This window comes from Shewanella scandinavica (assembly GCF_031932065.1).
Classification (GTDB): Bacteria; Pseudomonadota; Gammaproteobacteria; order Enterobacterales; family Shewanellaceae; genus Shewanella; species Shewanella baltica.
Genome location: NZ_JAUOES010000006.1, coordinates 1 through 57671 on the forward strand (window position 1 = coordinate 1; position 57671 = coordinate 57671).

Here is a 57671-nt window from a genome sequence, read left to right on the forward strand (position 1 = left end):
GGGCCGCATTAAAAGGTGAACAACCTAAAAATCTACTGCCTTTTATCGGTAATGAGCGCGAGAACCAGCCCAATGGCATTGCGTTTTACTTAACGGATTATCTCGAATTAGTGGATGATACAGGCCGAATAATCCGCAATGATAAACGTGGAGCAATCAGTGAAAATAGCGCTAAGTTACTGACAAGATTAAATATCCCACATGACAATTGGCTCAAGCTCACTACTGAGTTTGGCAAGCTATTTCGCGGTCCGGTGGGTACGCTGCAAGAACTCACTGATTACTGTGAACATCTAGAAAAGCGACGACGGCACTTTGCGGCAAGCTGTCAGCACTTTCACAGCAACTAACTGTAATCCTGCTTAACTAAACCAATCACTGCCCATTTGTTTTATTGGGTGGGTTAGCATGTCTTAAATACACTATTTTTTAATGAGTTAGCTCATTTTTATGCCTTAGCTTTAGCCCTTCAACTTTTGATGACTCTCATTTAAGCAATTTTAGCTCATACAAGTTGTAGACAAACCAAAAGTGCATTATGTTGTTGATCTAAAATGGATAGCCACATTTTTGTCACTGGTTATACAAGATAGGTATCGGCCGCTCAAGATGCATCAGCAAACAAAAACCGACCCTAGATTTTTTCTGTCTGTTGTTCGGTACCATTTTGCAGCAGCACATGCCTTCATAATGTAAAGATGAGAACAATTCCCACCATCGACATTGCAATTGATAACCATTATCAATACCGTAGACTAATTCTATGATACGGGTGTCAACATGACTATTTTATCCGAACAGACCCAATGCCAGCCCTATGGGGCACTCTCACCTTGGCAAGAAAAAATCATCAAGGGCAACCAAGCCTTTCAACAAGGGCAGTTGTCTGCCGCCAAACACTATTATCAACAAGCGCTGGCAATTACCCAATGGGTGCTAGATAACACTGCAGCACTATCGGAATGTATGCTCAGCGCCTTTGTGATCAGTCACCATAATCTCGCCGATTGCTACTGCGCAGAACACAACATAGAAGCGGCGCGTGCCCATCTTTGCCAACCCTATCAGCGCCTCAACCAGCTCGCCGAACAACAAATCGCGGTGCCAAACCTCTACTTACATCAACAAAGGGCTCGCATAGAACTCATGCAGTTTTGTCAACATTATGGCCCTGACAATCAGACTAACCAGCTTCTCAAACAGCCAGCCAGCCCCCAGCGATATCACTAATGAGATTTAGGCCAGAACGAATGTATTAATTGATATAAAACAATACAATAGGAGTTAAACATGTCACACCAACTACCCCAACTAGCCTATGCCTACGACGCCCTAGAGCCACACCTCGATGCTCTGACCATGGAAATCCACCATAGTCGCCACCACCAAACCTATGTCAATAATCTCAACGCGGCCTTAAAAGACAATCAATATGCCACTTGGCCCTTGGAGAAATTACTGAGACAAATTAAGCAATTACCCGATAACCTCCAAGCAATAGTACGCGATCATGGCGGTGGACATGCCAATCACAGCCTGTTTTGGCAAGTCATGTCCCCGAATGGCGGTGCAGAGCCTAGCGGTCAATTAGCCCAGGCAATCATACAAACCTTTGGCAGTTTTGCCGAATTTAAACAGCGCTTTACCCAGGCGGCAGTCAGTCGTTTTGGCAGTGGCTGGGCATGGCTAACCTTAGATAGCAGCGGCAACCTAAGGGTAGAAAATAGCGTCAATCAAGACAGCCCGCTGATGCATGGCCACACGCCGATACTCGCCTTAGACGTATGGGAGCACGCCTATTATCTTAAATATCAAAATAAGCGCCCCGAATACATTGACGCATTTTATCAAGTGATTAACTGGGGAAAAGTCGAACAGCTTTATCTTGAACATCTCGCATCTTAGACAATAGCCAGCCCTATTGTAGGCAGCATACGAAGTAACGGACTGACTCTCGCTATGCTGCCAGCCATGCGCCATTAAATTAACACAGATAGATTTATCATTTTATTTAGAATGTTAGCCTTGCAACGCCTGCGCCATTCACAAACTGGTCAGTGTTTATTAACACCAGCTAAATCGCACATTTTGTTAATTTTGTTATGCACTCGTTAATACCCATCCCCTGTGTTAGTTTGAAAATGCCTAAGTATAGGACTTTAGTCTGTAGCATAAGGATGCGATTTAGACATTTGATGCAACTTAGGAATGACAACCTTGAACACAAATGGAGCAAAACAATGAAACTAACAAAAATAGCAAGCGCAATCATCGCTTTATCCGTTGGCGTTATCACCCAAGTACAGGCGGATGACCATCGTTATGTCATTCAAGTTGAAGCTGGACATAAGGGCGTAGTTAAAGCGCTAGCAAAAAAGTTAGGTGGTAACATTAAGCTCGAAGGCGACCAATTTATTGCAGCCACTTTTACAGGCAAAGACCTAGCACAGGTAAAAGGCCTACTCAATAATCCACATATCACGCTGATTGAAGAAGATCTTCGTCGCTACCCTATGTCCTTGTATAAGGATAGTGTGGGCAACCCAATGACGGCACAGGTCACCCCATACGCCATTTATCAATCCCGTGCGAATCAAGTGGCCCTTAACCCAAGTGCGGGCATGAAAGTGTGTGTCATAGACTCAGGTTTAGATAACTCAAACCCAGATTTTGACTGGAACAATATCACGGGTGACAACGACTCAGGTACAGGTAACTGGTTTCAAAATGGCGGTCCACATGGTACCCACGTCGCTGGAACCATAGGTTCGGCAAATAACAATATGGGTGTCATTGGTATGGCGCCAGGCGTAGCAATGCACATAGTGAAAGTATTTAATGCCTCTGGCTGGGGCTATTCATCAGACTTGGCCTATGCGGCTAATAAATGTAGCAATGCGGGCGCGAATATCATCAGCATGAGCTTAGGCGGTGGTGGTGCCAACAATACCGAAAAGAATGCCTTCGACGCCTTTACTGCCGCGGGGGGCTTAGTGGTTGCAGCTGCGGGTAATGACGCTAATTCTGTGCGCTCCTATCCTGCGGGTTACCCATCCGTCATGATGATTGGCGCCAACGATGCCGATAATAATATTGCCGATTTCTCACAGTTCCCAACCTGTCTAAGCGGTCGTGGCAAGAGAGCGACCAATAACGACGGTATCTGTGTTGAAGTCACAGCCGGTGGCGTTGATACCCTATCGACATACCCAGCAGGCATGGCTACCGCGGCATCTGTCACGGCAGATGGTGCAACAGTCGCCTCCTCTGCGATGGAAAACCTAGGTGCAGCGTCGGCAGACACTTATTTCATGGGTACGGCACAAGCCACTGATGCAAATGCGAATGGTAAGGTATGTATTATCGATCGTGGCGTCATTTCCTTCCACGATAAAGTACTGAACTGTGAAAACTCGGGCGGGGTTGCTGCAGTCATAGTTAACAATGAATCAGGCATGTTATACGCCACCTTAGGTGACACGAATGCGACGTCTATCCCTGCCGTTGGCGCAGCCCTAGAAGACAAAGCGGCCTTATTAGCAGCACAGAATATCACTGTCTCTATTGGTGGCAGCGATTACGGCTTTATGAGCGGTACCTCTATGGCAACACCAGCGGTATCGGGTATGGCGGCACTGGTATGGTCTAACCATTCAGAATGTACTGGCACCCAGATACGTAACGCGCTAAAAGCGACCGCAATGGATGCGGGTACCCCAGGGAAAGATGTCTATTTTGGTTACGGTATTGTCAACGCGAAGGCGGCTGATACCTACCTCACCACCTACGGCTGTTCAGGTAAATAATCACCTAAAGTGCAAACGCTAATCTTCTAACAGTAAAAACCAGCACTCGTGCTGGTTTTTTTATGCTGCTAATACTTAGGCTTGTGTTCCGCCAATCCAGTGAATACGATTGGTATTATTTACCCTGGGCAATGAGGCAACGACCGAAACCGTGAGCCGAATAGAAAGATCCATTTGGGCGCCATCAATTCACCAAAAACAGCCAAAAACCCCGCATTTCGCCCTCCCCTTCACGCCCTAAAGCGTTAACACAGAAGCAATAAAAACACGCCGTTGCATCCTCATCTAGGGTTGATGCAACGACTCGCCTGTAGCCTTACTGATGCATGGGTTTGAGTGCTCCCAACTTTTTAAGGAGATCTAGGGATTATCTAGGCCGCATCGAAGAACTGTTGAAGTTTAATGGTGTAATACCCCTATCGCTACGCAATATTACTATAACAACTAATGCCAAGAAAACGTGCGATATTCACACTCGTCATCGTCGCTCAACAAGTCTATATCAGCCCTATTTATGCCGGATCCGACAGATGGCTTTAACCCACTTCTACCCAAAGTTTGCCATCGCTCGAAGTTCAGCCATTTGTTGCCTGATCATGAGGGATTTGATAAACCGTTACAGTGAATCAAACTTCCCTAGTCTGATTCACGTTCTAAAACTCTGCTATTTTGCGCGAGCTTCGGGCTCACGCGCTTTGGTCCAAACTCATGCCAGGCCAATCAGTTCTGGCACGTTTATGCCCCCAAATTTGCTAGGGAAGAAGTTTGTTTGCATCTTGCTTATCAGATTTTGCAGTAACTAAGCTAATGTGAGGCGCTACATACAAGATCTGTCCCGAAATATCATATGAGTCGAAACCTAGCGGTTTTGCGCTTTATTTTTCAGTAGCGTCTAGCTCCATTTAAAACCACTAGGTCAATTATCACCTATCCCCTTATTCCCACCTATCTGTGAGGCTTTTGGAGCCGTGACCCTAAACCCAAATAAAGCACCAATAGAATAGCTGCTTAATATTTGAGCAAGAGTGACAGCTACCTTGAAAAAAACCGCGAGGGTGACAATATTTACTCAACAAATTAAACCAAAAAATATACAAATACATTACACTTAAAATACAAATAAAAACCACCAAGTCATTTAACCACTCATAAAAAATAAATACAAAATATGGGATAGTAACTTTAACGATGGTCTTCAAACTGCTTGAGTTGGCATAGAAAACAGGAAAAGGCTCAAAGGATTGACCTGCTTGCAATCTTAGGCAACAACGTGGAATTGAAAGATGGACAACAAGTCACGGATAAACCCAAATAGGACCTCTACCGGACTCAATACATCAGATTAGGCAATAACTATCAAACTCAAACTACTCGTAAGTAATGAGGCTTTCCACATGAGTGATTTTCTCAATGATTGGCTAACCGAAGACACCTGTGAAACAAAAGAAAAAAACCACCAACGAGTGTGGAATGTATTAGTGGTAGATGATGAGCCTGATATCGTCAACGTTACCAGATTAACGTTAAACAGCTTCACCTATAAAAACAAGACACTTAATGTACAACACGCCTACTCTGCCAGCGAGGCGATCGAAATAATAAGCCATTCAACTGACCTCGCACTTATATTGCTTGATGTGGTGATGGAGACGGATGACGCCGGCCTCAAGCTAGTTAAATGGATCAGAAATGAATTAGGTAATCACATGGTCCGTATTGTGTTACGTACTGGCCAACCTGGCTATGCCCCTGAGAAAAGCGTTATCGTTGACTACGATATTAACGACTATAAATTAAAAACAGAATTAACAGCGGAAAAACTATTCACTGTGGTGATCTCTTCGCTGCGCGCCTATGACAGTCTTTGGTCTCTCGAGGAAAACCGCATCGGCCTGATGAAAATTTTAGAGGGCACATCGAGCCTGTACCGCATTTCATCTCTGAAACAGTTTGCCTCAGGTATACTTGATCAAATTAGCGTACTGCTAAAGTTCCCCCCAGAAGGCATCCTGGTGATGGCCAAAGGCATGCAACCAGATACACCAGAACGGTTAACCATAATAGCTACCACTGGACTGTATGAAACGCTTGAGGCCGATGAGCAAGGTCTTATTAATCAGCCTGAGTTAACCCACAACATAGCATTAGCCCACCAAAACCAAAAATCCGTTTTTCTACACCCTCACGACGTGCTTTGCATCCCCGCACACAACGGACACATATTCTTTATATACTTCTCCCCCATATATGAAATTGACGCTGCAGAACAAGCATTGCTTGAAATATTTTGTGAGCGCATGTCAGCGGCCTACGACAATTATCATTTATTTGGTCAGCTTAAAAAATCACAGGAAGCCAGCGTTGTAGCCATGGCGAGCTTAGCCGAACATAAGGATGAAGACACAGGATTGCATGTGTTACGCGTACGTGATTTGACTGAGGCAATTGCTAATGAACTATTGCAAAATGGACATTTTACAGACGAGCTGACTCAGGGCTTTTTATCAAAAGTAGGTTGGGCGAGTATTCTCCACGACATAGGTAAAATAGGCATTCCAGATTGCATCTTGCAAAAAAAAGGCAAACTAGATAGTGACGAGCGCACCATCATGGAAACACATGCCCGCATGGGTGAAGATATTCTATTTAAAGCATCCGAATTGATACAAGGCAGAAATTATTTTTCTATCGCAGCTGAAATTGCCGGCGGCCATCATGAATACTTTGACGGCAACGGCTATCCAAGTGGATTATCTGGAGAGCAAATCCCACTCAGTGCACGCATTGTAGCTGTGGTTGATGTATTTGATGCCTTAATGAGTGAGCGCCCATACAAAACCGCTTGGCCCCTTAATCAGGCAATAGACTATATCCTCGGTCGCAGCAGCAGCCAGTTTGATCCTCTTGTGGTGCAAGCTATTTTAGCTTTAGTTACAGAAAAACGACTCCCGCCAGTGTTGTGTGAATACTATGGCCTTGGCAAACATTGATTGGATATCCACAATGAAAAAGCCCCATGCATTGAGCGTATTCTATGCCACATTGGCTGCCGCATTTTTATTACTTTTGGCCATGTCTATAACGTTCTATTTGTATATGGACTCTAGGCTCGCAATTGATAAGGCCCAGCTCAATCGCGAGCATTCTCTTCACTTAGCTGATGAGCTACGGCAAACCTCTGATGATCTTACTCGCATGGTTCGCTTATACGTGGTGGCAGGTAACCCTATGTATAAGAAACAATTTCAGGAAGTGCTCGACATTCGTGATGGTCTAGTGCCGCGTCCTGAAAATTACTCTTCTATATACTGGGATTTAGTTCTTGAGTCTGATAAAAGGCCTCGCCCACTAAGTACTGCTGCAAAGTTAACGGATTTAATGCGTCAGGCCGATGTCACCGAGCATGAATTCAGTTTACTTAACGCTGCCAAAGATAGCTCTGACGCTCTTGTTAATTTGGAGCGCCAAGCAATGGTACTTCGCGAGCAAGCAACAAGTAATGGACAAACACAAAGCTGGCAGGCCATTACCATTATTCACTCAAACGATTATCAAAAAGCCAAAGCCGGCGTTATGTTACCTATTTTAAATTTCACCGTAGCACTGGATGAACGCACGCAACTTAACGTGCAGTCTCATTTACAAACTGCAACTGCTCTACAATATTGGCTCACCTTACTAGCCATTTTATCGGCACTCACTATTGGTTTAGCGGCATGGGCATTACAACGTATTCTCGGTGCATCTCTGGGCACCATTGAAAAACATATATCGCACCTCGGTCATGGCGAGTATGTAGATGCACTTAGCATTCATGGTGGGTTAGAAGCTAGCATTGCAGGCTGTATTGCACGCGCGGAAAAGCGCCTCTCTGAAATTGAGATTGACCGTGAGCGACAGCAAGCGGAGCTAAAAAAAGCTGAGCATTCTTTAATGGAGTCAGAACGACTCGCCTCTCTCGGAGCATTAGTTGCTGGGGTTGCCCACGAACTAAATACTCCTATCGGCATTGCCGTAACGGCAGCCTCTGCGCTAGAAGCCAATACTAAAGATATAGCGGCACAAATTAAAGACGGCAAGATGCTCCGTTCAACATTCGATAATTATATTGAGCACTGTAGCCAAGGCACACCCATGATTTTACGCTCCTGCTTGCGTGCGGCCAACCTCATCGCCAGTTTTAAAAACATATCAGTAGACCAAACATCCGAGCAGCGTCGTATCTTTAAGCTACACGACGTCGCTAATGATCATATCACTATGTTACGTACCGCCCATAAAAACGTAAAATGGACCTTCGAAAACACTATCAGCCCTGAAATTAGTTGCGATGGTTACCCTGGGGCGCTTGGGCAAGTAATCTCAAATCTACTACACAATGCAGCAGTACATGCCTTCGAACCAACCGACAGTGGCACAATCACCATAAGCGCTGAAATAAAAGACGACTACGTTACTATTTATGTGACCGATAACGGCAAGGGTATGAGCGAAGTTATTTTAGCGCGCATATGGCAGCCTTTCTTCACCACTAAACTTGGCTCGGGTGGTTCGGGGCTAGGGCTTTCAATTTGCCGAAATATTGTAGTGGGCATACTGGGTGGTTCCCTGATTGCCAGCTCCGCAGAAGGTCAAGGAACCTGCTTCACCTTACATCTGCCTTTAACCGCATCAATAAATCAGATTTGAGACTATAAAATTCTCTGTGTAAGTGGCATTTTTCGTTCCATTGTTTGGTTTCGTATTTAAGATGTAAGGTTAATTTGGCCATTTAGTTAGAATTGACTTCAGCAATGTCTACGTTTTTTGACCTTCGTCATACTTATCTGCGTCGCAGAAAGTGCAAGTCTACCCACGACCCATCGGCGATTGCGTGGTCGCACAGGCCGATAATCCGAGCACGACTGCCAAACCCACTAAGCCTAAACGCATTGATTTCATCTGGTACTCTTTAAATCCCATGACGGGCGTGAAGATCCTTGAGCCAAACGGGCTCTACTAATGGAAAGCTTTTACTGAGCTAGGGCCGCTAAGCCAAATGTAAGTCGATGCAACCCAATTAAAGTGACTCAACATTATTTTTACCATCACCATGACAGAAAAAGATTAATCTCCATAAAAATTAACAAATGTAAATAACCTGCAAAACTTTTCGGTAATAATTATCATTCGTGCCCTTCTTGCTTGGTGCATAAGTCTTTGGTTGGACTCAATGCTAGGTTTTATTCCGTTTTCACTTATATAGGATTTACTATGCGACTCGCGCTCACCCCCTGTGCTGCTTCAATACGTTATGCCTTAGTTGGTTCAGTGCTATTGTCAGGTATGGCCTTTGCCACCACACCAGTGACCTCTACCACGCCACCTGCAAATATTGAACGCCTGATTATCTCAGGAAGTCGCGTCGTGGAGCGTATTGATGAAGTCCCCTCATCTGTCACCTTAATTGATAACGCCACGCTTAACCAAGATCTCAAGGTCAGTTCCGAGCTACAGAATATTCTAGCAATGCGAGTCCCTGGCTTAGCGCCATCTTCAGGAACCTCAAGTAATGCAGGACAAACGTTACGTGGCCGTAAGGCACTCATACTGATTGATGGTGTACCGCAATCGACACCATTGCGTAATGGCTCGCTTGATATGCGCTCAGTGGATGCGAACGCCATAGAGCGTATCGAAGTCATTAAAGGTGCAACCTCGATTTACGGTAATGGTGCAGCAGGCGGTATTATCAACTACATCACCAAGAAACCTGGCGACAGTAAAGCACAAGTGAATCTTGGTGCCTCGAGTAAATTCAGCACAGTCAAATTTGAAGACAGCGCTGGCTATCGCTTTAATGCTGGAGTGGATGGCTCACTTGAAAAGTTCAGTTATGTATTAAATGCTGTGACCGAAGAAACGGGCCTACAGCGTGATGCAGAAGGTGACGTACCAGGCCTAGTTTATGGATTATCCGAAACGAAAACACAAAACCTATTTACCAAATTGCAATACCAGTTTACTGACGCAAAGTCATTGCAATTCACCTACAACTACTACGAAGCACAACAGGATGCAGACTTAGTTGATGTCAGTGGCAGTATCAATTCTGGCGTTAAAACCTACGCCATTAAAGATACCTCAGGCAAGCCTAAACTCGGCGAACCACAGGGACCTAAGGGTAACCATAACGTTACCTTGAAGTATGTGGACGATGCATTATTAGATAGCACACAAATGGTGTTAGACGCCTACGGCCAAAAAATTGATAACATGTTTTTCTTCTCTTCCTCACTCGCTAATCCATCAGAAGGATACAGCGGTGGGCAATCGATTATTCTGTCTGAAAAAATTGGCTTACGCGCCAACTTTAATACCGAGGTCGATTGGGACAACATAGTCACTAATTTTGTTTATGGGGTCGATGCTTTGCAGGATATCAGCAGCCAGCCCCTTGAAGATGGCCGTATTTGGGTACCTGAAATGGACATGACCAATCTTGCTTTCTATCTGCAAACTAAATGGGTGATATTTGATGATTGGGTCATTAAGGCGGGAGTTCGTCAGGATAGTGTGGATTTAAGTGTTAAAGATTACAGTACGTTAAAACTGTGTGCGAGTGCGACTCAATGTACCGAATCGATTGATGTTAAAGGAGGCGATCTCGGCTTTAACGCCACCACCTATAACTTAGGGTTACGTTATACAGGCAGCAGCTTTGCTAGCCCGTTTATCAGTTATTCCCAAGGAGCAGATATTTCTGATCTTGGTTTGTTGTTACGCGCTGCGGCAGTCAATGATATCGCCTTAATCAAATCACAGGCAGCCATTATTGATAACTATGAGATAGGCATTTCAGGCTATGTTGATGCCTTTTCCTATGAGCTAGCGGCCTTTTTCAGCGAATCAGAACTCGGCACCAGCAGCAAATACGACGCAGTATCAGGTGCCTATGTTCCTATTCGTGCCCCGCAAGAAATTTGGGGTTACGAAGCACAAGTCAGTTACGCTTGGTTAGACAATCTCAGCACTGGCATGAGCTATAGTTTTGTCGAAGGTAAAGATACCGAAAAAGATGAGTATTTAGACGGGCAAATCATCTCACCACCTAAATTTACCGCTACCTTAGATTGGCAACCCACAGATAACAGCAATATAAGTTTGGCCTATTTATATATCGGCGATCGCGACCGATTCGAGCCAATTAATGGTGCATATGTTGGCAGCCAAGGCCCCGTTGAGCATTACAACATTGTCAATTTGAGCAGTAGCTACCAAATAAATGATTGGACTTTATCCCTGGGTGTAGAAAACCTGTTCAACGAAGATTATTACTCTGCCCGCTCGCAATCTTTTACCTTTAAAGGCTACAACACTAAAGGCTTAGGAACCACAATGAATGTCGGCGTGAGCTACCAGTTTTAAGGTGCTCTCGAAAAAGAGTTAATCAAAGAGTAAATGAAGCCAAATGGGATTGGGGATTCTGCTTGGCTTCATACTCTACACCCACTATGAAACCTACAGGTAAATGGCTCATGCAAAAGGCGAGACTATAAAATCGTCTGTGTAAGAGGCTTTATCAGAACGATATACAGTCATCGCTTATAATCATAAACTGCGTCATAGCAGGCTTTCAATCTCATCGCGGTATTACCCACTTTTTAGCAGTATCTGGTATAAAACCATTGGTGAAACTACAACATTATCAGGCTACTAAAACACACATAAAAAGACTGATTTCCACTGGTAGATACCTATGAAGTAATCTTGAGCAAAAATTGCTTGAACTGCGTGATATGTCAATTCACTGCGATAAATCTTAAACAGATGTAAAACAGCTTTCTGACTTAATCAATATCCTCGAACGCGAATATCAACTTCCAGCTTGTGTTTTGATGCAGAGATGAAGTTTCAGCCACTGGCTGAAACTTTTTATTTACAGCCAGAGCACGTGATGTGCTCTATATGAAGCGGTGCAGATCGCTTATCAATTTAATGACAATAAGCCACAACTGAATATCACTAACACAGAGTTGAATGCTATTGCAGTTATAACTTATTAAACCGAACTCAAATTAAATAAGAATTGATCTAAATCATAAATCCAAATGCGAATTGTTTGCATTATTTAAACCAATATGTAAAATCGCTAACGATTTTTACATACATTTACAAATTGTAACCATTTCAGGGGAAATAATGAAAAAAACACTACTTGCTACTGCGCTATTGAGCCTCTTTGCTAGCCATCAGGCGCTCGCGACGAATGAAACACAAGAACTGCGTAAAGTAATTGAGCAGCAACAGCAAGTGCTGCAGGATCTTGAAAAACGCTTAGAAGAAACTGAAAAACGCGTAGAAAAAACCGCCGATGCCGTTGAAGAAACTGGCTCAAGTAAGAGTGCAACGACTATTGGTGGTTATGGCGAACTGCACTACAACAACATTTCAGACAACATTAAAGGCAAAGACAAAAAAGAATTCGATTTTCATCGTTTTGTGTTGTTCGTTGGCCATGAATTTACTGAGAAAACCCGTTTTTTCTCTGAGCTAGAAGTGGAACATGCATTGGCTGGCGAAGGTAAAAAGGGGGAAGTCGAGATAGAACAAGCCTATATCGAGCATGATTTTAACCAGAGCTTCACGGGTAAAGCGGGTTTATTCCTGATGCCTGTCGGTATTATCAACGAAACCCACGAGCCACCTGCATTTTACGGTGTTGAGCGTAATCCGGTTGAAGCTGACATCATCCCTGCTACTTGGTGGGAGGCGGGTTTAGCGTTAAATATTAAAGCGGCACCTGGCCTTGCATTTGATACCGCAGTGACTAGCGGTCTTGCTGTTGCCACAACGGGCGACAAAGCATTTAATATTCGTAGCGGTCGCCAAAAAGTATCTAACGCTAAGGGTGAAGATTTAGCCTATACCGCCCGCGTGAAATACACGGCTGTGCCCGGTTTAGAGCTGGCTGCTTCTGCACAATATCAATCTGATTTAACCCAAGGGGCTGCGGATGTCGATACGGCATCGGCCACACTGTTAACCGCGCACGCTATCTACAGCATTCAAAACTTCACCATTAAAGCACTTTATGCTCAATGGGATATCGATGGCAAAGAGGCAGAAGCCCTAGGACAAGATAAGCAGAAAGGCTATTACATTGAGCCTTCATATCGCTTCAACGAAAGCTTTGGTGTCTTTGCCCGTTACAATGCGTGGGATAACAAGGCTGGCAATGATGTTGACACCGAAATCACCCAAACTAATATTGGTGTGAATTACTGGTTACATGAAAACGTGGTATTTAAAGCCGATTATGAAAAAGCGGGCGGTGCTAAAGACGCCGACGGTTTCAACTTAGGCGTGGGTTACCAGTTCTAAACTTTGTTTCTCACTTTCGTCAAGTCACACATCTGCAGATGTGTGACTTTATTCGTTATTTTTGAAGGTTATTATGGGCACATTTTTCGCAGCACTGACAAAGGTGAGCCAGCGCCTTGGCAGCTCATTGATTAGCAGCCTAGCGATATTATTACTCGCGGTATGCCCTCTGCGGCTAAGCGCCGTCGAATATCAAAGTACCGATGCTTTTATTCAACAGGCGTTTAATGGCAATAAAGGCACAACTAAGGTCTTTTGGGTTGATGATCATGCGAAGCAGGTTATCGAATCGATACTTGCCCATAGTTTCAATAAGATGCGCATTCGTTATTGGCAGCAAGACAATGAAACCGTGTGGATTTTAGATGAAATAGGCAAAGAAGCACCAATCACCGTCGGGATCCATATTAAAGATGAAGCCATCGTCAGAACGAAGGTATTGGTCTATCGTGAAAGCCGAGGCGATGAAGTTCGCCATGATTTCTTTACGGATCAATTCAAATCAGCCAAACTCGACGACCAAACACAACTCGATCAGCATATTGACGGTATTACTGGTGCCACCCTTTCGGTCAGAGCCTTGACGAAACTATCTCGTATTGCTTTATGGCTCCATAACCATGTTACCAAAGCCGAAATGAGTCAATAATAGTCAACTAACCAGACGTAAATGTAACTATGACTCGAAAGCACAAATCACAAACAATACCGACTATTCGCTACAAACTTGCCCGCGCACTTCGCCCTTGGCACCGTAGGCTGGGTATCTTAAGCTGTTTATTTATCCTATTGCTCGTCGTGACGGGTGAAGCCATCAATCACAGCCAAGCACTGCAGCTGAATAAATCCCCTGTGCAACAAACGTGGTTGTTGGATTATTACGGGATTACGCCCCCCCATCATATTGCCCAATTTGGCAGTCAAGTCCAGCCGCTATTTGTCACAGATAACCGACTTTGGCTAGGGTATGAACCAATACTCGAGGCTCAAAGCCAATTAATTAGTGCGGCATTTTTATCTAATCTATTGATAGCTATTGATAATGATCAACTTTATCTGTTTGATAGCCAAGGGCACTTACAGGAAACTCAAAATAGCAGCACAGGTTTACCAAAGGGTTTAGAGGCCTTAGCCATAGAGTCGTTCACTCTCGATGCAACTCGTCTCGCAACAGTCAATCGTGTTTGGCTTAAAACCACTTCAGGCTATTATCAAGCTGATGAAAATCTTATCGATTGGATACCTGCGCAGCCATTAGCGCCGTTGCATTGGGTTACGCCAAAGGATTCAGTAGATGCTGATTTGATTCAATACGCCCGCAGCGCAAACCTCAACTGGGAAAGAGTGATGCTAGATCTACATAGCGGCCGCTTATTTGGAGCCTACGCCATATGGATATGGGATATTTTCGGATTGGCATTGTTGTTGGTATCGCTGAGTGGTCTTTGGCTCTGGGTAAAGCAAACTAAACCTAGACGATAAACTATTTAACGGAGTCATGTTAACTAACCATAACTGCGCACTCAGTCATACGTTTTCAGTGAGTCTGACTTACCTAGCATGATTCACTGCCCTCTAGTAGAGTTCATAATTCTGCGATAGAACCACTTTGTTTCTTTTGTGTGTACATGTCTCCTTATCTATTTTATTCACCGTTCAGAGAGTTCACCGACCACTTTCCAACAAGGATATATATGCTCTGTATATCGCGTTCAATAGACAGATCATAAAAGAGCACATGCAAAGCTGGATCAATTACTTTGGCATCGCCAACACTTACCAAGGGAGTGTCGATGTGTACGAACGCACTTTTCTGTTTGAAAATAACAATGTCACTACAGTCTAAAAAACAGCCCGATACAGCAACTCAGAACTTTAAGCTCATACAAATCGGTGAGAACAGCCCGATAATAAATACGCGGCACACTATCCATTTACCGAGATAACGGGCCGAACCTTTGATAAAATCCAGTCAACGGGTTAGCAGTCTTGGTGGACAACCGTCTAACCCGCTAGCCCTCGCAAGAGGGCGTTCCTTCTAATTCATCCTATCTAGTAGTGCCATTTCGGCTTTTCTTAACCAGAAGATGTAAGACTTTTTGCTGTCAAATCCCATTAAGGCCCACTGCTCTTTGCAGAGGTAATGGGCGCGAATGGCGCGTTTGCAGTTTATGGATAACTGCTCAACGAGGTGGTCAAAATGCGCGACGTGGGCAGGCACGTTGAGTTCGTGCTTTAAGTTGCCGCCGCCCAAGGCTTCACCTAAACGGTCGCAGGCACTGCGGTTTGAAAACCCCTTGCCCAATTCTTGGTACACCCAATACCGGCCCCAGCGATATAACCCTAACCGCAACGCCTTAATGTTCATCCTCTGCTCGGGTTCATCGCTAAAGCCCATTGGCCACCTCATTTATCTTCTCAATCGAAAGCTTAAACACATCAAGGCATATCGATGTCACATCGTCATAGGGTGCAGTAGTACGGCCATTTTCCCAACGTTGATAAGTGTTGCGGCTAATGCCGTAAATCTCAGCCACTTCGTCTTGGGTCATGCCCCGTAAACGGCGACCTACTTTCAATACATCCGCGGCGCGATTAGCCATAAATCCTCCTGCGTGAAGTCCATAACCCACTCGTTTTATTTGTGATTGTTTTTGTTATTGTCATTGTCATTGTCATAACCACCCCACTAACATTGGCTCGTCTGGCTCACTCGGCTCAGTGGTCGATTGGCGCATTATCTCGGGCGCCACATCATCAAACCCCAGTGTGATTAAGTGCGCATGGTAGGCATCCAACGCCATCAACATGCCCTTATCTAAGGTGCTGTTGACGTAAGTGCGCAGCAGTAACGGCAAGGTGTGATTCAAAATCCGCTCACCCACCATGGTATCTACGCCCATGTCGGCAATAATGGTGCGGCATAGTTTGCGCAGCGCATGGGAGGTAAACGCCTTAAACCGAATCGTCTCACTCCAATACTGCGCAGTGCGAATGCTCACCGGCCCCACTTCGCCTGGGAACAAAAACGCCCGCTTGCCCACATGGGTGTATTGCCACTGGGCGTAATGGGTTATCAGCTTTTTGGCTGTCGGCGTCATAGGTAAGCGATGCTCTTGGCGGTTCTTGGCATTCTCGGCGGGAATAAACCAGTAATCACCGGCAAAGTGGTCCCAACGTGCTAAACGGGTTTCACCGATGCGGGTACCGAACATCAGCATTAACACAAACAGCATGGCCACCGGTCTTACTGCATTTCGCAATGCGCTGAATAATGGGCCCACGTCCGACTCGCTTAATTGCGTGCCCACCAAAGGCGGCATCTTCAAACTCATTTGCACCCGATACCCCGCCAAGCTATTGGTGTCTAACACCCGTAAATCGGCCGCGACCGATAACGCCCGCTTTAACACTTTCACCGCGGCCTTGATGTAATTGGCCGAGTAGCCCTGCGCTAACATGGGTTTGATTAAATAACTGTCCACTGCGATAAAGTTCAGCTCATTGAGTGGTAACTCACCAAAGCAGCCACTGAGATGTTTACTCACTAACGATTTACAGTTACTGCGCCAGCTGTTGCTTAAGGTGCGATTGCACTCCACATGGGTTACAAACCACGCCAGCAATTGCGCTACCGTGGCAAACTCGTTACTGATGACCGTTTGGCCCATGCTGCGTTTGGCGAGCAAGCTAGGTAACTCGGTTAAAAAGGTCTTCAAGCACATCACGGGCCACACGCCCTGCTTTTGCCACACGGTTTTGCCCGCCTCGTTCATCACTAAATACACCGAGGCTTGGCGTCTATCGGTCGAGGCCCGTAACCGCACCGCCGGAAACTGCGTGTCCCGAAAGTCCCGTGTTATCCCTGCCCGCAACCAACGGCGCAATACTGCATCGTTTAACTTGCCTTGCTCCACGCCTGTTGCTGTCATCACCTGCGCCATCTAACCCTCCAACCGATATTCAAAGGTGTGATGGGTACCCGAGCGTATGCGTTTTACCCGCTGATTCATCGGCATATCCCGAAACCGCGCACTTAAGGCTGTCTCGCTGTCGTGAACCCCAAAGCGGTTAAAGCTCTCTTGCTGGATTTCAAACAGGGTCCAAAACCGTTTGCCTGTGATGATGCGCATCAAGCGTTCGCGCTGTGTCAGTGGTTTATTCGCCATCGTTTGCCCCCTTAAGCCCAAGGTTGGTTCGTAAATTGGCAATAATTGATTTCGCCTTGGCCGCCTCAGTCGGCCGCGTCACCGTTTCGGGTAGTGCCTTTGGCAATTCAACATCGGTCAACTCGCCACGGCTAAAGCGTCTGCATAGCACTTTGTAATTGCGCTCAAACGTCATCAACACATCCTTTTCAAGCCCAGTGGCAAACATCCAACTGCCTGTTTCACGTACCGCTAAACGCACCACATCATGGCTCCACGTATGCTTGTCAGGGTGATGGTAATGGCGGGTTGCTTCCTTGAATGCCGCCTCCAACTTGGGTAGCCCTAAATCACAGGCCGTGGGTTGGCACCACAAGGCAAACTGGCGCGGTGTCGGCCAAAACTGCCTATCGCCCTGCTCGCGTCTGGCGCGATTCAGCCCCGCTTGCACTTGCTCACGGCTTGCAATCCCCTGCGCGGCCAAGGTTTTAAGCCACTCGGCTTTGTGGGTCGCTTCGTCCTCCGGCCGCGGTGCACTCACCGGGAACAACACCCGCAACTTGCTAAACACGCTGTCCACAATCGCCATGTCCATTGCCGTGGGCTCAGGTTGGCTCACACGCCCCTGCCCAACCAGCGGCTGGCGGATTAAGGTCTGCAGTGATTTCATGCTCGCATTTTGATTGGCAGTCATATCAAGGGGTCCTCAGGGTCATACACCGCGTAGCTCCAATCCACTTGCCCAACCGCGGTACCCATTGGTCTTGGCAACGGCGTTAGCCAGTGGCGTTCGCGGATAAACTTGGTAATGCCGAGCACAAACTGGCCGTTAGCGCTAAAGCCCCAACTCGCATCCAGCGCCGCAGCCTCCTTCAACCACGTCACCGCCAACACACAATCGGCGTCGGTCAGCTTTTCGGCCTTCCACGCTTTCCACGCAGCCGAATCCGACCCGCCTTTGCGATGGGCGGGATAGGCTTTAAAAAACGCATTGAAAACCGACTTAGCACTCGTTGCTGGACAAGAGTCTTTTAAAGATTCATTGATAGGTTCAAAAGAGTGACAGATTCTGGGTGCAGCTCCTGCACCCTCAGAGGGTGAATCTCCTGCACCCATGGGTGCATTTGCTGCACCCTCAAAATTGGCTGAGGGTGAATCTGCTGCACCCCCAATATTTTCTAGGGGTGAATATGCTGCACCCTCAGTATTTTCTAGGGGTGAATTTGCTGCACCCTCAGTAAAAGGTAGAGTTTGAGCAGGTTTATCACTCAGAACACACGATGAAAAGTCCAAAATATACAGGTTGGATGTATTGCGTTTATGCTCACTCTTGCGGGTAATTTTGCGCACAAGTCCGACGTCAACCAGCGCATTAATGTGGTTAATCGCCGACCGCTCGCTTATCTCACAAGCCTGCGAAATATACTCGTAACTCGGCCAGCATTCGCCTTGGTCATTGGCGTTATCGGCAAGCTTGATCAACACCAGCTTGCGCAGTGGATTACCCACCTTGGCCTTCATCGCTTTTACCATCAATTCCATACTCATAAGCCACCCCCAAACAGAGCAACCCACAAACTCGAATTGACGCAAACCCCATGCTTCAGTAACATGCTATTGCCTCACTTAGGTATTAAGCCCGCATTCGTCGCCAAAACTTTAGCGGGCTTTCTTATGTCTACAGCAACGGGTCAACTGCAATGCGCCCCGTTGCCCTCCGCTCGCTCGCCTTCACTGCCAAGCAAGTAAACCTCGTGCGCCAAGTTACTACGCAACTGGCTAAAAAAATCACGCCGTTTAATGTGCTCGTTGCGGCTAGTCACGATGGTATTCACATTAGCTGCATTCATATCAGCCGCGCCCACATCACCCGCCAATAGCGCAATAGAACGCTCCGCGCGTTGTTCTTCCATCAGCAGATAATTCATGATCCAATCGATGCTCACCGTTGGCAGCAACAACTGCTTACCACTGCCCAGCAACGCCTTATCCACTATGTCGGTCGCGATAACCGCCAAACGCTCGGGGCGACTATGCTGCAATTCATCGCAGTTCCTTAACACCTCAACCATTCGGCCCACCTGCGTTCGTCTAAACAAATCCGCCGTGGTATGCCCATGAAAACAGGCAATGTCTTTGCCCATGTTCACGCCACTTAACGCTGCCCGTTCAGAGGTTGCCGCGCTAAGATTTTTGGTGTTAGGCTGAGTGCTATTAGGCATTTTCGACTTAGCTTTAAGCGCCATCGCCTTAAGCATTAACTGCTTTGCTTGCATCATGAGTAACGTCACTTGCGCGGTTTCCATTTCGGTAAGCGCGGTTACGGCGGGCCCATCATCACTGCTAACTTGCCCATGTACCGAACACGCGGCGCCGCCCTCCAAACAACAAATTAAACATTCAGGATCAAACATCGTTTATCCTCCTCACTGCCACTTAGGTATCAAGCCCGCGTTCGTCGCCAAACTGTGGCGGGCAATTTGATAACGGCACTTTTTACGCGCCCAGTTATCACTTAACTGATTTGTGAACATGTCATTCACTCCTTCTTTTATTCCAACAAGTCATTTCAACAACTCATTTCAACAACTGCCACTTATGCCCATTGGCACACACGGCGCGTTTCGAGCCCGACTTGGTTTGTTTTAAAGCCAAACCGCACTGGCCACACGGCACATCAGCCACCCGCTTAAGCATCACCGCATTAATCTGTGCGCTGTGATCCGCGCGTTTAGGCCGATACCCTAACGCCCGCGCCACTTTTACATACTCTTTCGCAATCCATTTGCCATCGGGTTCTAAGTGCAAACCGTTGCCGATCATGTCGCCCAAGCGGATCAACTGTTGGTGCAGCTCGGTTTTAGCGCTGGCGATAACATTGATGTTTAGGTTCGATTGCTGCATCGCGGTCACTTCTCGGCCGCGAATTGCGCCGCCTTGCCGCCATGACTCGCTAAATACGGATACGCCAGCTCTAACGCCGCCATGCTCGCTTGCGTGGTTGCCGCCGACTCTTTTAACTCGCGGTGCGCCGCCACTAACTGCTCGCGCTTGGGCTCACTGCCCAAATGGATCACCGCCACTTGCGCCTCGGCGTTCTCTTTGGTGAGCGATGCCGCCATATCAGCCACATGCAACACATGGCCGTCACTCATGCGATCAGCAATAACCGTCACCCCAGTGCAACCAAACACATCGTTGAGATACTGCACCCGCAAATGCTCGGGCAGTGCCGCCACCAATGCTTGCTCTACATGAAACAAGCGATCAGCCTGCGGATGTTGGCCCTCGTACTGGCCAAGCCAGCGGAACAGCTTTTGGGCATTAATCCGCGCATCGTTGTGCACGTCTTGCGTGCTGGCAAAGCTAATCCCCTCCGCCGCCAGCACCTCACTTAGCCCAAGGCGCTCAACCGCCGCCACAAAATCTATCGCCAGCGCAAAGCGCGTCATCTTGGGTAACTCCAACACCCGATGAATCGTTTTCATCAACAAATTCAAACGACTATCTTTTTTATGTGAATGGGTTTTCATGTGTACTTACCTCCTTCAACCTACAGTGAACCTAAGCCACACTCGCCGACTTAGGATTATCTAAAACTGAGTTATCCTGTTTATCGTTTGATTGATTTACAGCATGTGGAACACATTCCAACGGATCAGGAAAAACATCGGTAAACGAGCATGAGGAGCCTAATCGATTGAGAGCATTAACCATTTCCCAAGCTTTTGATGTATTCAATTTACGGATTCCGCTTTCATATCGGTCAATAGAACTCTGGCTGACGCCTACAATGTCACCGACGTCTTTTTGAGTTGCGTTAATGGCATTTCTGTAATGTTTTAGTTTGTTCATATGAACCTCCGCAGCAATATATACCATTACGGTATTTTTGACGCAACGAAAATATACCGTATCGGTTGTTTTTATAACATGCCGATATGGCATAATTTGGATATGAAAATGAATTGGTATGATCTGGTTAAGTCCAGAATGAAAGAAATTGGTATTACGCAAGATGTGCTGGCAGAGCGCATGAATATGGCTCAGCCAACTATTGCTAGATATCTAAATAAAAAACGAGAACCAGATTTGGAAACCATTGCATCAATAATGAAGCATGTAGATCTTAGTCATATGGTTTTAACATCAGACGGATTAGTCGAGTACCCTGATTCTGCTATTGAAAACACCAGAGTTGTCGAAAGAAATATGTCATATCAACGCGCATTTCCAGTAATCAGCTATGTACAAGCAGGAGCTTGGGCAGAAGCGATTGAGTCAGTTCCTGCGCTTGCTTCAGATGAATGGTATGAAACCACAGAACGAACCGGTGAGAAGTGTTTTTGGCTGAGAGTTTCTGGCGATTCAATGACAGCGACATCTGGTATTAGTTTCCCTGAGGGAACTTTAATCCTTATTGATACTGAACGCGATCACCAAAGTGGCTCCTTTGTAGTTGCAAAATTAACTGACGTTAACGAGGCCACCTTTAAAAAACTGGTGATGGATGCAGGACAAAAATTCCTTAAACCGCTAAACAACGCATACCCTACGCTGCCAATTAATGGAAATTGTAAGATTATTGGTGTTGTTGTGGATGCTAAAATTAAGATTTTCTAACTCGTTAGAATTTTGAATAATAAAGGAAAAGTGGATTGGACGAGCAACGACTGCTCAGCAATGAGACAGTACAAGTTAGACACATGCTGTTTACTGTAGAAAAGCCTTTCCAATTAGTTAACCTAGTCCACTGTTCACTTAAATAACAGCCAAAACCCGCGAAAGCGGGTTTTTTATGCTTCGCCTAACAGCAATAATCTATGACTATTGTGTTCCATTGCCATTGCCTTCACCCGTTTGTATTGGCCGCTTTGTTGTTGAGATATCTTCAGATATAAATCCCTGCACTGATAATAGCGCCGCCAAAAGCATAACTTAGTGCGTTCTCCGCCGCCTCCAGCCGTAAAGTCCCTTAGCCTACGGTGAGAGCATTTGAATAACACCACCTGCACCCGTATCTAAAAAGCGCTTATGCTCACGGTCAAACTTTTGGCTAGCGAGCCCAACAACTTAATAGTGGTACATTGATCAATATCCGCGATCATTCCCTCCAATATTCAGCTTGATAAATGCTGTTCGCCTTGTTGAAACCATCAAAATCTATCCACTTACTGCCCGTTCATTACTGCCCATCTAAATATCAGCACTAATTCCTTGAGCAAGAATATACCAACACAAAATAATAATTCCATTTTGGTATTGACCACCAAATACCATATCGGTATATTTATTCCATCAGCGACATGCCCTGCTTTACAATCTGGCCCATGAACGACTGATAAATCATTCGAGATTTATTCCCAATGGGTACTACCGAGGACAAGGAAATGATTCTAGCGAAAGTTCACACCACACCTAAGCAACGCGATGAGTTTCGTCTACTGGTTGCAATTCGTTTTGCCTGCTTGATGGCGCTGGCCAAGGGCCACACCGACCCAATGGATTGCCCACGGGTGCAAGTCCGTTGCGCCGAGCTGGTCAAGCATTTTGCCTATCACCACCCAAGCCCTGCGTTTTACCGCCAGTTTATTCGCCACACAGGCGAACTCGGGCTCAATTTCTGCCTGCGCTTTACCGAGCCCCTACAAGGTTTGTACGGCAAGGTGATGGTGTGGCGTAACGACTCGCAAGCCGTCACTAATGTGCATCCGCTGCACACTTTGACGACAGTCACGCCCGTCGGCCGCTAAGCAGTAGAGCCGCAGAGCCGCCGCACACATTCACGATTTTGGCTATCTAGGCAAAGCAACCAAGGGGTGATGGTCCATATCCCGATAACGATAACGGCGACAGTTTCACCTTGTTGGAGGCAATTATGTTTTTTGTTTACGGCGTGTCCATGACCTTAGCGAAAAAGCAGGCGGCCAAAAAGTGCAGCACCTCAGTAGGCGCACACCCTAACCGCCGTCAGCTGAGCCCCGACGAGTACCAAGCCAAGTTGGATGATATGGCGCAGCACTTGTTTGAAACCATGAAGCCACAACGCCTGTCGCATTCGTTATCGACGCCCGCGCTGTGCCAGCAATACATAGTTTTAGCCATGACCCAAGAAGCCCACCGCGATGTGCATATTCGCTATCACAAGCTGTCGGACAAGGTGAACCCCAAAACCAAGAAACCCATCATCAATCTGGTGGTGTTTAACGGCGAAGCCGCAGCTTAGCTCGGCTGAGTGCAGTGACGAGAGAAGGAAAGCAGCATGTTAACTGATGACAAACCGCTACACAGCGATATCAAAATCGGCGTTGGCCATATCGTCGCGTTTAAGGAAGGTTGGATGTTGCCCGGTGGCAAGTTTACCACCGACCGCACTGTCGCCATTCGTGCCGCCAAAGGTCTGCACCGTTTCTTGGTTAGAAGATAAGGAAATCAGCATGAGCCAACACATCGAAATCCCCGCATTCTTGCTTGAAATGTCACAGCAAATGCACCAACAAGATAATCGCATTACTGCGGAGCCAATCTGGCAAGTGCGCTGCAAGCGCTACTTAGTGACTCAAGAAGGCTACAACGATCATCACTGGGAGATTTTTTACGGTGAAGACGGCGATTATTCAACGCTCTATCGCTCTGATGATGGCGATAAAAGTAACCTTGCTGAATGGTTGCTAGAGCATGATGCCGAATGGTGCAAAACGTGGTTATTCGAGAACGACAAGATCGAATCTTATCACGATGAAATCGAATCATTTGCCGACGTATTCACTCAAGCGTTTATCGAAGGTTTTGATGTTGATTCAGATCATTACGATTTGCCATCAAACCTCACCAAACTTCACTTTCAAGAAATTGAAGAGGTCATTAAATCCTGCCTCACCGAGGCTGATGCAAATTGGTTTCTCAGGCGTAAACAGCATGATTACCCACATCTATATACCTATGTCGCGTCAATGTATTTGTGCCCTCAAATGATTGAGTTACGTAACTGGATCCTGTCACTGACTAAGGCAGAGGTGGCGGCATGAACCCATTATTCTACCTGCGTGATTCGCGCGACAATGTTGGCAGTACTTGCATGTTTTGGGCAGACCGTGGCGGCTACACCAGCAACTTAGATCTAGCTGAGGTGTTTACCCTTGAAGAAGCACAGCGCCAATTTAATAGCCGTCACACTGACGTTCCACTTAGCAAGGAGCTTGTCGATGAGCAATCAACCGTACGCGTTGATCACCAGTATCTTGGCGATGAGGGTGAAAAGTCAGGCTGTGATGAATACGTTATTCGCATTGGGGATCGCACTGATGGCAACGATGTTTATTGGCTAACAGTCGATTTTAGCTCTGTAAGTTACAAGGCATCTGTCGTATTTACATACCAAGTTGCGCTAGTCAGAGTAAACGAACTCAAGACACAAGGTATCGTTGCCAATATCTATGCCAAAACCGACATAGACGCCATCGCGCGCCGCACTTTTCAAGCCGCCAACATCAACGAGCGCAGCATGATCACTGCTGCTGGCATTCGTAAACCCAAGCGACCACGCACCCGCCAAACCACAGGTAAAACGCGTGGCAATTGCCCACATTGTGGCTGCATTACTTGGGGATTAAATCCTTACGAAGCCTATAGCTGTGCTGATCAATATAGCGAACGCATGGAGCTTGATTTTACGGTATCCATAAGCTGCGAAGAATTGAAGGCAAGGAGAAAGGCAGCATGAACCACTTACTCCCGGGCTTTGAATCACAAGAGCGCGTTGCGTTATTGCTGTCGCTTACCCGCATTAGTTCGCCCGAGGTGATTGCCGCGTTAACGCTGCATTACACCAGCGCCCTACCCGCCGAACGCGCGGCGGCTCGCCACGGTATTGAACTGTCGAACTTTATGCGCGGGCAAAAGAAGCTAGAGCAAATCGCCGCCACGGTCGAGGCCATTAAGGCCATCGACTGGGCCAAGCTGCAATTAACTCATTTGCAATCAAGCGCTTTGCTAACAACTCCTTTGCAACCGAAGCAGGTGGCCTAAATGACTCAATCAGCGGCGTTTCGCCATCTGCTAAATCATTACCGCAGCCATAAGTTAAGCCTGTTACTCAAGGCAAAAACGGGCGACAGCATCAAAATCGCGCTGGCGCTGGGCGCGTTAGATTGCCTGTATTGGCAAGCATTGGGCAACGGCTTAACCAACTTAGCCAAGGGCATTAGCCGCACCATAGTGTATTCGTACCGATATCACCCAATGCGTTTGCCCTGCCATTCGCCTGTCAGCCAAACCCGCGACAGCCAAAACAAGGAGGCGGCATGAATACGTTCAGCACTAAAGCGGGCGTGGTCACGCTATCTAAGCCCTACTCCACCTTGATGTGCGATCAGCAACAAATCGAAGTGAAGTACACCCCCAACAACTACCACGGCTGGGGTATTTGTAAGTCTTTTAACGCCATCGAGTGCAGCGACTTCGGCCAAGCCGACGCCGAAGTATTCGCACTCAACGCAGAATCAAAACTCAGGATAAAAGGAGAAGCAGCATGCGAGGCTTAATCGTCGATAATTTTGCAGGCGGTGGCGGTGCAAGTACGGGCATAGCGTGGGCGATTGGTCGCAGTGTGGATATTGCCATTAACCACGACCCTGACGCCATTGCGATGCATTCAGCAAATCACCCAGAGACGTTGCACTATTGCGAGTCGGTATTTGATATCGACCCCGTGCAAGCTACTGCAGGTAAGCCGGTTGATTTAGCTTGGTTCTCACCCGACTGCAAACACTTCTCAAAAGCCAAAGGCAGTAAGCCCGTGAGTAAAGAGATCCGCGGCTTAGCTTGGGTGACGGTTCGCTGGGCGATGATGGTTCGGCCGCGCGTGTTGATGCTTGAGAATGTTGAAGAATTTAAAACGTGGGGGCCTGTTATTGAATGCCCAGTCACAGAGGCGATGCGCCCCTGCCCTGAGCGCAAAGGCGAAACCTTTAACGCCTTTGTCAGTATGTTGAGTACTGGCATAAATGCAGATCACCCAGCATTAGCGGAATGCGTTGAAACCTTGGGCTTACTCGATACCGCTAAACTGATGAAAGGACTGGGTTATAAGGTGGAGTGGCGCGAACTACGTGCCTGTGACTTCGGCGCCCCGACCATCCGCAAACGCCTATTTATGATCGCCCGTTGTGATGGTCAGCCCATCGTCTGGCCTGAGCCAACCCACGGCGCACCCAATAGCGAAGCGGTTAAATCGGGCAAGCTGCAACCTTGGCGAACGGCGGCTGAATGCATCGACTGGTCACTGCCTTGTCGATCCATCTTTGGCCGTAAAAAGCCGCTGGCTGAAAACACCATGAAGCGTATTGCGAAAGGGATTCAAAAGTTTGTGTTTGATGCCAAGGAGCCGTTTATCGTTCCGCAAAATGTCACGTTAGCCCCTTTTATTACTGAGCACGCGAATGCCAGTAATCAACGCAATATGCCCGTTGATGAACCCTTGCGCACGATATGCGCCCAAGTAAAAGGCGGTCACTTTGCGGTGGTGCAACCGGTACTGGCGGCGGCCAATATCTGCAAGCATTACGGCGGCAATTACTCGGGACCAGGTGACGACCTTAATAATCCCTTACCGACGGTGACAACGGTTGATCACAACGCGCTGATCACCAGCCACATGATTAAATTGCGTGGTACTAACCTCGGCTTTGCAATGGATGAACCCGCACACACGATCACCGCTGGCGGCTTACACCTCGGCGAAGTGCGCGCGTTCTTCATCAAATACTACGGCAACGAGCAAGACGGCGTGGCATGTAATGAACCATTGCACACCATCACCACCAATGACCGCTTTGGCCTAGTGATGATCAAGGGTGAGCCCTATCAAATCATCGATATTGGTATGCGCATGCTCGAACCCCATGAGCTGTTCGCCTGCCAAGGTTTCAACCCTGAATACATTATCAGTAACTACAACGGCAAATCGACTAAGAAACAGCAAGTCGCCCGTGTGGGCAACAGCGTTCCGCCCCCATTTGCCGAAGCACTCACCCGCGCAAATCTCCCCGAGCTTTGCATATACACCGCCGAAGCGGCATAGGAGTTTTTATGAACCCGATACAAGCAGCAACAGTAGAACGTGAAGAAGGTTATTGGACCCATCCAGATTTGCCCGAGTGGGACGAAGGCGTAACCCGTGTGGAGTGCGAAGCATGGGCGGCACGCCAAGGCGGCGAGTTTGTGGCGATTTGGTTTGAACTCGACGCCCCTGAAAACCAGATCGAGCGCTACTTTGACGAGGGCGATAACGATATCAGCGATTGGAACCCCGTTTGCGACAAGGCCGGCTCATTCTTGCTGAGTATTCACGACACCGAAGATGGCCCCGTCGCGCTGTTCTTCGCACCTAAGGACAAAGAAGCGGCAAAGGAGGTGAATGACAAAAAACCGTGTTAACGATGTTAGAAAACAGCTGTTCGGTGTACCCCTGCTCTGACAACTAAAAGGTCAGGCAAAAAGATTTAAATAACAATACTATCAGAACATTAGAGGTTAATTATGAACGTTAAAAAACCAATTGAAAACGTTGTACCGGCTAGATGGATTCGCGGCAATTTAATGCCAAATGTGTTTGGCATTACCTCCGAGGCTGCACGTAAGTATCGCGAGCGAGGCGTTTGGTTGGAAGGTAGGCAATGGCGCTATGACCCTATTGGTCGCATTGTTTACAACATCAATGAAATTGAACAGTGGATGGAAGGAGCCGCTTAATGAGCAATTTACCAAAGGGAGTTGAAAAACTCCCTGTTGGGGTTGAAATCAATTTTAATACCGTTCGTATAGTATTTATGTTCAATGGCAAGCGCTACAGAGAACCATTAAAGGGTTACTCAAAGATTACAAAGTCAGTCATTAAATATGCCGAAAATAAGCGAAATACTATCCTAACTGAAATTGCTGAAAATCGATTCGACTACATAGCACACTTCCCTGAATCGATTAAAGCGATGGAATTTGCAGGTATTTTAATTGAGCGCCGTAACGTTGCGAATGGTGTAAACCACTGGCTTAAAATTCAAGATGTGACCAAAGCAAAGAGCACATCAAAAAACTATCGTAGTAAGTCGAAGCACGTTATTAACTATTTTGGGGGTGATCAGCTAATTTCTGAAATTAGTCGAAGTCACCTACTGATGTTTCAAGCAAACATGCTTAAAGCAGGCCTTTCTCCAAAGACAGTTAATGATGTGTTCACGATTGTTCGTGGTGTTTGGTATGTCGCATTTGAAGATGGGATCATCAGATCTAATCCGCTCGATAGAATAAGTAACATTGAGCGCGATACACTTGAAGAAACTGCAGACCCATTTACTCGTGACGAACTTGAAAGAATTGCGGCAGACGATACAAGTCGCCGCGGTGACATCAATATGATCATGTTCTGCTGCTGGACAGGCCTGTCATTATCAGAGGTGATTGCGCTTGCATGGGAGGATATTGATACCGCTAATTGGACAGTAAACATTCGACGGGCCAGAGTGCTAACTCAATACAAAGTCCCAAAAGAACGTGGGCGAGTAAGAGTTATTGAGCTAATCGATCCAGCAAAAGAATGGCTTATTGAGCAGATGCAACACACGATGATGCTTCCAACTATCGAATTAGAAGTGAAGCAACGCGACAATATCACCACCAAAAATGAAAATATTCGGTTTGTATTTTTAAACGGTAAGAGCGAATTACCTTGGTATGATCATTCGGTTCGTCGTTGGTTTACTGGTATTTTAGAACGCACCAAGTTACGCCATCGTGGACCGAATCAATGTCGCCACACCTTTGCAAGTCAGCTGCTTTCTAACTACGTACCACTTGAATGGGTTGCAAGACAATTAGGCCATAGCGATACCACAATGATTAAAAAACATTATGGCAAATGGATACCTAAGGACTCGCAAAAAATGGCTAATCGAGTGTCAGAAATGCTTGGTTTTACCAAGGACACAGAAGGAGAACAAAACGGCGATTTTGCCCAGCTTTTGCCCAGATGCAACAAGGGGAATCAGTAAGATACTGATTCCCCTTGCTTTAATTTGGCGGTGAGAGAGGGAGTCGAACCCTCGATACGTTACCGTATACACACTTTCCAGGCGTGCTCCTTCGGCCACTCGGACACCTCACCATATGTCGATTTATGTTAGCGTGGTTAATCTTTCACGTTCAAGAATCACTAACGATTTAGTATAGCCTTGCCGAGAGGCTTTCATCGTTAACGGAGCGGTACTGTACGCAAAAGCCTAAAGGGGGTCAAGTAAAAAAGACTCAGTTTCAGGCGGTTGCACAATTGCTAAACAAACCGACGTGATTTCTTGAATCTTTTCACCGTTTTATACCGTTAATTGACGGTAAATTTGTGCACTTCTTTTGACATTGAATTCGCGTCAAACGTCAGGGCTTTGGTCAGCTCCCTAAGCTCATCGGAGATCCTTTGAGTATTAAGGTAAATCTCACTGATCTTCAATGCATTACGGTTTACGTCTTCGGATACGGCCGATTGCTCGTGGGTTGCGGTGGCAATTTGCTCGTTCATGCGGTCAATAATGCCGACTTGCTCCACAATCCGTTTCAGTTCAACGCCCGCTTGCTCGGCTTCATGAACACTGTTATTCGCCTGTGCCAAGCCTCTGTCCATGGCTTTTACCGCAATGCTCGCCCCAGCCTTCAATCTATCTGTCATGTTTTTAATATCAGAGGTCGAGGTTTGTGAGCGCTGTGCCAAACTGCGGACTTCATCGGCAACAACAGCAAAGCCGCGGCCCATTTCCCCTGCTCGCGCGGCTTCAATCGCGGCATTGAGTGCGAGTAGATTGGTTTGCTCTGCAATACTGCTGATCACCTCAAGCACAACCACTATGCCATGAATTTCACGGTCTAAGTCGTTGATGGCTTTAGAAGCCCCACTGATATCATCGGCTAAGGCTTTGATCGCTTTGCTGGTTCGGCCGACTTCGAGGTTACCTTCTTTAGCCTCTATATTGGCGGCGGAGGACGCTTCTGATGCCTGCACGGCATTGCTGGCAATCTCGGCCACTGTCGCACTCATTTCAGTCATCGCCGAAGCCACTTGCTCTGCCTCGCTGTGCCCCGCCATCACATCTTGCTCCATGGCGTGGGTACAAACATCCATTTGCGCCACCGCTTGTTGCAGTTTTGCGCCGCTGGAACGCACATGCAGGATCACCTTTTCAAAATCACTCATCATGTCGTTAAAGGCGATGGCAAGTTCACCAAACTCGTCCGAGCTTGTTTGAGTCAAACGCACGCTTAAATCGTAATGTTTGCGGGCTTGCGTGATGGTCGAATATAAATGATGCACGCTGTCGTGCAAGTAGCGGATCACGGATAAACTCAATATCAACACAATCGCTAATACTGAAATTAAGGTCGCGAGCACTAAGAACATTTTTTCATTTGCTAAGGATAATCTTTCATGGGTGGTATTGAGTAAATCTGCCGAGACTTGCTGTTCAAACTCACGTAATAGCTCAATCCGCGCGGTTGATTTACTGAACCAGTCTTCGGGACTTTGTTGTTGGATTTTTTGATTGTCTTGTTCAAATGCAAGCTGGCGTAATAACTCAACATCGTGCATTGCCGCAGAACTTTGCAAACGGTTAAATGCCACTAATAAATCTGAGTCTGCTAGCGCTAAGAACCGCTCTTGATAAGTATTTTGCTCCGACACTAAGGTAATAAATTTAGCGTAAACCTTAGGCTTAAATCCGGCTTGGCCGAAGGTTGAACTTAACACCGCCCTTTCTATCCCTGCTCTTTCCTTTAATTGCAAAAAAGCACTAAAGGCAGCAGCTTTGATGGCAATTTCTTGGTTGGCACCCGTTTTTGCGGTTTCATCGACTATCGCCAGTAACAATTTGTTTAATTCAGTGTAATAGGCGACTTCGTCGGCGACGCTGATACTTAAACTGTCCACCTGTGAGCGAATTGAATTTAATCGCCCTAACTGTGAATTAAGTTCCTTAAGTTTAGGAGCAAATATCGTTGGCAACTGATTTTGAGTGATAAATTGCTGATAGAGACTAAGCTGCGTATCCGTTAACTGTCTTTGGCTTGGTATTTTACTGGCGAAGGCTTTTCCTGCTGAGCCGATAAATCCTGCACTCATTCCGCGCTCTTTTTGTAACTCGTGTACTAAGTTACTGTTTGTTACAGCCAACTCACTCAGTTGCACCACTAAGGTTAAATCTTGCTTATATTCATATTTTTCAATGAGGTATAGTGTACCGCAGAGGAAACAGGCTAATAAGGGAGGTAAGACAACCATTAATAATTTTTGTTTTAGACTGAGATTACCAATCCATTGCCATTTCATAGAAATATCCTTTTAAACTTAGTGTTAGACCAAATAACCAAACACTAGGTATAGCATATGATTAACCATATAACGACTAAGGCTTATGGGAAAACTCAGGTTAATCCTCTGATAAACGAGGATTTACCTCATGTCTCATCAATAGCGTTAGATTTGGCTTTTCGGGTAAGGTGAACCGCGGGATAAACTTGATAAACATCAAACGAGTAACTGATAAAAACAAAAAACGCATGGGATAAACTCCAATGCGTTTCATCAAAAGAAGAAAAACTTAATCCTGCGGGGTAATACGACTCTAGCTAAAGAGCTGCGGGAATAATCCCTTTACACCAGCCGCAATCACTTCAATACCTATGGATAGCATCAACAGCCCCATAAGACGAGTAATGACGTTAATCCCCGTCTTACCCAAAATCTTATAGATGATGGATGCCATTCTAAACAGGCCAAAACTCACTAAACCAAACACAATCACAGTAATGAACATCGCAATGATGTTCGACAATGAATTATGCTCAGCGGCAAAGACGATCACCGAACTGATAGCACCAGGTCCGGCCATCAGTGGTAAAGCCAAAGGCACAACCGCCACCGACTCCATCGCCGAAGACTCGCGGTCTTCCTCTTGGTTGCGCTTCACTTCACCTAATTTACCTTGCAACATCGACATCGCAATAATGGCGATCAGACTACCACCCGCGATCCTAAAGGCAGATAACGAAATGCTGAACATATTCAGAATGTGCTGACCCGCCACAATCGTGACTAAGAGGATCACCACAACCGCAAAGTTGGCCACTTTACCTGTGTGATTCCGCTCAGCTTCAGTTTGATGGCTGGTTAAGCTCACAAACACAGGCAACAACCCGACTGGGTTGATGATGGCAACTAGGCCAAGAAAAAATTTAACGTAAAGAGTTAACTCCAAGTTGCTATCCTTATGTGCGTGTCACGCCGTCTTCATCAAAATATGCTTGAGGGCAAGTATAGTATCTCAAGCGCTATTGACTGAAAAATGAGATTTTTGAGGTTAAATCACAACTTCGAATAATATTTAGTTATCGAAGTCGATGCATTTTCAACGCAATTTTAAACAAACAAGTTACCCTAAGTGTAGTTTTATTACATAAAAGCCCGATATTGTCGGTGGCGTCACACTTTAAATGCGGCTTTAGGTGTAATTTTCTACCATAAAGAGGATTTAGTGAATGCCTTGATTCACTAAATCTTTTTAGGAGTATTAATCATGACAGTGACCAATGCACAAGAACTGGATCTCATGGTCGAGCGTGTTGCGAAAGCACAAGCCGAATATGCGACATTCAGCCAAGCGCAAGTCGATAAAATTTTCCGCGCAGCGGCCCTTGCCGCTGCCGATGCGCGTATCTCGCTGGCAAAAATGGCCGCCGCAGAAACCCGCATGGGTGTCGTTGAAGACAAAGTGATCAAAAACCACTTTGCCTCTGAGTATATTTATAACAAATACAAAGATGAAAAAACCTGCGGGATTTTATCTGAAGACGTCACCTTCGGCACTATCACCATTGCCGAACCTGTGGGCATCATTTGTGGCATAGTACCGACCACTAACCCCACATCGACCGCGATATTTAAGGCCTTAATCAGCCTTAAAACCCGTAACGCAATTATCTTCTCGCCCCACCCAAGGGCCAAAGTTTCAACCACAACCGCAGCAAAATTAGTGCTCGATGCTGCCATAGCTGCGGGTGCGCCTAAAGACATTATTGGCTGGATTGATGAGCCCAGCGTCGCACTGTCGAATCAATTGATGACTCACCCTAAGGTCAATTTGATCCTCGCAACAGGTGGCCCAGGCATGGTGAAAGCCGCCTACTCTTCCGGTAAACCCGCGATTGGTGTAGGTGCGGGTAACACGCCTATTGTTATCGATGAAACCGCCGACATCAAACGCGCGGTCAGTTCGATATTAATGTCGAAAACCTTCGATAATGGCGTCGTTTGTGCGTCAGAACAAGCTGTGATTGTGGTTGACAGTATTTATGAGCAAGTAAAAGAGCGCTTTATCTCTCACGGTGGCTACATGCTATCGAAGGATGAAACCGCGGCGATGCAGCAGGTCATTTTAAAAAATGGCGGTTTGAATGCCGATATCGTTGGCCAAAGCGCCGCCAGTATCGCGCAAATGGCCGGCTTTGAAGTGCCGCACTGGACTAAGGTTCTGATTGGTGAAGTCACCGACATTTGCGACAGCGAAGCTTTCGCCCATGAAAAATTATCGCCACTGCTTGGCATGTATCGTGCCATCGACTTTAACGATGCCATGGATAAAGCTGAAGCTTTAGTCGCACTTGGCGGCATTGGCCACACTTCAGGGCTTTATACCGACCAAGATACCCAAACTGAACGTGTGCATGCCTTTGGTTTTAGAATGAAAACAGCACGTATTTTGATCAACACCCCAGCTTCACAGGGCGGCATTGGCGATCTGTACAACTTCAAACTAGCGCCTTCACTCACTTTGGGTTGTGGTTCTTGGGGCGGCAACTCGATTTCAGAAAACGTTGGCCCGAGTCATCTGATCAACAAAAAAACCGTCGCTAAGAGGGCCGAAAACATGTTGTGGCACAAGCTTCCTGCATCCATCTATTTCCGCCGCGGCAGTTTACCCATCGCACTTGAAGAACTGAGCGATAAAAAACGCGCACTGATCATCACCGACAGATTTTTGTTTAACCACGGTTATTGCGACGAAACCATGCGGATTTTAAAGGCCCAAGGCCTTGAAACCGAAATCTTTTACGATGTTGAAGCCGATCCCACTTTAGCTATAGTCCGTCAAGGCGCTAAGGTTGCCCAAAGCTTTAAACCCGATGTGATTATTGCGCTCGGCGGCGGCTCACCAATGGATGCGGCGAAGATTATTTGGGTGATGTACGAGCATCCAGATGTGGATTTTGCCGATTTGGCGCTGCGCTTTATGGACATTCGTAAACGTATCTACAAATTCCCTAAAATGGGCACCAAGGCCATGATGGTGGCTATTCCAACCACTTCAGGCACAGGCTCAGAAGTCACGCCTTTTGCGGTAGTGACAGACGAAATTACCGGTAAAAAATACCCGATTGCCGATTATCAACTCACGCCCAACATGGCTATTGTTGACCCAAATCTAGTGATGGACATGCCTAAATCTCTGACCGCCTTTGGTGGCATAGATGCGGTGACCCATGCTCTTGAAGCCTATGTCAGCGTGATGGCAAACGAATATAGCGACGGCCAAGCACTGCAAGCCCTCGACTTACTGTGCAAATATTTACCCGATGCGTACAACTTGGGCTCACAGTCACCTGTCGCCCGTGAAAAAGTCCACAATGGCGCCACCATCGCAGGTATCGCCTTTGCTAACGCTTTCCTCGGGATTTGCCACTCAATGGCGCACAAACTGGGCGCAGAGTTCCATCTCGCCCACGGTTTAGCCAATGCGCTGCTGATCAATAACGTAATACGCTTTAACGCAACGGATCTGCCCACTAAGCAAGCGGCCTTTAGCCAATACGACAGGCCAAAAGCCCTGTGCCGTTATGCTGCCATCGCAGATCACTTGAAACTAGGCGGAAAAACGGATGAAGAAAAAGTCGAAAAATTGCTTGAGAAAATCACACACCTCAAGAAGACGATTGGCATTCCTGCTTCTATCCAAGAAGCCGGCGTCAACGAAGCCGACTTCCTCGCCAAGTTAGATGAATTAGCCGAAGATGCGTTCGATGATCAATGTACCGGTGCCAACCCACGTTACCCCTTGATTAACGAGCTAAAACAGTTGTTCCTCGATAGCTATTATGGCCGTGACTATAGCGATAACAACTAGGCAATCACCTAACTATGCTAAGCCCGCGCTAAATAAACGCAGCGCGACATAAATGAAAAAGCCCTCGAATGAGGGCTTTTTACTGCGTGATGTTCAGTGAATGATCTAATTAAGGAGTCGATGCATTAATCGATCGCACGTAAAATCACTTCACTAGCCGCTAACTCAACTGGGCATCACTCAACTTACGATCACTAAGCTAATCAGCACTTAGCAGAGCATTACAACAAACTACGACTAACGCTGCGCCAGTACATAATCGATGGCGCTGGTGATGGCCGCAACCTGCGCCAGATTACATTCGGCAGGCGTAGCCGTTGGGCTATCTGGGTACACTTCTGTCGTTGTGTTATAGATACAACCCGTGACACTGCTGCAAAGCCCTAATGACTTAAGCGGATAGTTAATCACTCCGTGTTGCACCACTGTCGAGCCAATGATCTCGCCTTTCTCGTCGGCAGGGGCAATATGGGTCACTTTGCTCACGCCATCGATAATGGCTTTTTGGAAAGCATCCATTGAATGTTCGGTATCGCCCACAGCATAAAAGCCATCTGGGATAGTGCCTTTGTCATATTCAATGCCATCGCGGGCGCAAAGCGCTGGGCGAAACTCTAACTCATCTGAATCTGTGGTTTCATGTAAATCCACATGCACATCAAAACCTTGCGCAACTGAAGCAACTAAAGCCATCAAGGCCGCCGATTCTTCTGCAGGGCTGTTGGCATAGAATGAACGGTTCGGATCGATAGCCTTTGGGTTCCAGCGATTAATCGTCTCATAACCCCAAGGACTCACGCACACGGCAACCACTAAATTCACCTGTTGCACGTAATTCGTCGCTTCATTCGTTAAAAAGGCCAATGCGCCATGCACACCGCTGGTCTCGTAACCATGCACGCCGCCAGTCACCAGCACGGTTGGCTTTTGTGGATCAAACTGCTGGCTCTTCACCGCAAATATTGGGTAACGCTCGGCGTTAATCGACAAAGCGCCATATTGCACAATGCCAAGCCCAAGCGCAGACAGCTCTTCTTCCATCGCCTTGAGTGGCGTCACAACATCGTCTTGATATGAACGCTTGATTTGGGTGCTCGCCAGCCATGCGGCTTTTTCAGCCTCGCCCCATTTCTCGCCAGCGGTGCCGATGGGATAAAATGTTAAATTTGCCATAATTCCTCTATTTTTAGTTCTATTCGGTAAAGTTCTTTTTATTCCAGCTCTTTTTATTCAAGTTCTGTTCGTTCAAGCTCTTCTCGCTCAAGCTTTTTCGTTGAATTGCTATTCAGTCGAATGATAGTGCTCGTGTTTGGATGATAAATGAGTGCAGCCGACTCAAAGCGTCAGCTGCATGGGAATATCACGGATGCCACCGCGATCTCGCTCGGGTCCAAGGGGCACAAAGCCAAAGCCTAAGTACACAGCCTGCGCATTCAGCGCCGAGTTCACGGTAAATACGCCCGGATTGCCTTGAGCTACACACTGAGCTTTGGCATGTTCCCACAACATTCGCGCTACGCCTTGTCCCTGCGCATGGGAGGCAACAAAAAGATGATATAAGTGACTATTCGCCTTCATCCCCACTACACCTGCAAGTTGGCCCGAGTCCGTTATGGCGACATGATACTGATAACCCATAGCAAAGTAGCTACCAATCGCTTCAATCGACATGGCATTCACTAAGATTGCAGCGCCCTCTTCAGTGCATGTTGGAGCGATAAAGTCTTGGGTTAACTGAGTGAGCAATTCGCTTATTTCAGGGATATCAGCTAAGGTTGCGGCTCGAATATTCATCTTAACTCCTTGATTAAAAATAAATCCATTACATGACGCAATAAAAAGCCAGAACAGAGTCCTGGCTTTTTAAGACGCTTGAACAAAAGACGCTTCGCGTAAAACACTTTAATAGTTAATCACATCAAACGACTCGCCGATGATAACCCTATCAGGGCGAGCCTTACGTCTTTTATTAAACTGTCATTCACTGTTTGTTATTAAACAGTCTGTCATTCAACAGTCTGTTATTGTGCTAGCAGTTACTGCTTAGTCCAGCGGTCCATCCAACGGAATACATTGGCGTACCATTGCTCTAGGTTTTCAGGCTTTAAGATCCAGTGGTTTTCATCTGGGAAAATCAACAACTCAGATGGAATACCTTTACGCTGCATAAAGCTAAATGCCGCTAAACCTTGATCATAAGGCACACGGAAGTCTTTCTCACCGTGAATAACTAACATGGGGGTTTTCCAGTTTTCAACATAATTCACTGGGTTAAACTTCTCATATAAGGCTTTGTTATCTGAGTAAGTACCGCCAAATTCGTACTCAGGGAACCATAACTCTTCGGTCACATGGTACATAGAACGCATGTCGAACAGGCCAGCGTGGTCAACAAGACACTTGAAACCATCGTTCCAGTTACCTTGGATCCAGTTCATCATGTAACCGCCGTAAGAACCGCCAAGTGCACAGGCGTTTTGCGGATCGAGCCATTTTTGTTGTTGGCTCACTGCCGCTAGGCCTTTTTGCAGATCTTCTAATGGCTTACCGCCCCAATCTTGGCTGATAGAATCCGTAAAGGCTTGGCCGTAACCGGTAGAGCCGTGGAAATCCACCATGACAACGCCATAGCCTGCACCCGCCCATAACTGCGCGTTCCATCGACCGCTGAAGGCATTACCAAATGAACCCTGCGGTCCGCCATGTACTAAGTAGGCAATCGGGTATTTTTTACCTTCTTGGAAGTTAGCCGGTTTGATCCAGTAACCGTAGACGTCTTCGTTATTCCAACCCTTGAAGCTGAACTGTTCAAACTTACCGAACTTGATCTCGGCTAACTTGTCTTTATTCACTTCAGTCAGACGCTTAAGGCCTTGACCATCTGTGGTGATACTGTAGAGATCGCCTGGCTCAACTAAGGTTTTGCTGTCGAAAATCAGTTCATCGTTAGTGACCGCAATTAGGCTGTTTGTGCCATCGCTGTAGATAGAACGCACATCGCCAAATTGTGTATTCACTTGGAAAATAGACACTTGGCCTATGTCTTGCGCCGTGACGTACAAGGTACGATTGTCAGGGGCAAACATCAGTGAACTTGGGCTACGATCCCACAATGGCGCCACTTCTTTAGTTTGGCCTGTGGTAGTATCGCGCAGCATGATGCCGTAACGATCCGCTTCAAAACCCGGCTTCTTCATCGCTAAATAGGCCATGTAACGACCATCGCTCGAAAACGTTGGATGTGCATCCCATGCGAGATTGTCTTTGGTTAAGTTGGTTGCAGCGCCACCCGTGACTGGCACTTGCCATAAATCATAGTTAGTGGTCCAAGCTTGATCTTTGCTTGGCGCTTTCGCGCTATAAACGACGAATTTACCGTCTGGGGTGAAAGTCACTTCTTCCATACCCGAGAATGGTTTTGGCGGTGTTTCAGTGTCTAACCCTTGGGTGACATCAACAACTTTAGTCAGTTTTTCACCGTTGACTGCGCCAACAAATAAGTGGCTACGGGCGTGATCTTCCCAAGTGTCCCAGTGACGAACCATTAACTGCTTGTATTCGCGGCCAGTCGATTTACGCTCAGATTCAGCGGTAAATTTATCCTTTGAGCAGGCTAAATCCTTACACTCTGGGAATACGCGCATGCTGAGTACAACTTGCTTACCGTCGTTTGATAGTTTGTAACCATCTATATCCAAAGGTAAATCAGAAACTTGAACCGCTTCACCGCCCGTTAATGGCAGTTGGAATAGCTGGCTTGAACCGCTACGACCGGCAAGGAAATAAATTGATTTGTCGTCAGTGGCGAAACTCACATCGTGCTCAGTGCCTGCGGCAGAGGTCAGTTGTAACGGTTTCGCTTTCGTGTCAGTCAGATCCAATAGATACAGATCAGAACTGCCCTCTCCCTTATCGTTTACCGTTTTAAGACCATAAACTAATTTAGTGCCATCGTGAGACACAGTCGCAGAATGCATCTTATTGAGTTTAATGAGTTGTTGCACAGTAAAAGGCGTTGGATCGGCCGCTTGGGCTGATAACGCCAAGCCTGCGGCGCCGAGCGCCAATAGGAGAGGAGCTATTTTCATTGTTATGTCCGTCTTTTGTTGAACAGGTTCGAGGCTTGCAAATATTCGATAATCATCATTGCTGCAAACACGAATGTTAAAAACGATCTGAGATCGTATCTTTTGAAGATAAGCTTGCCACACTATCGAAACAAAAACGCTCAGGCAAGCCAAATGGCGAACCTGAGCGTATTTTTTTGTGACAAAATGTCAGTGGCGCAATGATTTGTCTAAGGAACTGATATCAGATTACCGAAGCAACCGATATCAGAGCGCAAACTTAAACTGCTTTGCTTAAAAAGCCATCAAGTTCAATCCGCTAACACCTTAGCTTCACTCCCACTTAGGCTTTCGCGTTGGCGATATTCACTTTCCAAATTGCTGGGCCAGTTTCATGGGCGTTCACGCCGTTTGAATCCACAGCCACAGTCACTGGCATATCTTGCACGTCAAACTCGTAAATCGCTTCCATGCCTAAATCGGCAAAGGCCACAACGCGAGAATGTTTAATCGCTTTAGACACCAGATACGCAGCGCCGCCAACGGCCATCAGATATACCGCTTTGTGTTTTTTGATCGATTCAACTGTCGCAGGGCCGCGCTCAGCTTTACCTATCATACCCATCAGGCCAGTTTTCTCTAACATTAAGTCAGTGAATTTATCCATACGGGTTGCCGTTGTTGGGCCCGCAGGACCGACAACTTCAGTACCCACTGGATCAACGGGGCCAACGTAGTAAATAAACTTGCCAGTAAAGTCCACGCCTTCTGGCAGACCTTCACCGCTTTCGATGAGGCTTTGAATGCGCTTATGGGCAGCATCGCGACCTGTGAGCATTTTACCGCTCAGCAGAATAGTTTCACCGCTCTGCCACTGCTCGATATCCGCTTGAGTCACAGTATCTAAGTTAACGCGGCGCACATCATCACCCACTTCACGGGTGATTTCTGGCCAATCTGACAATGATGGCGGCGTTAATTCAGCTGGACCTGAGCCATCTAAATGGAAATGTACGTGGCGAGTCGCTGCACAGTTAGGGATCATCACCACAGGCTTTGAAGCCGCGTGGGTGGGCGCCGATTTGATTTTAACGTCTAACACTGTGGTTAAACCGCCAAGACCTTGGGCACCTATGCCTAAGTTGTTCGCGCGCTCAAAAATGTCTAAACGCAGCTTTTCTTCGGTCGTTTGCGCGCCACGGGCCATCAACTCATGGATATCCACGCTTTCCATCAGCGCTTCTTTGGCTAATACGGCGGCTTTTTCTGCCGTGCCGCCAATGCCGATACCCAGCATACCCGGTGGACACCAGCCCGCGCCCATCGTCGGTAACGTTTTTTCTACCCAAGCGGCGATATCATCTGATGGGTTTAACATCACCATCTTAGCTTTGTTTTCACTGCCGCCGCCTTTAGCCGCAATAGCTACTTCGATGTGGTTGCCTGGCACCATGTCGATGTGTACCACAGATGGGGTGTTATCTTTGGTATTTTTACGGCTGCCCGCAGGATCTGAGACTATTGATGCACGCAGTGGGTTATCAGGATTGGTATAGGCACGACGAACACCTTCGTCGACCATTTCCTGAATTGTCATATCGGTTTTGTCCCATTGGACACCCATACCCACTTTAACGAAGGTGGTCACAATCCCTGTGTCTTGACACAGAGGACGCTTGCCTTCGGCCGACATACGCGAGTTAATTAATATCTGGGCAATGGCATCCTTCGCCGCCGCACTTTGTTCACGCTCATAAGCTTGGCTCATGGCATCAACAAAATCCTTCGGGTGGTAATAAGAGATGTATTGCAAAGCATCCGCCACACTTTCAATAAAGTCGGCTTGCTTAATCACAGAATTGACAGACATTTCATGGTTAGATGACATAGTAGGAGCGCTCCAGCAGCCTTTGCGGCCTAACTTATTTTTGTTTAATTCTTTCTGGGCCAATATGATACTCTTTCCCATCTTTTTGGGCTACATCACATTTTGAATAGGGTTAATCGATGGCAATTAGGGCGTCAAAACAGCTTGCATCACGCCAACTTGACTGGACATTAAGCACCGCAGCACTCTTCGAACACTTTGCCAATGACCCATGGGCAATCCTGTTAGATTCGGCGAACGCGCCGCATCAGGACGCCAGATTCGACATCATTTGCGCCAATCCCATCGCAACATTAGTGACTCAGGGCGAGCGTAGCGATATAAAGCTCATCGATACGAGCTTGAGCTTACCCGAGGCGATGGACCCAAACCGTGATCCCTTCGACCTGCTCAACACTTTATTAAATCATTGGTATTCAAAATCTTTTGATTGCATTCTGCCCTTCAGTGGCGGCGCCATGGGCAGCTTTAGTTACGACTTAGGCCGTCGCATCGAATCCCTACCAACAAGCGCTCAGCAAGATATTCAACTGCCAGAGATGAACATCGGCTTTTACGACTGGGCGTTAGTTTATGATTACCAAGCCCAGTGTTGGCATTTATTCCACTATTTAGGTGAAGCTGCACTCGACATTGAATTGAATAAAATTCAAGCGAAAATGGCACATAAGCCAAATACAGCCGAATTCATGCTCACAGGCCCATGGACAGCACAAATCGACAAAGCCCAATACACAGCCAAATTTGAGGCAGTACAAGCCTATTTGCACAGCGGCGATTGCTATCAAATAAATTTAACCCAAAGATTTGAAGCTGGCTATCAAGGCGATGAATGGTCGGCTTACTGCCAACTGCGCAATGCCAATAAAGCGCCCTTCTCGGCCTTTATGCGGTTACCGCAAAACGCGATTTTATCGATTTCACCTGAGCGCTTTATTCAGCTTCGCGGTGATGATATTCAGACTAAACCCATCAAAGGCACGCTGCCGCGTCACGCAGATCCCGCGCTCGACGCAAAAGCTGCGAGCACCCTTGCCAGCTCGCCAAAGGATCGCGCCGAAAACGTCATGATTGTCGATTTGCTGCGTAATGATATCGGCAAGGTAGCAGCGGCAGGCTCGGTACGTGTACCGCATCTGTTTGAAATTGAAAGCTTTCCTGCCGTTCATCACCTTGTCAGTACAGTGACGGCTAAGCTTGATGCTAAGTACAGCGCCAGCGATTTGCTGCGCGCGGCGTTCCCAGGCGGCTCAATTACCGGCGCACCAAAAATTCGCGCCATGGAAATTATCGAAGAACTCGAACCTTCACGGCGCAGTCTGTACTGTGGCTCTATGGGTTATATCAGCCAAGATGGCCAAATGGATACCAGTATCACCATTCGCACTATTGTGGCTGAGCAGGGGAAACTCTATTGCTGGGCGGGCGGCGGCATAGTGGCGGATTCAGAAGTGAATGCTGAATACCAAGAAACCTTTGATAAGATCAGCCGGATTTTACCTTTGCTTGGCGCAGAGCCGCAAAAGCCGTAAGCTTTCATACTAAACAGTAACGAGAACGTCGATGGATCAAGCGGAATTTAGACTCAGATTTAATCTGCACCCTTTAGCGCTGCAAGATCCGGCGGCCTTCCCACACCTTGGACTGCGCAAAGCTGCGGTGTTGATCCCACTGCAGGATATCAACGGTGAACTAAATCTAATTTTAACCCAAAGACCCATGCACCTTCGCGCCCATCCAGGACAGATCAGTTTCCCCGGCGGTAAAATTGAGCCCTACGATGTCGATGCAATTGCGGCTGCGTTAAGGGAAGCTGAAGAAGAAATTGGATTATCGCGGTATAACGTCGATGTGGTGGGCACATTTCCGGCCCACAATACCTTTACCGGATTTGAAATCACGCCCGTGGTCGGCATTATCAAGCAGGCATTTGATTGGAAACTCGATCCCGGTGAGGTAGCCGATTGCTTTACTGTGCCATTAAGCTTTTTTATTGAGCCGAGCAATCGCCACCAAAAACGCTTTTTACGCCAAGGGCGCTACTACAGCGTGCATTTTATTCCCTACCAACAACGCTTTATCTGGGGCGCGACCGCCGCCATTATCGACCATTTATGCCGCCAGTTAAGCATTCCTGCGGATATCCTCTGACTTCATTTGCCACCGCTAAACCGTTAAAAAGCCAAACTGTTAAATTAGCCAAACTGTTAAATTAGCCAAAGAATGGATAGCTTAAACCACCAAGTGGATATACAAACCAGCGACAATCGAGGTTAACAGCAACATGGGAATGTTAAACCAATAACCCATACGGCTATGGTGGGCGACATAATAGTTAAACGCTAAACTGACTAAACTAATGCCGCCACAGGTCCAAATCAAATACTGTAATAACTGGGTTTCGTGTGGATCCCAATGAACTCTAAATGTCGCGCCACGGCTTAAATAATCGCCGACTTCGCGATCGGGTCTCGCGTCACCGAACACTAATAGCGCATAGACGGCGATTGCCCAGCCTAAAATGGATAAGGCCGCAAGGATCATTTGAAATATTCTAGTCTTGCTCATACCGCCTCCCGCCATTTAACTCACTATATCGCCCAATATCGATATTATTAACCTCAGGATACCTTTTTCAGCTTGAGAAAAGCCACCAGCAAGGTAATATAAACCTCCAAAATTTTCATATAAAACGTTTCGTTGGAGAATTAAGCAACAATGAGCATCGCATCTGTCGCATCTGTATTTAAAGGTGAGCACGCCGTCGGTTCTAAAGTCACAGTTCGTGGCTGGGTCAGAACCCGTCGTGACTCTAAAGCCGGCATCTCTTTTTTAGCTGTTTATGACGGCTCTTGCTTTAATCCTATCCAAGGCGTCGTGCCCAATAGCTTAGATAATTACGACAACGAAGTGTTAAAGCTAACTGCGGGTTGTTCTGTTGTGATGACAGGCGACGTGGTGGAATCTCCAGGCGCAGGTCAAGCATTTGAACTGCAAGTGACTGAACTTGAAGTCGCGGGCTGGGTTGATGATCCAGACACTTACCCAATGGCCGCTAAGCGTCACTCAATTGAACATTTACGCGAATTAGCACATTTACGCCCACGCACTAACATTATTGGTGCCGTTGCCCGCGTGCGTAACTGTTTATCCCAAGCGATTCACCGCTTCTACCACGAAGAAGGCTTTATTTGGGTATCTACCCCACTTATCACCGCCTCTGACTGTGAAGGCGCAGGTGAAATGTTCCGCGTATCGACCTTAGATATGGAAAACCTGCCACGTACTGATGCAGGGAAAGTCGATTACGATAAAGATTTCTTCGGTAAAGAAGCTTTCCTAACCGTATCTGGCCAGTTGAACGCTGAAACCTACGCCTGTGCACTGTCAAAAGTGTATACCTTTGGCCCGACTTTCCGTGCTGAAAACTCAAACACCAGCCGCCACTTAGCGGAATTTTGGATGGTTGAGCCTGAAGTCGCCTTCGCTAACTTAAACGACATCGCAGGCCTTGCCGAAGCTATGTTGAAATACGCGTTCAATGCCGTATTGACTGAGCGTATGGACGATTTAACTTTCTTCGCCCAACACGTTGATAAGACAGTGATCGACCGTCTGCAATCTTTCGTTTCAAGCGATTTTGCTCAAGTGGATTACACGGATGCGGTTGAAATTCTGCAAAACTGTGGCAGAACCTTCGAGTTCCCTGTGTCTTGGGGCATCGATTTATCTTCTGAGCATGAGCGTTACTTAGCCGAAGAACACTTCAAAGCCCCTGTGGTAGTGAAGAACTACCCGAAAGATATCAAGGCCTTCTACATGCGCTTAAACGATGACGGTAAAACCGTTGCCGCGATGGACGTGTTAGCCCCAGGTATTGGTGAGATCATCGGTGGCTCTCAACGTGAAGAGCGTTTAGACGTGCTAGATATGCGTCTAGCCGAAATGGATCTGAACCAAGAAGATTACTGGTGGTACCGTGATATGCGCCGTTATGGCACAGTGCCACATGCAGGTTTTGGTCTAGGGTTTGAGCGTTTAGTGTCTTACGTGACGGGCGTTAACAACATTCGTGATGTTATCCCATTCCCACGTGCGCCGCGTACTGCGAACTTCTAATATCCCTTAACTAGGGACTGCATTGCTAAGACATCTCTATTAAACCTTAGCAAAACGAAAGGAGCTGACTATTCAGCTCCTTTTTTGTTTCTGCGTTTTTGCTAACATGCTGGACTCATGCTATGAGCAGTTATCATGACCTTACTAACATCATGCGGCGAAACAGCCACTCATTCGCAGATACTAATCCACTTGTTACTTATCCGCTTGATGCAGCGCCTGCGTGATATATTCCGCCACGTGTTTAGCTGCGATTTCATCGATTGAGGTTAACTTGATATGGCGGCGAAATTTGCCACTGCCTTCGAGCACCTTGTGTGGATCGCTAAAGTTTGCGCCCAAGCTAAACTCCAATGACACATGCTGTTTATAGGCAAACACCCCACCAAAAGCGCTCTTCGTGCTAAAGAGTATTCCACCATATTTAACAGTTTCAGTGATATCGAGCGAGGATAAGGCGGCAGTGGCTTTAACGGTTTGGCGCACGCCCTGGACGATTTCAAGCAAGCTCGGGCTCATAAAACCGATGTATTCTAAGAGTTTTTCAAGTTGTTCATTCATCATCGCCTCCTGCGTAATGGTATTTTCCATAGCGGCCTTTCCATAATGTCGATTGTATCCTGTACAGTGAACTGAATAAAACCCCGTCAGGCTCTCATAAACAAAATCAATCGCTTAAACGTTATCTCAGCATGCCAACTACCAAGTGAAGTCGCAATGCCATGCTGCCATTACAATCAATAAAAAGGCCAAGCAGGTATGCTTGGCCTTTGGCTGGAGATATCTAACTAACCTTAAATAACACTAAGCAACACTGAGCATAAGCAACATCAAGTAAAACTAACACGAGCCTAAGTCGCGCTAAGCCACACGAGGTCTCACTCTGTTTAAGATTAGAAGCCCTTCACACCTGCCATATCGGGGAGATGGTGAGCAATCCCCTTGTGGCAATCGATACAGGTCTTTTCGCCGCTCGCCAGTGACGTTGAGTGCATCTGCGCCGCTCTGGGTGATTGGCGGGTAAAGTCCATGTACGTAAAGTTATGGCAGTTACGGCACTCGAGCGAGTCATTGGCCTTTAACCGCGCCCACTCATGCTCAGCTAACTCACGCCGTTTACTTTCAAACTTTTCTCGGGTGTTAATCGTGCCGAAAACCTTACCCCACACTTCCTTAGATGCCTGCATCTTACGGGCGATCTTATCTGTCCAGTTATGTGGTACATGGCAATCTGGGCAAGTTGCCCGCACACCACTGCGGTTAGTGAAATGAATCGTTGTCTGTAACTCTTGATAGACGTTATTTTCCATCTCATGGCAACCGATACAGAAGGCTTCCTTGTTGGTAGCTTCAAGGGCAGTGTTAAAGCCGCCCCAGAAAATCACCCCAGCCACAAAGCCACCTAAGGTCAAAAAACCTAAACTGTAATGCACACTCGGACGATTGAGTAGCTGCCAGATTTTTTTCAGTTTATCTAACATGCTAACTCCTAGTGTTTTTTCTGCTCAGTGTTGGTTTTGATCAGATGTTCCATGTCTACAAAGTCGTTTTCGACCAGTAATTTGGCATCTAACTGCGGCACATGACACTGAGTACAGAAATATCGACGCGGCGATAATTCGGCTAAGAAGTTATTATCCCTGTCCATATAGTGCGTGACACTGACCATAGGCGCTTGGGAATCCCCGATACGACTGCGAGCATGGCAGGCCATACATTTATTCACTTTAAGATCGAGCTGATAGCCGTCAATTTTGTGCGGGATCACTGGCGGCTGCATGGGATAGTTACGCACTTCCTTCACATCGGTATTACGCACGTTTTGCATCGCTGGCGGCGTCGGCTCGACATTGATAGGCGCTTGGCGCAGGGTATCAATTTTATCTTCGGGAATACTGGCGGCAGAGACTGCCGTCATCATCAATGAACCGAATGCCAGTAAACCGATCGCTGAAACTAATTGTAGAGTTTTCATCGTGTTCTCCTTAAACCTTGACGATCTTCACCGCACATTTTTTAAAGTCAGTTTGTTTTGACAAGGGATCTGTCGCATCTAAAGTGACTTTATTAATGAGCTGGCTAGCATCGAACCAAGGCACAAACACTAAGCCCACAGGCGGTTTGTTACGGCCACGGGTTTCAACTCGGGTCTTAATTTCACCCCGTCGTGACACCACACGAATTTCGTCACCGCGGCGCAGACCGCGTTTCTTGGCATCTTCGGGATGCATAAAACACACAGCATCAGGGAAAGCACGATAAAGCTCAGGCACACGTTGGGTCATAGAACCTGAATGCCAATGTTCCAGCACTCGGCCCGTCGATAACCAAATATCGTATTCTTCGTCTGGCGACTCGGCGGCGGGCTCATAGGGCAGCGCAAAAATCACCGCACGGCCATCGGGATGACCATAAAACTCAAAGCCCTTACCTGCTTTAACATAAGGATCGCTCCCCTCACGGAAACGCCACTTGGTTTCCTTGCCATCGACCACAGGCCAACGCAGACCATGGGCCTCGTGATAAGCATCAAATGGTGCTAAGTCGTGGCCATGACCGCGTCCAAAGGAGGCGTATTCTTCAAACAGGCCTTTTTGCACATAGAAACCAAAATGTTTAGCTTCATCGTTCAGATACTTAGGATCCGCATCCGTCAATGGGAACTTATCAACATTGCCGTTTTGGTACAGAACTTCGAATAGGGTTTTGCCCTTAAACTCTGGATTAGCAGCTAACACATCTTTTGGCCACACTTCATCTGTAGTGAAACGTTTCGCAAACTCCATCAGCTGCCACAGATCCGAATGCGACTCACCCGGCGCTTGCACCATTTGATGCCAGAACTGAGTACGGCGCTCGGCATTACCGTAAGCCCCCTCTTTCTCAACCCACATAGCAGTGGGCAAAATCAGATCGGCGGCTTGAGTGGTAACTGTGGGATAAGCATCTGATACCACGATAAAGTTGGCAGGGTTACGGTAACCCGGTAGCCCTTCTTCGTTGATGTTCGGCCCCGCCTGCATATTGTTGTTCACTTGCACCCAATAGCAGTTCAAGTCACCGTCTTTTAGGCGGCGATTTTGCTCGACAGCATGATAACCGGGTTTAGGTGGAATAATGCCGCTTGGAATTTTCCACGTTTCTTCAGCGTGTTTTCTGTGCTCGGGATTGGTCACCACCATGTCCGCAGGTAAACGGTGAGAGAAAGTCCCGACTTCACGGGCCGTGCCACAGGCCGATGGCTGACCTGTCAGCGAGAACGGACTGTTGCCAGGGGTAGAAATCTTACCTGTTAATAAATGGATGTTGTAAATCAGGTTGTTACACCACACACCACGGGTATGTTGGTTAAAGCCCATGGTCCAGAATGACGTCACTTTCGTATTAGGATCAGCATACAGCTTCGCCAGTTCGATCAGTTTATCTTCTGGCACGCCAGACAGTTTACTGACTTTCTCGACTGTGTATTCGGCAACAAAGGCTTTGAAGGCTTCAAAATCGATTGGCGTTGAGTCCCCCGCCGTTTTGACGTTTTTGGCTTTCTGTTCAAGCGGATGAGTCGGACGTAAACCGTAGCCGATATCAGTCGTGCCTTGGCGGAAATTTACGTGTTTCTTCACGAAATCCCAGTTCACTTTATCGTTTTGAATAATATAGTTAGCAATAAAGTTCAACATGGCCAAATCGGTTTGCGGAGTGAACACTATCGGTAAATCTGCCAGATCGAAGGAGCGATGTTGGAAAGTCGATAACACGGCCACTTTGACATGAGGTTCACTCAAGCGTCTGTCGGTCACGCGGCTCCACAGGATCGGGTGCATTTCGGCCATGTTCGAGCCCCAAAGCACAAACGCATCGGCGGCTTCCATATCGTCATAGCAGCCCATTGGCTCATCGATACCGAAAGTGCGCATAAAACCGACCACGGCCGACGCCATACAATGACGCGCATTAGGGTCGATATTGTTAGAGCCAAAGCCCGCCTTCATCAACTTAACGGCGGCGTAACCTTCCCACACTGTCCATTGGCCCGAACCAAACATGCCCACAGCGGTTGGGCCCTTGGCTTTAATGGTCTCTTTCCATTTTTGCGCCATGATATCGAAGGCGCTGTCCCAGCTTATCGGCGAAAACTCGCCGTGCTTGTCGTATTTGCCATCGGTCATTCGCAGCATGGGCGTGGTTAAGCGATCGCTGCCATACATGATTTTCGATAGGAAATAACCCTTGATACAGTTAAGGCCACGGTTCACTTCACTGTTGGCATCGCCATGGGTGGCCACCACTTTGCCATCGCGAGTGGCGACAATCACAGAGCAGCCCGTACCACAGAAACGGCAAGGCGCCTTGTTCCACTCTAATTTGGTTTGTTCTGAGCTGGTTATCAGGTTACTTGCGCCAGCGGGCAAGGCTAAACCTGCGGCCCCTGCAGCGGCGATCACCGCGTTGGCCTTAATAAAGTCACGTCTGTTCATATTCATTCTTCACCCTCTTCGAGCGTTTCACTCTGGTGGTAAACCATAGTGGCGGATAACACACCCGGAATGGCATTGATCGCTTCTATGCAGTCCATCAAGGCGCGCTGAGTCTCACCTTCGATAACCACGACCAATTTCACTTCGTTGTTGACGGAAAGTTCGGCATTTTCAATGGTCATGATCTCTTGTCTAACATCTGCCATTTTCTGCGGTAAGACCTGCACCACTAAACTGGTGATATGGAGTTCTTTGCTCATCCGACATTCCACTCTTTGTCTAATATTTGATAATAAAGCGATTAACCCGCTCCCGGCGGTCCAGTCAGGATCTGACTAAACCAAATTGCAAAGCCCAAGCCACTGACCAGCAGCACGGACAATAACGGTGCGAGAAATACGGTTAAAAAGATAAAAATTTTCAGTTCTAAGGATTTTTCTTCTGCGGTGCTAGCACTCATGCATCCTCCAAGAGGTGTGTTCCTGCCATTTTTTCGCGCTGGAACAAGCGTCAGCGGCAGGTTTTATGTATATCCGTTGCATCTTTAACTCACTCAAACATCATACCTTTTAGTTGTTAACAAACTGTATACCTCCAAATTGGTAAAGCTGATGATGCTTGATCCAGATCATCAATTTGGCGATAGATTTAACTAGCTCATGGTTTGTAAACGATTTACTAGATTGTAATGAGGTGAATTCGGACAAAGAAGTTATTAAGGTGTGGCTAAAACATGGTCAAAGATCAGTTTTTTAGCAAGGTGAATGTTTAAAATTAGCGCTAAATATCTCCAAAGGAGTAAAGCAAACTGATTAGGGCGTGTTGACGTTTCGAGATTAAATGTTGTTTGCTCAGGTAAGTTAGTGACCGCAAAACGAGAACGACTAAAACCACAAAGTAAAAACGCCGCTAAGTAAGCTTAGCGGCGTAATGAGATAACCAAGAATAACAACTATTGAGTCGTAAATAATAAATTCACTGACCTCATATTTTTATACTTGTTGGATATGATTCAAAATGCGTTTTTCAGATATCGGATAAGCCGTGCCTAACACCTGCGCAAAACAGGAAACACGATACTCTTCAATCATCCAGCGCGCTTCAATTAACGCGGGCGGTGTCGGCTGCGATCGTGGCACTTTCGCCAATTGTGCATTCAATGCTTCCTGCACCTTGTTAATGCTCTGCATATGCAAACGGTCACGAGTCGGATCGACAGGCAACTTCTCGACACGGATTTCAATCGCTTTTAAGTAACGCGCCACATCGACTAAACGATTCCAACCGCAGGATTCAACAAACCCTTTAAAAACTAATTTGTCTAATTGGCTTTGAATATCACTCATAGCAAAAGCGATATCTAAGCTAATTTTGCCCTTGAGACGCTTTTTAATGCTCTGGTATAAGGTCAAAATCTGCTCAACCTTCAGGGCAATTTGCTCTGCGGTCGGGTTGAGTTCTTGGCGGACCCAGTCCTTTGCCTGCTCAAATTGGGTTTGATTACGCACATCGAGGGCTTTTTCATCCAACAATTGCTGCACAGCGGCGGCAATAATGTCATCAATCAAGATTTGCACTTGACCGAAGGGATTGAAATACATCGCCAATTTCGCCTTATTCGGCAAAGCTTGCTGTAAGTGTTTCACCGGTGATGGAATGTTTAGCAGCAATAAGCGTCGCAGACCTTGGCGATGGGCATCTAAGGCTTCAAATTCGTCATCAAATAATTTGATCGCAACACTGTCTTTTTTATCGATCAGCGCCGGAAACGCCCGCACTTGATAATTGCCTTTTTGCTGCTGATATTGCTTGGGTAAATCGCCGAAGGACCACTCAGTTAACGCTTCTTGCTCTATACCTTTATCCGCCACCTGACGAATGGCTTTCGCCACCACGCCCTGCAACTCGGCTTTTAAGGTATCGAGCACCCGACCTTCGGCGACTAAGTTGTGTTTATCGTCTTCGATTTTAAAGTTCATCTGCAAATGCGCGGGCAGTTGCGTTAAATCAAAATCTTCCGGCGATATACGCGTGCCACTCATGCGCAATAATTGCTTGCACATGGCCTCAAGCAAACTGGCACTAAAAGGCACCATGGCCTGCACACAAGCGCGGGCATAGTCAGGCGCGGGCACAAAGTTACGTCGTAAACTCTTAGGCAAAGATTTGATCAGCGCGATGCACTTTTCTTCCCTTAGCCCTGCCACTAGCCAATCAAAATCGCTATCGTCGATTTGATTAAGCAGCGCCACCGGAATGTGAACCGACACGCCGTCATCCGCCGCCGCGGGTTCAAAGTGATAACTTAGCTGTAGGCGCAAATTGCCCTTGTGCCACGTATCGGGGAAATCCAAGGTCGAGATATGGTCGGCATTGCGCTGCATTAACAGTGCTTTGCTGAAATCGAGTAAATCCGGTTGCTCGCGCTTGGCCTTCTTCCACCAGCCAAAAAACAGCTGCGCGTTGTAAATCCCTTCAGGGATCCGCGGCTCGTAAAAATCCACTAACACTTGCTCGTCCACCAAAATATCGCGGCGACGGGATTTATGTTCGAGTGATTCAATGTCTTCGAGCAGCTTTTGGTTAGCGACAAAAAACGCTTCTTGGGTCTGTAACTGCCCTTCTGCCAAAGCGCTGCGGATAAAAATCTCACGCGCTTCAACAGGATCGATGGGGCCGTATTGCACTTTGCGGCGGTGCACGACCGTCAAACCATAAAGCACTTGATTCTCAAGGGCGATAACGCTGCCAGGTTTTGCCTCAAAATGGGGCTCTACATAGCTTTTCTTAATCAAATGCGCCGCTAAGGGCTCTAGCCATTCGGGTTCGATTTTAGCGCAGCAGCGAGCGAATAAGCGCGAAGTTTCGGTAAGCTCAGCGGCCATGATCCACTTAGGGCCTTTTTTGGCCAATGGAGAACCGGGAAACACAAAGAATTTACGATTACGCGCACCTAAATACTCGTTATTGTTATCTTTAAAACCAACATGGCTCAACAAACCCGACAACAGCGCACGATGCAAGGTATCGTAACTTGGGGGCGTATCGTTTAAGCGCCATTTTAAATCGTGTACGGCTTGTTTAAGCTGGGCGTATAAATCCTGCCACTCGCGAACGCGCAAATAGGCCAAATACTCATCGCGGCATTTTTTACGGAACTGACTAGCAGATAACTCTTTTTGCTGATCTTTTAAGTGCTGCCACAGGTTAATCCAACTGACGAAATCGGAACTGGGATCGGCAAAACGACGATGGGCTTCATCACTGGCTTGCTTCTTCTCCATCGGGCGTTCGCGGGGATCTTGAATCGATAAGCCCGCAGCAATCACTAGCACTTCGTTCAAACAACCTAACTGCTGACTCTCGACCACCATACGCGCCAAACGCGGATCCACAGGAATTTGCGCCAAGTTGCGCCCAAGTGGCGTCAACACTAGCTTGCCGTGTTTGCTCTCAACCGCTTGTAATTCTTCGAGCAGCAAGAAACCATCGCGGATATGGCGTGGATCGGGTGGCTCGATAAAGGGGAAGCCGCCGATATCACCCAAACCGATGGCGAGCATCTGCAAAATGACCGAAGCCAAGTTAGTACGCAGAATCTCAGGATCGGTAAACGCCGGACGATTATTAAAATCCGCCTCATCGTACAAACGAATACAGATACCCGGTCCCACACGGCCACAACGGCCTTGGCGCTGATTGGCGCTCGCCTGTGAGATAGGTTCAATCGGTAAGCGTTGCACCTTAGTGCGATAGCTGTAGCGGCTGATACGCGCCGTACCTGGGTCGATAACATAGCGAATGCCCGGCACAGTCAGCGAGGTTTCCGCTACGTTGGTCGCTAGTACAATCCGCCTGCCTCTGTGGCTACTGAAGACTTTAGATTGCTCGCCATAGGATAAACGCGCGTACAACGGCAAAATTTCGGTATCGCGATAATTACGTCGGCTCAATTGCTCGGCCGTATCGCGAATTTCCCGCTCGCCATTCATAAAGATCAGAATGTCTCCCAGCCCTTCGGCCACCAGTTCATCGACGGCGGCAAAAATGCCTTCGATTTGATCTAAATCGGCATCGCTATCTTGCACTAAGGGGCGATAACGGGTTTCGACCGGAAAGGTGCGGCCTGAGACTTCGATAATAGGCGCATTGTTGAAATGCTTAGAAAAACGCTCAACGTCTATGGTCGCCGACGTGATAATGACTTTGAGATCGGGGCGTCTTTTAAGGATCTGTTTAAGGTAGCCCAGAATAAAATCGATATTCAGGCTGCGCTCGTGGGCCTCATCTATGATGATGGTATCGTATTGATCGAGATTGCGATCTGAGGTCAATTCCGCCAGTAAAATACCGTCGGTCATCAACTTAATATACGAGTCACTCTTAAGCGCATCGGCAAACCGCACTTTAAAGCCAACCACTTCACCGAGCGGACTGTGTAATTCTTCAGCGACTCGGCTCGCCACGCTGCGCGCAGCCAATCGTCTTGGCTGGGTGTGGCCAATCATGCCGCGGCAGCCTAAGCCAAGTTCTAAACAAATTTTGGGAAGCTGCGTGGTTTTACCTGAGCCCGTTTCACCGGCAATGATCACCACTTGATTGCCCGCAATCGCACGCGCAATATCATCGCGCATCAAAGAAACGGGAAGGTTTTCAGGATAGTGGATTTTAGGGCGAGCATTACGACGCTGCTCAACCTTCTCAAACGCCGCCTGCGCTTGCTCACTCAGCTGGGCTAATACTTGGGTCTTTTTATCTGAGTCGGCTTCTTTATTGAGCTTAAATAAACGACGACGGATCCTAGACGCATCAGCCTGATAACAAAGATTAAGAAAGGCGTTCGATAGCGGATGTTTGTCTGAGTTCAAATCCAAATTCCATTGCTAGCATCAAAAACGGCGATCCTAGCAAGGAAAGTGGCGCAATGGTATTGCTAATTTACTCTGCACTCAGGATAAAGGCTGTCAGATTATCTCCACTGCGGCTCAGATTAAACTGGTGACAGATAACATTGTTGCATATAGATATTCATCGCTTTGAGCACATTAGTGCGATTTATCGTGCCAATCACTTTACCGTGTTCAACTACAGGATAAACCTTAGGTTTAGGCCCGAGCATTTGTTCAGCGAGTTGCAAAATACTGTCATCAGGCCCGACAAACAGTACTTCAGTACGCATACAATCCTTCACCACTGAGGTCATATCGCAGTGATAGCTACTTTTGATCATCACAGCCAGACAATCCTGCTGGGATAAAAAGCCCACCAAATCGCCCAACTCATCAACCACAGCGGCGCCCATTTTATTATTATCTAACAGCTTTTCGACCGCGGTCGCGAGCGACATATTCGCGCGCAGTAACACGGGCTGACGATCCATATGGTCACGAATCTTAATTAAGTCCATAGTCTTCCCCTCGAATTAACCCTACGTTTGAAGTCTAGTCAAAATATCGGCAAGGATGTGCGATTTATATCGATTGCGCTTATCGAGTGTGTAAACCGAATGTCAAAAAGTGCTGACAGAATAGAAAGAAACAACAAACGGATACACAGCACGACGAAATAATTAATGTCTCGTTAAGTGCTAGACGAAGCTGCTGATCCGGCGAACTTGGCGGCGTCTTGTACGGCTTGCAAGTCCTCTTCGATATCAAGCACTTTTTGTGAACGCTTCAGCGCCAGCCGCCCGTGGTACTCGGCCGCCGCGCGTATTTCCCCGTCACCACTGGATGCTAACGATTCAAGCGCTTTCTGTAGCCGTACAGCGACTTCCACCACTCCCGCGCCGTCTCTGGCTATGGCGGTAAACGCATCATCAAACATGTCCTGTACACAAACGTGAGGGACTTCTACTCGATCGCACTCTGGCGCGGGTTTGTCATCAACTGCCGCGGGTTCACCCCATAGCGTAAACAGCCGTACCAGTGTGCCTATAATGCAAATGGCCGTACCAGGGTCATTGACCGCGGGTGATAAGGCGCGGCCAGCGATTTCCGACAGTACCACCAACCCAAATCGCGGATCGTCGTCAAAAAGACGGGTATCACCAATCTGGAATGACTCGGCAACACAGGTGCAATCAATCTCAGTCTGCTCCGCACCATCGGCGCTAATGTATGCCAATGGTCGATTGGGCGTGGCGAACGTGCCCGGCAAGGCTGCAATCACGACTCGTAACTCGTTTTTCTCTGCCCAGCGCTGCATCGCGGCAATATTAATGTACTGAACATAACCGACGTTAGCCGCGTACACGGCTCGTCCACGCGCTTGTGGACGCACAGAAACGCCGCCAAGATGTGGAGTATTGCGTCGCCGTGTCAGAGCATCGGCCGCCGCCTTTTCAACTTTCTCAATTGTGGTTGCCATGCGGCCAAGACGAGCTATGCGATCCACCCAACGTACAAAGGTAAAGATCACCATGCCAAAAATAAACGTGGTCAGCAGGAAGAGGATAAACAGACCCGCAGTTTGAAAGTAATCATTTTTAACCGCAGTGAGTGCCACAATACTGAAGATAAATGCCCCAACAAAGGTCGATAGCGCATTTTGAGAGGCATCATCGGCGACAACTAAAATAAATGAACGTGGTGTTGCCGTGTTAGCCGCCGAAGCATAGGCCGAGACCATAGAACCCACGGAAAAAGTGGCGATAACCAGCATGCTGGAAGCCATAACGGATAACAGCGCCTCGATGGAGGCCGATGACACCTTAGGTGCAATCTCAACAAGCTCAGTACCATCTGCCAATTTTGCAACGAAGGCGACTGCAATCGATAATAGGCAAACAAGCAGTGGTTTCACCCAAAGTCGATGGCGAAACCGATTGAGGAAAACCCTGACGCGGTCGGTTAACACGGTAGAAATCATGTCAATATCCTTATACGTTGAGTGCAACCTCATGAAGACGCGATGAGTTCGCTGGACACAAACTGCAACTTTGACTGTGAGTTAAGTGCGGCTTTGCGTATGACTATTGTACCCCTAATGAAATCAAACAACGGGCGACACCCCACATACCATTAACTAATCGTAATAGCCCAAACTTATCAGCTTCTTATTTACTCTTAAAGCAAAAAACCGCTAGCCAAAAGCGAGTGCCACTTTCGCAGCACTCGCTTTTTAAGGTTTATAAGTGATGTTTCTTTACAATCTTATAAGCAATCTTCTAAACATTCTTGTAAGCAATGTCCGTCTCGAACCAACTGCTTTTACAATTCAAGTTATTGGTCTTGCCAAATCAGCACTTGGGCGGGTTCACCATTGCTACGGGTAGCGCGGTACATGCCTTCAGTGTTAAATGGCGTAGCGATATTACCGCGCTGATCGACGGCAATCACGCCGCCCGAACCACCTGCGGTGATAAGGCGTTGATTGATCACTTCATCGGCGGCTTGAATAATGGATTTTTGCTGGTATTTCACTTTGGCACAAATATCCCCCGCCACTTGGTAACGAATAAAGAATTCACCATGTCCGGTTGCCGATACAGCGCACACCCCATTTTCAGCATAGGTGCCCGCACCAATCACAGGGGAATCTCCAATGCGGCCGAAGCGTTTTGCCGTCATGCCGCCGGTTGAGGTA

The 57671-nt window shown here is 47.2% G+C and carries 53 protein-coding genes, 1 tRNA gene and 1 pseudogene (1 of these 55 running past the window's edge); 27 read left to right on the plus strand and 28 right to left on the minus strand.

The genetic code is table 11. The features are described from left to right. The 10 genes and pseudogenes from Q4Q50_RS06260 to Q4Q50_RS06305 all read left to right on the plus strand — a co-directional run. Positions 1 to 350 (plus strand): annotated as a pseudogene (locus Q4Q50_RS06260) (transposase); the annotation flags it as partial. Between the two features lie 430 nt (positions 351 to 780). Continuing rightward, positions 781 to 1230 carry a DUF2753 family protein gene (locus tag Q4Q50_RS06265; RefSeq protein WP_063882867.1) on the plus strand — a complete coding sequence of 150 codons (450 nt, stop codon included), beginning with the start codon at positions 781 to 783 and terminating at the stop codon, positions 1228 to 1230. A gap of 60 nt (positions 1231 to 1290) precedes the next feature. Continuing rightward, positions 1291 to 1905: a superoxide dismutase gene (locus tag Q4Q50_RS06270; RefSeq protein WP_063882869.1), complete on the plus strand. Its 615-nt coding sequence runs from the start codon at positions 1291 to 1293 to the stop codon at positions 1903 to 1905. Positions 1906 to 2240: 335 nt separating this feature from the next. Beyond that, positions 2241 to 3806, plus strand: coding sequence for a S8 family serine peptidase (locus Q4Q50_RS06275; RefSeq protein ID WP_063882871.1), 1566 nt, complete (start codon positions 2241 to 2243; stop codon positions 3804 to 3806). A 1394-nt stretch (positions 3807 to 5200) separates the two neighbouring features. Beyond that, positions 5201 to 6796: a DUF3369 domain-containing protein gene (locus tag Q4Q50_RS06280; RefSeq protein ID WP_063882872.1), complete on the plus strand. Its 1596-nt coding sequence runs from the start codon at positions 5201 to 5203 to the stop codon at positions 6794 to 6796. Positions 6797 to 6809: 13 nt separating this feature from the next. Then, positions 6810 to 8495 (plus strand): sensor histidine kinase, encoded by a 1686-nt coding sequence (locus Q4Q50_RS06285; protein ID WP_063882874.1) that lies wholly within the window; start codon positions 6810 to 6812, stop codon positions 8493 to 8495. A 564-nt stretch (positions 8496 to 9059) separates the two neighbouring features. Further along, positions 9060 to 11213, plus strand: coding sequence for a TonB-dependent receptor (locus tag Q4Q50_RS06290; protein ID WP_063882876.1), 2154 nt, complete (start codon positions 9060 to 9062; stop codon positions 11211 to 11213). Between the two features lie 774 nt (positions 11214 to 11987). Further along, positions 11988 to 13169: a porin gene (locus Q4Q50_RS06295; RefSeq protein WP_063882878.1), complete on the plus strand. Its 1182-nt coding sequence runs from the start codon at positions 11988 to 11990 to the stop codon at positions 13167 to 13169. 73 nt (positions 13170 to 13242) lie between these two features. Beyond that, positions 13243 to 13818, plus strand: a complete 576-nt coding sequence (locus Q4Q50_RS06300; RefSeq protein WP_063882879.1) for an FMN-binding protein — start codon at positions 13243 to 13245, stop codon at positions 13816 to 13818. A gap of 29 nt (positions 13819 to 13847) precedes the next feature. Beyond that, the gene (locus Q4Q50_RS06305; protein WP_063882881.1) at positions 13848 to 14651 is read left to right on the plus strand and encodes a PepSY-associated TM helix domain-containing protein; all 804 of its coding nucleotides are present in this window, start codon (positions 13848 to 13850) and stop codon (positions 14649 to 14651) included. A gap of 556 nt (positions 14652 to 15207) precedes the next feature. Here the strand turns inward: Q4Q50_RS06305 and Q4Q50_RS06310 are convergent. The 10 genes from Q4Q50_RS06310 to Q4Q50_RS06355 all read right to left on the minus strand — a co-directional run bounded on the left by Q4Q50_RS06310 (position 15208) and on the right by Q4Q50_RS06355 (position 21172). Further along, a complete protein-coding gene (locus tag Q4Q50_RS06310) occupies positions 15208 to 15567 on the minus strand; it encodes a hypothetical protein (RefSeq protein WP_006082022.1) in 360 nt (119 codons plus the stop codon). Next, a complete protein-coding gene (locus Q4Q50_RS06315; RefSeq protein WP_006082023.1) occupies positions 15557 to 15772 on the minus strand; it encodes a helix-turn-helix transcriptional regulator in 216 nt (71 codons plus the stop codon). The genes Q4Q50_RS06310 and Q4Q50_RS06315 overlap by 11 nt, the downstream gene beginning before the upstream one ends. Before the next feature lie 72 nt (positions 15773 to 15844). Continuing rightward, complete coding sequence (locus Q4Q50_RS06320; protein WP_311898845.1) at positions 15845 to 17113, minus strand: tyrosine-type recombinase/integrase; 1269 nt, start codon at positions 17111 to 17113, stop codon at positions 15845 to 15847. Next, on the minus strand, positions 17114 to 17338 hold the full coding sequence (locus tag Q4Q50_RS06325) for a hypothetical protein (protein ID WP_012088970.1): 225 nt from the start codon (positions 17336 to 17338) through the stop codon (positions 17114 to 17116). Further along, on the minus strand, positions 17328 to 18011 hold the full coding sequence (locus tag Q4Q50_RS06330; RefSeq protein WP_311898846.1) for a replication protein P: 684 nt from the start codon (positions 18009 to 18011) through the stop codon (positions 17328 to 17330). Before Q4Q50_RS06330 ends, Q4Q50_RS06325 begins: the two co-directional genes overlap by 11 nt. Further along, the gene (locus tag Q4Q50_RS06335; RefSeq protein ID WP_311898847.1) at positions 18008 to 18865 is read right to left on the minus strand and encodes a helix-turn-helix domain-containing protein; all 858 of its coding nucleotides are present in this window, start codon (positions 18863 to 18865) and stop codon (positions 18008 to 18010) included. Before Q4Q50_RS06335 ends, Q4Q50_RS06330 begins: the two co-directional genes overlap by 4 nt. A 143-nt stretch (positions 18866 to 19008) precedes the next feature. Continuing rightward, a complete protein-coding gene (locus Q4Q50_RS06340) occupies positions 19009 to 19731 on the minus strand; it encodes a hypothetical protein (RefSeq protein ID WP_311898848.1) in 723 nt (240 codons plus the stop codon). Positions 19732 to 19894: 163 nt separating this feature from the next. Then, positions 19895 to 20221 (minus strand): hypothetical protein, encoded by a 327-nt coding sequence (locus tag Q4Q50_RS06345; protein ID WP_311898849.1) that lies wholly within the window; start codon positions 20219 to 20221, stop codon positions 19895 to 19897. Positions 20222 to 20226: 5 nt separating this feature from the next. Then, a complete protein-coding gene (locus Q4Q50_RS06350; protein ID WP_311898850.1) occupies positions 20227 to 20850 on the minus strand; it encodes a toxin YdaT family protein in 624 nt (207 codons plus the stop codon). Positions 20851 to 20881: 31 nt separating this feature from the next. Further along, the gene (locus Q4Q50_RS06355) at positions 20882 to 21172 is read right to left on the minus strand and encodes a helix-turn-helix domain-containing protein (RefSeq protein WP_048908675.1); all 291 of its coding nucleotides are present in this window, start codon (positions 21170 to 21172) and stop codon (positions 20882 to 20884) included. 108 nt (positions 21173 to 21280) lie between these two features. Between Q4Q50_RS06355 and Q4Q50_RS06360 the strand changes: the two genes are divergently transcribed. From Q4Q50_RS06360 to Q4Q50_RS06420, 13 genes are all read left to right on the plus strand, one after another. Continuing rightward, positions 21281 to 21940 (plus strand): LexA family protein, encoded by a 660-nt coding sequence (locus tag Q4Q50_RS06360; protein WP_227257037.1) that lies wholly within the window; start codon positions 21281 to 21283, stop codon positions 21938 to 21940. A gap of 767 nt (positions 21941 to 22707) precedes the next feature. Beyond that, complete coding sequence (locus Q4Q50_RS06365) at positions 22708 to 23070, plus strand: hypothetical protein (protein WP_311898851.1); 363 nt, start codon at positions 22708 to 22710, stop codon at positions 23068 to 23070. A gap of 125 nt (positions 23071 to 23195) precedes the next feature. Then, positions 23196 to 23543: a hypothetical protein gene (locus Q4Q50_RS06370; protein ID WP_012088961.1), complete on the plus strand. Its 348-nt coding sequence runs from the start codon at positions 23196 to 23198 to the stop codon at positions 23541 to 23543. Positions 23544 to 23579: 36 nt separating this feature from the next. Beyond that, positions 23580 to 23744 carry a hypothetical protein gene (locus Q4Q50_RS06375; protein WP_006083880.1) on the plus strand — a complete coding sequence of 55 codons (165 nt, stop codon included), beginning with the start codon at positions 23580 to 23582 and terminating at the stop codon, positions 23742 to 23744. Between the two features lie 10 nt (positions 23745 to 23754). Then, the gene (locus Q4Q50_RS06380; RefSeq protein WP_012197006.1) at positions 23755 to 24345 is read left to right on the plus strand and encodes an ead/Ea22-like family protein; all 591 of its coding nucleotides are present in this window, start codon (positions 23755 to 23757) and stop codon (positions 24343 to 24345) included. Beyond that, the gene (locus Q4Q50_RS06385) at positions 24342 to 25040 is read left to right on the plus strand and encodes a hypothetical protein (RefSeq protein ID WP_012197005.1); all 699 of its coding nucleotides are present in this window, start codon (positions 24342 to 24344) and stop codon (positions 25038 to 25040) included. Before Q4Q50_RS06380 ends, Q4Q50_RS06385 begins: the two co-directional genes overlap by 4 nt. Further along, a complete protein-coding gene (locus Q4Q50_RS06390; RefSeq protein WP_012197003.1) occupies positions 25037 to 25345 on the plus strand; it encodes a hypothetical protein in 309 nt (102 codons plus the stop codon). Before Q4Q50_RS06385 ends, Q4Q50_RS06390 begins: the two co-directional genes overlap by 4 nt. Further along, complete coding sequence (locus Q4Q50_RS06395; protein WP_012197002.1) at positions 25346 to 25624, plus strand: hypothetical protein; 279 nt, start codon at positions 25346 to 25348, stop codon at positions 25622 to 25624. Next, a complete protein-coding gene (locus Q4Q50_RS06400; protein WP_012197001.1) occupies positions 25621 to 25860 on the plus strand; it encodes a hypothetical protein in 240 nt (79 codons plus the stop codon). Before Q4Q50_RS06395 ends, Q4Q50_RS06400 begins: the two co-directional genes overlap by 4 nt. Beyond that, complete coding sequence (locus tag Q4Q50_RS06405) at positions 25848 to 27398, plus strand: DNA cytosine methyltransferase (protein WP_311898852.1); 1551 nt, start codon at positions 25848 to 25850, stop codon at positions 27396 to 27398. Before Q4Q50_RS06400 ends, Q4Q50_RS06405 begins: the two co-directional genes overlap by 13 nt. 8 nt (positions 27399 to 27406) lie before the next feature. After that, positions 27407 to 27754: a hypothetical protein gene (locus Q4Q50_RS06410; protein WP_311898853.1), complete on the plus strand. Its 348-nt coding sequence runs from the start codon at positions 27407 to 27409 to the stop codon at positions 27752 to 27754. 102 nt (positions 27755 to 27856) lie between these two features. Beyond that, positions 27857 to 28069 (plus strand): excisionase family protein, encoded by a 213-nt coding sequence (gene xisR, locus Q4Q50_RS06415; RefSeq protein ID WP_012196962.1) that lies wholly within the window; start codon positions 27857 to 27859, stop codon positions 28067 to 28069. Beyond that, positions 28069 to 29364: a tyrosine-type recombinase/integrase gene (locus Q4Q50_RS06420; protein ID WP_311898854.1), complete on the plus strand. Its 1296-nt coding sequence runs from the start codon at positions 28069 to 28071 to the stop codon at positions 29362 to 29364. The genes xisR and Q4Q50_RS06420 overlap by 1 nt, the downstream gene beginning before the upstream one ends. A 25-nt stretch (positions 29365 to 29389) precedes the next feature. Here the strand turns inward: Q4Q50_RS06420 and Q4Q50_RS06425 are convergent. The 3 genes from Q4Q50_RS06425 to Q4Q50_RS06435 all read right to left on the minus strand — a co-directional run bounded on the left by Q4Q50_RS06425 (position 29390) and on the right by Q4Q50_RS06435 (position 32613). Beyond that, positions 29390 to 29477: transfer RNA gene (locus Q4Q50_RS06425), tRNA-Ser, on the minus strand. 213 nt (positions 29478 to 29690) lie between these two features. Further along, positions 29691 to 31685 carry a methyl-accepting chemotaxis protein gene (locus Q4Q50_RS06430; RefSeq protein WP_311898855.1) on the minus strand — a complete coding sequence of 665 codons (1995 nt, stop codon included), beginning with the start codon at positions 31683 to 31685 and terminating at the stop codon, positions 29691 to 29693. A gap of 295 nt (positions 31686 to 31980) precedes the next feature. Beyond that, on the minus strand, positions 31981 to 32613 hold the full coding sequence (locus Q4Q50_RS06435) for a YchE family NAAT transporter (protein ID WP_006081420.1): 633 nt from the start codon (positions 32611 to 32613) through the stop codon (positions 31981 to 31983). A gap of 318 nt (positions 32614 to 32931) precedes the next feature. On the opposite strand from Q4Q50_RS06435, the gene adhE reads away from it, so the two are divergent. Next, on the plus strand, positions 32932 to 35535 hold the full coding sequence (gene adhE, locus Q4Q50_RS06440) for a bifunctional acetaldehyde-CoA/alcohol dehydrogenase (protein ID WP_006081419.1): 2604 nt from the start codon (positions 32932 to 32934) through the stop codon (positions 35533 to 35535). Positions 35536 to 35772: 237 nt separating this feature from the next. On the opposite strand, the gene Q4Q50_RS06445 is transcribed toward adhE, so the two are convergent. The 4 genes from Q4Q50_RS06445 to Q4Q50_RS06460 all read right to left on the minus strand — a co-directional run bounded on the left by Q4Q50_RS06445 (position 35773) and on the right by Q4Q50_RS06460 (position 41490). Continuing rightward, positions 35773 to 36708: a M14 family metallopeptidase gene (locus Q4Q50_RS06445; RefSeq protein ID WP_311898856.1), complete on the minus strand. Its 936-nt coding sequence runs from the start codon at positions 36706 to 36708 to the stop codon at positions 35773 to 35775. A 162-nt stretch (positions 36709 to 36870) separates the two neighbouring features. Then, complete coding sequence (locus tag Q4Q50_RS06450; protein ID WP_311898857.1) at positions 36871 to 37329, minus strand: GNAT family N-acetyltransferase; 459 nt, start codon at positions 37327 to 37329, stop codon at positions 36871 to 36873. A 242-nt stretch (positions 37330 to 37571) separates the two neighbouring features. Further along, positions 37572 to 39623: a dipeptidyl-peptidase 5 gene (locus Q4Q50_RS06455; RefSeq protein WP_311898858.1), complete on the minus strand. Its 2052-nt coding sequence runs from the start codon at positions 39621 to 39623 to the stop codon at positions 37572 to 37574. Between the two features lie 322 nt (positions 39624 to 39945). Continuing rightward, a complete protein-coding gene (locus Q4Q50_RS06460; RefSeq protein ID WP_006081415.1) occupies positions 39946 to 41490 on the minus strand; it encodes a fumarate hydratase in 1545 nt (514 codons plus the stop codon). A 119-nt stretch (positions 41491 to 41609) separates the two neighbouring features. Between Q4Q50_RS06460 and pabB the strand changes: the two genes are divergently transcribed. Both pabB and Q4Q50_RS06470 read left to right on the plus strand, forming a co-directional pair. Then, positions 41610 to 43022 (plus strand): aminodeoxychorismate synthase component I, encoded by a 1413-nt coding sequence (pabB, locus tag Q4Q50_RS06465; protein WP_311898859.1) that lies wholly within the window; start codon positions 41610 to 41612, stop codon positions 43020 to 43022. 31 nt (positions 43023 to 43053) lie between these two features. Then, positions 43054 to 43641 carry a CoA pyrophosphatase gene (locus Q4Q50_RS06470; RefSeq protein ID WP_006081413.1) on the plus strand — a complete coding sequence of 196 codons (588 nt, stop codon included), beginning with the start codon at positions 43054 to 43056 and terminating at the stop codon, positions 43639 to 43641. Between the two features lie 81 nt (positions 43642 to 43722). Here Q4Q50_RS06470 and Q4Q50_RS06475 read toward each other — a convergent pair whose 3' ends face one another. Beyond that, positions 43723 to 44058 carry a hypothetical protein gene (locus Q4Q50_RS06475; protein ID WP_311898860.1) on the minus strand — a complete coding sequence of 112 codons (336 nt, stop codon included), beginning with the start codon at positions 44056 to 44058 and terminating at the stop codon, positions 43723 to 43725. Between the two features lie 150 nt (positions 44059 to 44208). Between Q4Q50_RS06475 and asnS the strand changes: the two genes are divergently transcribed. After that, positions 44209 to 45609, plus strand: a complete 1401-nt coding sequence (gene asnS, locus Q4Q50_RS06480; RefSeq protein WP_006086433.1) for an asparagine--tRNA ligase — start codon at positions 44209 to 44211, stop codon at positions 45607 to 45609. A gap of 195 nt (positions 45610 to 45804) precedes the next feature. Here asnS and Q4Q50_RS06485 read toward each other — a convergent pair whose 3' ends face one another. From Q4Q50_RS06485 to Q4Q50_RS06530, 10 genes are all read right to left on the minus strand, one after another. Continuing rightward, on the minus strand, positions 45805 to 46170 hold the full coding sequence (locus Q4Q50_RS06485) for a DUF1801 domain-containing protein (protein WP_311898932.1): 366 nt from the start codon (positions 46168 to 46170) through the stop codon (positions 45805 to 45807). A 332-nt stretch (positions 46171 to 46502) separates the two neighbouring features. Further along, entirely contained in the window at positions 46503 to 47090 is a 588-nt protein-coding gene (locus Q4Q50_RS06490; RefSeq protein WP_311898861.1) for a cytochrome c3 family protein, read from the minus strand. Between the two features lie 8 nt (positions 47091 to 47098). Further along, complete coding sequence (locus tag Q4Q50_RS06495; RefSeq protein WP_300480823.1) at positions 47099 to 47584, minus strand: nitrate reductase cytochrome c-type subunit; 486 nt, start codon at positions 47582 to 47584, stop codon at positions 47099 to 47101. 10 nt (positions 47585 to 47594) lie between these two features. Then, positions 47595 to 50084 carry a nitrate reductase catalytic subunit NapA gene (gene napA / locus Q4Q50_RS06500; RefSeq protein WP_063882885.1) on the minus strand — a complete coding sequence of 830 codons (2490 nt, stop codon included), beginning with the start codon at positions 50082 to 50084 and terminating at the stop codon, positions 47595 to 47597. Between the two features lie 2 nt (positions 50085 to 50086). After that, positions 50087 to 50344, minus strand: coding sequence for a chaperone NapD (locus Q4Q50_RS06505; RefSeq protein ID WP_006086429.1), 258 nt, complete (start codon positions 50342 to 50344; stop codon positions 50087 to 50089). Between the two features lie 41 nt (positions 50345 to 50385). Continuing rightward, positions 50386 to 50544 carry a nitrate reductase gene (locus Q4Q50_RS06510; protein ID WP_028760147.1) on the minus strand — a complete coding sequence of 53 codons (159 nt, stop codon included), beginning with the start codon at positions 50542 to 50544 and terminating at the stop codon, positions 50386 to 50388. Positions 50545 to 51076: 532 nt separating this feature from the next. Next, positions 51077 to 54952 carry an ATP-dependent RNA helicase HrpA gene (hrpA, locus tag Q4Q50_RS06515; RefSeq protein ID WP_371830296.1) on the minus strand — a complete coding sequence of 1292 codons (3876 nt, stop codon included), beginning with the start codon at positions 54950 to 54952 and terminating at the stop codon, positions 51077 to 51079. Between the two features lie 122 nt (positions 54953 to 55074). After that, complete coding sequence (locus tag Q4Q50_RS06520; protein ID WP_311898863.1) at positions 55075 to 55491, minus strand: CBS domain-containing protein; 417 nt, start codon at positions 55489 to 55491, stop codon at positions 55075 to 55077. Positions 55492 to 55664: 173 nt separating this feature from the next. Then, complete coding sequence (locus Q4Q50_RS06525; RefSeq protein WP_311898864.1) at positions 55665 to 56954, minus strand: DUF2254 domain-containing protein; 1290 nt, start codon at positions 56952 to 56954, stop codon at positions 55665 to 55667. Between the two features lie 353 nt (positions 56955 to 57307). After that, a protein-coding gene (locus Q4Q50_RS06530) for an isoaspartyl peptidase/L-asparaginase family protein (protein WP_311898865.1) crosses the window boundary here: on the minus strand, positions 57308 to 57671 show its final stretch. It continues 668 nt past the right edge of the window; the window shows 364 of its 1032 coding nt (coding positions 669-1032); its start codon lies beyond the right edge, outside the window — the gene reads right to left on this strand; the stop codon is at positions 57308 to 57310.

Coding starts and splice junctions, on each gene's coding strand:
- Q4Q50_RS06265 (WP_063882867.1), top strand. CDS start 781: ATGACTATTTTATCCGAACAGACCCAATGCCAGCCCTATGGGGCACTC.
- Q4Q50_RS06270 (WP_063882869.1), top strand. CDS start 1,291: ATGTCACACCAACTACCCCAACTAGCCTATGCCTACGACGCCCTAGAG.
- Q4Q50_RS06275 (WP_063882871.1), top strand. CDS start 2,241: ATGAAACTAACAAAAATAGCAAGCGCAATCATCGCTTTATCCGTTGGC.
- Q4Q50_RS06280 (WP_063882872.1), top strand. CDS start 5,201: ATGAGTGATTTTCTCAATGATTGGCTAACCGAAGACACCTGTGAAACA.
- Q4Q50_RS06285 (WP_063882874.1), top strand. CDS start 6,810: ATGAAAAAGCCCCATGCATTGAGCGTATTCTATGCCACATTGGCTGCC.
- Q4Q50_RS06290 (WP_063882876.1), top strand. CDS start 9,060: ATGCGACTCGCGCTCACCCCCTGTGCTGCTTCAATACGTTATGCCTTA.
- Q4Q50_RS06295 (WP_063882878.1), top strand. CDS start 11,988: ATGAAAAAAACACTACTTGCTACTGCGCTATTGAGCCTCTTTGCTAGC.
- Q4Q50_RS06300 (WP_063882879.1), top strand. CDS start 13,243: ATGGGCACATTTTTCGCAGCACTGACAAAGGTGAGCCAGCGCCTTGGC.
- Q4Q50_RS06305 (WP_063882881.1), top strand. CDS start 13,848: ATGACTCGAAAGCACAAATCACAAACAATACCGACTATTCGCTACAAA.
- Q4Q50_RS06310 (WP_006082022.1), bottom strand. CDS start 15,567: ATGGGCTTTAGCGATGAACCCGAGCAGAGGATGAACATTAAGGCGTTG.
- Q4Q50_RS06315 (WP_006082023.1), bottom strand. CDS start 15,772: ATGGCTAATCGCGCCGCGGATGTATTGAAAGTAGGTCGCCGTTTACGG.
- Q4Q50_RS06320 (WP_311898845.1), bottom strand. CDS start 17,113: ATGGCGCAGGTGATGACAGCAACAGGCGTGGAGCAAGGCAAGTTAAAC.
- Q4Q50_RS06325 (WP_012088970.1), bottom strand. CDS start 17,338: ATGGCGAATAAACCACTGACACAGCGCGAACGCTTGATGCGCATCATC.
- Q4Q50_RS06330 (WP_311898846.1), bottom strand. CDS start 18,011: ATGACTGCCAATCAAAATGCGAGCATGAAATCACTGCAGACCTTAATC.
- Q4Q50_RS06335 (WP_311898847.1), bottom strand. CDS start 18,865: ATGAGTATGGAATTGATGGTAAAAGCGATGAAGGCCAAGGTGGGTAAT.
- Q4Q50_RS06340 (WP_311898848.1), bottom strand. CDS start 19,731: ATGTTTGATCCTGAATGTTTAATTTGTTGTTTGGAGGGCGGCGCCGCG.
- Q4Q50_RS06345 (WP_311898849.1), bottom strand. CDS start 20,221: ATGCAGCAATCGAACCTAAACATCAATGTTATCGCCAGCGCTAAAACC.
- Q4Q50_RS06350 (WP_311898850.1), bottom strand. CDS start 20,850: ATGAAAACCCATTCACATAAAAAAGATAGTCGTTTGAATTTGTTGATG.
- Q4Q50_RS06355 (WP_048908675.1), bottom strand. CDS start 21,172: ATGAACAAACTAAAACATTACAGAAATGCCATTAACGCAACTCAAAAA.
- Q4Q50_RS06360 (WP_227257037.1), top strand. CDS start 21,281: ATGAATTGGTATGATCTGGTTAAGTCCAGAATGAAAGAAATTGGTATT.
- Q4Q50_RS06365 (WP_311898851.1), top strand. CDS start 22,708: ATGATTCTAGCGAAAGTTCACACCACACCTAAGCAACGCGATGAGTTT.
- Q4Q50_RS06370 (WP_012088961.1), top strand. CDS start 23,196: ATGTTTTTTGTTTACGGCGTGTCCATGACCTTAGCGAAAAAGCAGGCG.
- Q4Q50_RS06375 (WP_006083880.1), top strand. CDS start 23,580: ATGTTAACTGATGACAAACCGCTACACAGCGATATCAAAATCGGCGTT.
- Q4Q50_RS06380 (WP_012197006.1), top strand. CDS start 23,755: ATGAGCCAACACATCGAAATCCCCGCATTCTTGCTTGAAATGTCACAG.
- Q4Q50_RS06385 (WP_012197005.1), top strand. CDS start 24,342: ATGAACCCATTATTCTACCTGCGTGATTCGCGCGACAATGTTGGCAGT.
- Q4Q50_RS06390 (WP_012197003.1), top strand. CDS start 25,037: ATGAACCACTTACTCCCGGGCTTTGAATCACAAGAGCGCGTTGCGTTA.
- Q4Q50_RS06395 (WP_012197002.1), top strand. CDS start 25,346: ATGACTCAATCAGCGGCGTTTCGCCATCTGCTAAATCATTACCGCAGC.
- Q4Q50_RS06400 (WP_012197001.1), top strand. CDS start 25,621: ATGAATACGTTCAGCACTAAAGCGGGCGTGGTCACGCTATCTAAGCCC.
- Q4Q50_RS06405 (WP_311898852.1), top strand. CDS start 25,848: ATGCGAGGCTTAATCGTCGATAATTTTGCAGGCGGTGGCGGTGCAAGT.
- Q4Q50_RS06410 (WP_311898853.1), top strand. CDS start 27,407: ATGAACCCGATACAAGCAGCAACAGTAGAACGTGAAGAAGGTTATTGG.
- xisR (WP_012196962.1), top strand. CDS start 27,857: ATGAACGTTAAAAAACCAATTGAAAACGTTGTACCGGCTAGATGGATT.
- Q4Q50_RS06420 (WP_311898854.1), top strand. CDS start 28,069: ATGAGCAATTTACCAAAGGGAGTTGAAAAACTCCCTGTTGGGGTTGAA.
- Q4Q50_RS06430 (WP_311898855.1), bottom strand. CDS start 31,685: ATGAAATGGCAATGGATTGGTAATCTCAGTCTAAAACAAAAATTATTA.
- adhE (WP_006081419.1), top strand. CDS start 32,932: ATGACAGTGACCAATGCACAAGAACTGGATCTCATGGTCGAGCGTGTT.
- Q4Q50_RS06445 (WP_311898856.1), bottom strand. CDS start 36,708: ATGGCAAATTTAACATTTTATCCCATCGGCACCGCTGGCGAGAAATGG.
- Q4Q50_RS06450 (WP_311898857.1), bottom strand. CDS start 37,329: ATGAATATTCGAGCCGCAACCTTAGCTGATATCCCTGAAATAAGCGAA.
- Q4Q50_RS06455 (WP_311898858.1), bottom strand. CDS start 39,623: ATGAAAATAGCTCCTCTCCTATTGGCGCTCGGCGCCGCAGGCTTGGCG.
- Q4Q50_RS06460 (WP_006081415.1), bottom strand. CDS start 41,490: ATGTCATCTAACCATGAAATGTCTGTCAATTCTGTGATTAAGCAAGCC.
- pabB (WP_311898859.1), top strand. CDS start 41,610: ATGGCAATTAGGGCGTCAAAACAGCTTGCATCACGCCAACTTGACTGG.
- Q4Q50_RS06470 (WP_006081413.1), top strand. CDS start 43,054: ATGGATCAAGCGGAATTTAGACTCAGATTTAATCTGCACCCTTTAGCG.
- Q4Q50_RS06475 (WP_311898860.1), bottom strand. CDS start 44,058: ATGAGCAAGACTAGAATATTTCAAATGATCCTTGCGGCCTTATCCATT.
- asnS (WP_006086433.1), top strand. CDS start 44,209: ATGAGCATCGCATCTGTCGCATCTGTATTTAAAGGTGAGCACGCCGTC.
- Q4Q50_RS06485 (WP_311898932.1), bottom strand. CDS start 46,170: ATGAATGAACAACTTGAAAAACTCTTAGAATACATCGGTTTTATGAGC.
- Q4Q50_RS06490 (WP_311898861.1), bottom strand. CDS start 47,090: ATGTTAGATAAACTGAAAAAAATCTGGCAGCTACTCAATCGTCCGAGT.
- Q4Q50_RS06495 (WP_300480823.1), bottom strand. CDS start 47,584: ATGAAAACTCTACAATTAGTTTCAGCGATCGGTTTACTGGCATTCGGT.
- napA (WP_063882885.1), bottom strand. CDS start 50,084: ATGAACAGACGTGACTTTATTAAGGCCAACGCGGTGATCGCCGCTGCA.
- Q4Q50_RS06505 (WP_006086429.1), bottom strand. CDS start 50,344: ATGAGCAAAGAACTCCATATCACCAGTTTAGTGGTGCAGGTCTTACCG.
- Q4Q50_RS06510 (WP_028760147.1), bottom strand. CDS start 50,544: ATGAGTGCTAGCACCGCAGAAGAAAAATCCTTAGAACTGAAAATTTTT.
- Q4Q50_RS06520 (WP_311898863.1), bottom strand. CDS start 55,491: ATGGACTTAATTAAGATTCGTGACCATATGGATCGTCAGCCCGTGTTA.
- Q4Q50_RS06525 (WP_311898864.1), bottom strand. CDS start 56,954: ATGATTTCTACCGTGTTAACCGACCGCGTCAGGGTTTTCCTCAATCGG.